The 57,671-nt window shown below is 48.7% G+C and carries 55 protein-coding genes and 2 tRNA genes (2 of these 57 cut by a window edge); 34 read left to right on the top strand and 23 right to left on the bottom strand.

Annotation, left to right across the window (positions count from 1 at the left end):
* From glgX to IE064_RS06440, 10 genes are all read left to right on the top strand, one after another.
* Nucleotides 1–1,764 carry the 3' portion of a glycogen debranching protein GlgX gene (glgX, locus tag IE064_RS06485; protein ID WP_189617141.1) on the top strand. It extends 450 nt beyond the left edge of the window, so only the last 1,764 of its 2,214 coding nucleotides appear in the window; its start codon lies beyond the left edge, outside the window; the stop codon is at nucleotides 1,762–1,764.
* 125 nt (nucleotides 1,765–1,889) lie between these two features.
* Nucleotides 1,890–4,322 carry a glycogen/starch/alpha-glucan phosphorylase gene (locus IE064_RS06480; RefSeq protein ID WP_229799889.1) on the top strand — a complete coding sequence of 811 codons (2,433 nt, stop codon included), beginning with the start codon at nucleotides 1,890–1,892 and terminating at the stop codon, nucleotides 4,320–4,322.
* Nucleotides 4,323–4,354: 32 nt separating this feature from the next.
* Nucleotides 4,355–5,623 (top strand): glucose-1-phosphate adenylyltransferase, encoded by a 1,269-nt coding sequence (gene glgC / locus IE064_RS06475; protein WP_133040394.1) that lies wholly within the window; start codon nucleotides 4,355–4,357, stop codon nucleotides 5,621–5,623.
* A 26-nt stretch (nucleotides 5,624–5,649) separates the two neighbouring features.
* Nucleotides 5,650–7,221: a glycogen synthase gene (locus IE064_RS06470; protein WP_229799884.1), complete on the top strand. Its 1,572-nt coding sequence runs from the start codon at nucleotides 5,650–5,652 to the stop codon at nucleotides 7,219–7,221.
* Between the two features lie 77 nt (nucleotides 7,222–7,298).
* On the top strand, nucleotides 7,299–10,337 hold the full coding sequence (locus IE064_RS06465; protein ID WP_189617139.1) for an EAL domain-containing protein: 3,039 nt from the start codon (nucleotides 7,299–7,301) through the stop codon (nucleotides 10,335–10,337).
* A 48-nt stretch (nucleotides 10,338–10,385) separates the two neighbouring features.
* Nucleotides 10,386–11,621 (top strand): DEAD/DEAH box helicase, encoded by a 1,236-nt coding sequence (locus tag IE064_RS06460; protein WP_189617138.1) that lies wholly within the window; start codon nucleotides 10,386–10,388, stop codon nucleotides 11,619–11,621.
* A 68-nt stretch (nucleotides 11,622–11,689) separates the two neighbouring features.
* Nucleotides 11,690–12,715 (top strand): CobW family GTP-binding protein, encoded by a 1,026-nt coding sequence (locus IE064_RS06455; RefSeq protein ID WP_189617137.1) that lies wholly within the window; start codon nucleotides 11,690–11,692, stop codon nucleotides 12,713–12,715.
* Nucleotides 12,715–14,067 (top strand): MATE family efflux transporter, encoded by a 1,353-nt coding sequence (locus IE064_RS06450; RefSeq protein ID WP_189617136.1) that lies wholly within the window; start codon nucleotides 12,715–12,717, stop codon nucleotides 14,065–14,067. The genes IE064_RS06455 and IE064_RS06450 overlap by 1 nt, the downstream gene beginning before the upstream one ends.
* A gap of 120 nt (nucleotides 14,068–14,187) precedes the next feature.
* Nucleotides 14,188–15,477, top strand: a complete 1,290-nt coding sequence (locus IE064_RS06445; RefSeq protein WP_189617135.1) for an NAD(P)/FAD-dependent oxidoreductase — start codon at nucleotides 14,188–14,190, stop codon at nucleotides 15,475–15,477.
* A gap of 151 nt (nucleotides 15,478–15,628) precedes the next feature.
* Nucleotides 15,629–16,327, top strand: coding sequence for a SapC family protein (locus IE064_RS06440; protein WP_189617134.1), 699 nt, complete (start codon nucleotides 15,629–15,631; stop codon nucleotides 16,325–16,327).
* 117 nt (nucleotides 16,328–16,444) lie between these two features.
* Here IE064_RS06440 and IE064_RS06435 read toward each other — a convergent pair.
* Nucleotides 16,445–16,520, bottom strand: a tRNA-Thr gene (locus IE064_RS06435).
* 7 nt (nucleotides 16,521–16,527) lie between these two features.
* Nucleotides 16,528–16,603, bottom strand: a tRNA-Phe gene (locus IE064_RS06430).
* Nucleotides 16,604–16,919: 316 nt separating this feature from the next.
* On the opposite strand from IE064_RS06430, the gene IE064_RS06425 reads away from it, so the two are divergent.
* Nucleotides 16,920–18,104, top strand: a complete 1,185-nt coding sequence (locus tag IE064_RS06425; RefSeq protein WP_189617133.1) for an MFS transporter — start codon at nucleotides 16,920–16,922, stop codon at nucleotides 18,102–18,104.
* A 79-nt stretch (nucleotides 18,105–18,183) separates the two neighbouring features.
* Here the strand turns inward: IE064_RS06425 and IE064_RS06420 are convergent, their stop codons facing one another.
* Nucleotides 18,184–18,441: a hypothetical protein gene (locus IE064_RS06420; RefSeq protein ID WP_189617132.1), complete on the bottom strand. Its 258-nt coding sequence runs from the start codon at nucleotides 18,439–18,441 to the stop codon at nucleotides 18,184–18,186.
* A 206-nt stretch (nucleotides 18,442–18,647) separates the two neighbouring features.
* Between IE064_RS06420 and IE064_RS06415 the strand changes: the two genes are divergently transcribed.
* From IE064_RS06415 to IE064_RS06390, 6 genes are read left to right on the top strand one after another with little or no spacing between them, the layout of a single operon-like run.
* Nucleotides 18,648–18,977 carry a Mor transcription activator family protein gene (locus IE064_RS06415; protein WP_189617131.1) on the top strand — a complete coding sequence of 110 codons (330 nt, stop codon included), beginning with the start codon at nucleotides 18,648–18,650 and terminating at the stop codon, nucleotides 18,975–18,977.
* Between the two features lie 53 nt (nucleotides 18,978–19,030).
* Complete coding sequence (locus IE064_RS06410; RefSeq protein WP_189617130.1) at nucleotides 19,031–19,960, top strand: zeta toxin family protein; 930 nt, start codon at nucleotides 19,031–19,033, stop codon at nucleotides 19,958–19,960.
* Complete coding sequence (locus IE064_RS06405; protein WP_189617129.1) at nucleotides 19,950–20,273, top strand: hypothetical protein; 324 nt, start codon at nucleotides 19,950–19,952, stop codon at nucleotides 20,271–20,273. The genes IE064_RS06410 and IE064_RS06405 overlap by 11 nt, the downstream gene beginning before the upstream one ends.
* A 34-nt stretch (nucleotides 20,274–20,307) precedes the next feature.
* Nucleotides 20,308–20,724: a DUF4124 domain-containing protein gene (locus IE064_RS06400; RefSeq protein ID WP_189617128.1), complete on the top strand. Its 417-nt coding sequence runs from the start codon at nucleotides 20,308–20,310 to the stop codon at nucleotides 20,722–20,724.
* A gap of 12 nt (nucleotides 20,725–20,736) precedes the next feature.
* On the top strand, nucleotides 20,737–21,345 hold the full coding sequence (locus IE064_RS06395) for a hypothetical protein (RefSeq protein WP_189617127.1): 609 nt from the start codon (nucleotides 20,737–20,739) through the stop codon (nucleotides 21,343–21,345).
* Between the two features lie 27 nt (nucleotides 21,346–21,372).
* Nucleotides 21,373–21,804 (top strand): hypothetical protein, encoded by a 432-nt coding sequence (locus IE064_RS06390; protein WP_189617126.1) that lies wholly within the window; start codon nucleotides 21,373–21,375, stop codon nucleotides 21,802–21,804.
* A 284-nt stretch (nucleotides 21,805–22,088) separates the two neighbouring features.
* Here the strand turns inward: IE064_RS06390 and IE064_RS06385 are convergent, their stop codons facing one another.
* Together IE064_RS06385 and mutY are read right to left on the bottom strand one after the other, a co-directional pair.
* Complete coding sequence (locus tag IE064_RS06385; RefSeq protein WP_189617125.1) at nucleotides 22,089–22,370, bottom strand: oxidative damage protection protein; 282 nt, start codon at nucleotides 22,368–22,370, stop codon at nucleotides 22,089–22,091.
* Between the two features lie 7 nt (nucleotides 22,371–22,377).
* Nucleotides 22,378–23,478, bottom strand: coding sequence for an A/G-specific adenine glycosylase (gene mutY, locus IE064_RS06380; RefSeq protein ID WP_189617124.1), 1,101 nt, complete (start codon nucleotides 23,476–23,478; stop codon nucleotides 22,378–22,380).
* 166 nt (nucleotides 23,479–23,644) lie between these two features.
* On the opposite strand from mutY, the gene trmB reads away from it, so the two are divergent.
* The 4 genes from trmB to IE064_RS06360 all read left to right on the top strand — a co-directional run bounded on the left by trmB (nucleotide 23,645) and on the right by IE064_RS06360 (nucleotide 26,955).
* Entirely contained in the window at nucleotides 23,645–24,361 is a 717-nt protein-coding gene (trmB, locus tag IE064_RS06375; protein ID WP_189617123.1) for a tRNA (guanosine(46)-N7)-methyltransferase TrmB, read from the top strand.
* 22 nt (nucleotides 24,362–24,383) lie between these two features.
* A complete protein-coding gene (locus tag IE064_RS06370; RefSeq protein ID WP_133039376.1) occupies nucleotides 24,384–24,707 on the top strand; it encodes a 50S ribosome-binding protein YggL in 324 nt (107 codons plus the stop codon).
* 233 nt (nucleotides 24,708–24,940) lie between these two features.
* A complete protein-coding gene (locus IE064_RS06365) occupies nucleotides 24,941–25,732 on the top strand; it encodes a YggN family protein (RefSeq protein ID WP_165900130.1) in 792 nt (263 codons plus the stop codon).
* Between the two features lie 281 nt (nucleotides 25,733–26,013).
* Nucleotides 26,014–26,955 carry a LysR family transcriptional regulator gene (locus tag IE064_RS06360; RefSeq protein WP_133039378.1) on the top strand — a complete coding sequence of 314 codons (942 nt, stop codon included), beginning with the start codon at nucleotides 26,014–26,016 and terminating at the stop codon, nucleotides 26,953–26,955.
* Nucleotides 26,956–27,070: 115 nt separating this feature from the next.
* On the opposite strand, the gene hemW is transcribed toward IE064_RS06360, so the two are convergent.
* From hemW to IE064_RS06325, 7 genes are all read right to left on the bottom strand, one after another.
* On the bottom strand, nucleotides 27,071–28,204 hold the full coding sequence (gene hemW, locus IE064_RS06355; RefSeq protein WP_189617122.1) for a radical SAM family heme chaperone HemW: 1,134 nt from the start codon (nucleotides 28,202–28,204) through the stop codon (nucleotides 27,071–27,073).
* Nucleotides 28,204–28,806 carry an RdgB/HAM1 family non-canonical purine NTP pyrophosphatase gene (gene rdgB / locus IE064_RS06350; protein WP_189617121.1) on the bottom strand — a complete coding sequence of 201 codons (603 nt, stop codon included), beginning with the start codon at nucleotides 28,804–28,806 and terminating at the stop codon, nucleotides 28,204–28,206. The genes hemW and rdgB overlap by 1 nt, the downstream gene beginning before the upstream one ends.
* Before the next feature lie 67 nt (nucleotides 28,807–28,873).
* Complete coding sequence (locus IE064_RS06345) at nucleotides 28,874–29,305, bottom strand: DUF4426 domain-containing protein (protein WP_189617120.1); 432 nt, start codon at nucleotides 29,303–29,305, stop codon at nucleotides 28,874–28,876.
* Between the two features lie 83 nt (nucleotides 29,306–29,388).
* Nucleotides 29,389–29,676, bottom strand: a complete 288-nt coding sequence (yggU, locus tag IE064_RS06340) for a DUF167 family protein YggU (RefSeq protein WP_189617119.1) — start codon at nucleotides 29,674–29,676, stop codon at nucleotides 29,389–29,391.
* Nucleotides 29,676–30,224, bottom strand: coding sequence for a YggT family protein (locus tag IE064_RS06335; RefSeq protein WP_133039383.1), 549 nt, complete (start codon nucleotides 30,222–30,224; stop codon nucleotides 29,676–29,678). The genes yggU and IE064_RS06335 overlap by 1 nt, the downstream gene beginning before the upstream one ends.
* Nucleotides 30,225–30,249: 25 nt before the next feature.
* Complete coding sequence (proC, locus tag IE064_RS06330) at nucleotides 30,250–31,074, bottom strand: pyrroline-5-carboxylate reductase (RefSeq protein WP_189617118.1); 825 nt, start codon at nucleotides 31,072–31,074, stop codon at nucleotides 30,250–30,252.
* Nucleotides 31,075–31,169: 95 nt separating this feature from the next.
* Complete coding sequence (locus tag IE064_RS06325) at nucleotides 31,170–31,877, bottom strand: YggS family pyridoxal phosphate-dependent enzyme (RefSeq protein ID WP_189617117.1); 708 nt, start codon at nucleotides 31,875–31,877, stop codon at nucleotides 31,170–31,172.
* A gap of 37 nt (nucleotides 31,878–31,914) precedes the next feature.
* On the opposite strand from IE064_RS06325, the gene IE064_RS06320 reads away from it, so the two are divergent.
* The 4 genes from IE064_RS06320 to IE064_RS06305 all read left to right on the top strand — a co-directional run bounded on the left by IE064_RS06320 (nucleotide 31,915) and on the right by IE064_RS06305 (nucleotide 35,917).
* Nucleotides 31,915–32,952 carry a type IV pilus twitching motility protein PilT gene (locus IE064_RS06320; protein ID WP_133039386.1) on the top strand — a complete coding sequence of 346 codons (1,038 nt, stop codon included), beginning with the start codon at nucleotides 31,915–31,917 and terminating at the stop codon, nucleotides 32,950–32,952.
* Nucleotides 32,953–32,961: 9 nt separating this feature from the next.
* Complete coding sequence (locus IE064_RS06315; RefSeq protein WP_133039387.1) at nucleotides 32,962–34,074, top strand: PilT/PilU family type 4a pilus ATPase; 1,113 nt, start codon at nucleotides 32,962–32,964, stop codon at nucleotides 34,072–34,074.
* A 114-nt stretch (nucleotides 34,075–34,188) separates the two neighbouring features.
* A complete protein-coding gene (locus tag IE064_RS06310) occupies nucleotides 34,189–35,286 on the top strand; it encodes a putative porin (protein WP_189617116.1) in 1,098 nt (365 codons plus the stop codon).
* 70 nt (nucleotides 35,287–35,356) lie between these two features.
* Nucleotides 35,357–35,917, top strand: a complete 561-nt coding sequence (locus IE064_RS06305) for a glutathione peroxidase (RefSeq protein ID WP_133039388.1) — start codon at nucleotides 35,357–35,359, stop codon at nucleotides 35,915–35,917.
* A gap of 55 nt (nucleotides 35,918–35,972) precedes the next feature.
* On the opposite strand, the gene ruvX is transcribed toward IE064_RS06305, so the two are convergent.
* The 4 genes from ruvX to IE064_RS06285 form a co-directional block, all read right to left on the bottom strand.
* On the bottom strand, nucleotides 35,973–36,395 hold the full coding sequence (gene ruvX / locus IE064_RS06300; protein ID WP_133039389.1) for a Holliday junction resolvase RuvX: 423 nt from the start codon (nucleotides 36,393–36,395) through the stop codon (nucleotides 35,973–35,975).
* Nucleotides 36,392–36,952 carry a YqgE/AlgH family protein gene (locus tag IE064_RS06295; RefSeq protein ID WP_189617115.1) on the bottom strand — a complete coding sequence of 187 codons (561 nt, stop codon included), beginning with the start codon at nucleotides 36,950–36,952 and terminating at the stop codon, nucleotides 36,392–36,394. Before IE064_RS06295 ends, ruvX begins: the two co-directional genes overlap by 4 nt.
* A gap of 25 nt (nucleotides 36,953–36,977) precedes the next feature.
* Entirely contained in the window at nucleotides 36,978–37,307 is a 330-nt protein-coding gene (gene yciH, locus IE064_RS06290) for a stress response translation initiation inhibitor YciH (protein WP_133039391.1), read from the bottom strand.
* A 186-nt stretch (nucleotides 37,308–37,493) separates the two neighbouring features.
* Entirely contained in the window at nucleotides 37,494–37,817 is a 324-nt protein-coding gene (locus tag IE064_RS06285) for a hypothetical protein (protein ID WP_133039392.1), read from the bottom strand.
* Nucleotides 37,818–37,991: 174 nt separating this feature from the next.
* Between IE064_RS06285 and IE064_RS06280 the strand changes: the two genes are divergently transcribed.
* The 3 genes from IE064_RS06280 (at nucleotide 37,992) to tpx (ending at nucleotide 40,250) form a co-directional block, all read left to right on the top strand.
* Nucleotides 37,992–38,552 (top strand): DUF4136 domain-containing protein, encoded by a 561-nt coding sequence (locus IE064_RS06280; RefSeq protein WP_133039393.1) that lies wholly within the window; start codon nucleotides 37,992–37,994, stop codon nucleotides 38,550–38,552.
* A 234-nt stretch (nucleotides 38,553–38,786) separates the two neighbouring features.
* Nucleotides 38,787–39,611 carry a mechanosensitive ion channel family protein gene (locus tag IE064_RS06275; RefSeq protein ID WP_133039394.1) on the top strand — a complete coding sequence of 275 codons (825 nt, stop codon included), beginning with the start codon at nucleotides 38,787–38,789 and terminating at the stop codon, nucleotides 39,609–39,611.
* Between the two features lie 63 nt (nucleotides 39,612–39,674).
* Entirely contained in the window at nucleotides 39,675–40,250 is a 576-nt protein-coding gene (gene tpx, locus IE064_RS06270; RefSeq protein ID WP_189617114.1) for a thiol peroxidase, read from the top strand.
* A gap of 48 nt (nucleotides 40,251–40,298) precedes the next feature.
* On the opposite strand, the gene IE064_RS06265 is transcribed toward tpx, so the two are convergent.
* Nucleotides 40,299–40,934, bottom strand: coding sequence for a trimeric intracellular cation channel family protein (locus tag IE064_RS06265; protein ID WP_189617113.1), 636 nt, complete (start codon nucleotides 40,932–40,934; stop codon nucleotides 40,299–40,301).
* Nucleotides 40,935–41,195: 261 nt separating this feature from the next.
* On the opposite strand from IE064_RS06265, the gene ltaE reads away from it, so the two are divergent.
* Both ltaE and IE064_RS06255 read left to right on the top strand, forming a co-directional pair.
* Nucleotides 41,196–42,212, top strand: a complete 1,017-nt coding sequence (ltaE, locus tag IE064_RS06260) for a low-specificity L-threonine aldolase (protein ID WP_189617112.1) — start codon at nucleotides 41,196–41,198, stop codon at nucleotides 42,210–42,212.
* Between the two features lie 219 nt (nucleotides 42,213–42,431).
* Complete coding sequence (locus IE064_RS06255) at nucleotides 42,432–42,800, top strand: acyl-CoA thioesterase (RefSeq protein ID WP_133039398.1); 369 nt, start codon at nucleotides 42,432–42,434, stop codon at nucleotides 42,798–42,800.
* 241 nt (nucleotides 42,801–43,041) lie between these two features.
* Here IE064_RS06255 and IE064_RS06250 read toward each other — a convergent pair whose 3' ends face one another.
* Together IE064_RS06250 and trhP are read right to left on the bottom strand one after the other, a co-directional pair.
* A complete protein-coding gene (locus tag IE064_RS06250; protein WP_189617111.1) occupies nucleotides 43,042–43,299 on the bottom strand; it encodes a YfhL family 4Fe-4S dicluster ferredoxin in 258 nt (85 codons plus the stop codon).
* Nucleotides 43,300–43,311: 12 nt separating this feature from the next.
* A complete protein-coding gene (gene trhP, locus IE064_RS06245; protein ID WP_189617110.1) occupies nucleotides 43,312–44,688 on the bottom strand; it encodes a prephenate-dependent tRNA uridine(34) hydroxylase TrhP in 1,377 nt (458 codons plus the stop codon).
* A 302-nt stretch (nucleotides 44,689–44,990) separates the two neighbouring features.
* Here trhP and IE064_RS06240 point away from each other — a divergent pair, with 302 nt between their 5' ends.
* Nucleotides 44,991–45,833, top strand: a complete 843-nt coding sequence (locus IE064_RS06240) for an HDOD domain-containing protein (protein WP_189617109.1) — start codon at nucleotides 44,991–44,993, stop codon at nucleotides 45,831–45,833.
* A gap of 78 nt (nucleotides 45,834–45,911) precedes the next feature.
* A complete protein-coding gene (locus IE064_RS06235) occupies nucleotides 45,912–47,414 on the top strand; it encodes a putative bifunctional diguanylate cyclase/phosphodiesterase (RefSeq protein ID WP_189617108.1) in 1,503 nt (500 codons plus the stop codon).
* Between the two features lie 136 nt (nucleotides 47,415–47,550).
* Here the strand turns inward: IE064_RS06235 and IE064_RS06230 are convergent, their stop codons facing one another.
* The 3 genes from IE064_RS06230 to ettA all read right to left on the bottom strand — a co-directional run bounded on the left by IE064_RS06230 (nucleotide 47,551) and on the right by ettA (nucleotide 53,630).
* Nucleotides 47,551–50,658: a multidrug efflux RND transporter permease subunit gene (locus IE064_RS06230; RefSeq protein WP_189617107.1), complete on the bottom strand. Its 3,108-nt coding sequence runs from the start codon at nucleotides 50,656–50,658 to the stop codon at nucleotides 47,551–47,553.
* Nucleotides 50,645–51,754 carry an efflux RND transporter periplasmic adaptor subunit gene (locus IE064_RS06225; RefSeq protein WP_189617106.1) on the bottom strand — a complete coding sequence of 370 codons (1,110 nt, stop codon included), beginning with the start codon at nucleotides 51,752–51,754 and terminating at the stop codon, nucleotides 50,645–50,647. Before IE064_RS06225 ends, IE064_RS06230 begins: the two co-directional genes overlap by 14 nt.
* 208 nt (nucleotides 51,755–51,962) lie before the next feature.
* Entirely contained in the window at nucleotides 51,963–53,630 is a 1,668-nt protein-coding gene (gene ettA, locus IE064_RS06220) for an energy-dependent translational throttle protein EttA (RefSeq protein ID WP_189617105.1), read from the bottom strand.
* A 205-nt stretch (nucleotides 53,631–53,835) separates the two neighbouring features.
* Here ettA and IE064_RS06215 point away from each other — a divergent pair, with 205 nt between their 5' ends.
* A complete protein-coding gene (locus IE064_RS06215; RefSeq protein WP_189617104.1) occupies nucleotides 53,836–55,305 on the top strand; it encodes a sensor domain-containing diguanylate cyclase in 1,470 nt (489 codons plus the stop codon).
* Between the two features lie 49 nt (nucleotides 55,306–55,354).
* Here the strand turns inward: IE064_RS06215 and IE064_RS06210 are convergent, their stop codons facing one another.
* On the bottom strand, nucleotides 55,355–57,244 hold the full coding sequence (locus tag IE064_RS06210; protein ID WP_229799882.1) for a M61 family metallopeptidase: 1,890 nt from the start codon (nucleotides 57,242–57,244) through the stop codon (nucleotides 55,355–55,357).
* Nucleotides 57,245–57,635: 391 nt separating this feature from the next.
* Here IE064_RS06210 and IE064_RS06205 point away from each other — a divergent pair, with 391 nt between their 5' ends.
* A protein-coding gene (locus IE064_RS06205) for a DOPA 4,5-dioxygenase family protein (RefSeq protein ID WP_189617103.1) crosses the window boundary here: on the top strand, nucleotides 57,636–57,671 show its beginning. It continues 324 nt past the right edge of the window; the window shows 36 of its 360 coding nt (coding positions 1–36); the start codon lies at nucleotides 57,636–57,638; its stop codon lies off the right edge, out of view.

Genomic DNA, 57,671 nt, shown 5'->3' with positions numbered 1-57,671 from the left:
AAAGTCAGTGCTGACGGTGGCATTGGCGACGATTCCCTTCCCAATAGCTGTGATAACGCTTGGGCTATGCCGCGTTCAGTCGTGGTGGAAGATCAATCTTTTAATGGGACGCGGATATTGCCGCGGCCACTGAGCCATGAAGTGATTTATGAGATGCATCTCAAAGGCTTCAGTGCCCGTTTACCTGAACTGGCTGAACATCTACGTGGCACGTTTGCCGGATTGGGCAGCGATGTTGCTATTCGTTATTTGAAATCCCTAGGCGTTACCTGTGTAGAGCTATTGCCGATACAGAGTTTTTTTTCCGAACCTTTCCTGACTGATAAAGGTATGACTAACTACTGGGGCTATAACAGTATTGGCTTTTTTGCGCCCCATCCGAGCTACTGTGCAACGGCTGATGGCATTCAGGAGTTTAAGCGGATGGTCGATGCCCTGCATCAGCATGATATTCGCGTGGTGCTGGACGTAGTTTATAACCATACCGCAGAAGGCAGTCGGCTTGGCCCCCATTACAGTTTTCGTGGCATCGATAATGCCAGTTATTATCGGCTGCACCCCAATGATAAACGTTTTTATATCAATGATACTGGTTGTGGTAATTGCCTCAATATCAGTCACCCGCGAGTGTTGCAGTTGGTGATGGATTCGTTGCGCTATTGGGTGTCGGTCATGGGCGTTGATGGTTTTAGATTTGATCTGGCCACCTGTCTAGGGCGGGAGCCGCAGGGATTTGATCGTGGCAGTGGTTTTTTCGATGCACTGATGCAAGACCCGGTGCTCAGCGGCGTTATGCTGATTGCTGAACCCTGGGACATTGGACCAGGCGGCTATCAGTTAGGACAGTTTCCGTTGGTGTTTTCTGAGTGGAATGACCGTTATCGCGATACTATTCGCCGTTTTTGGCGTGGCGATTACGGCATGCTGCCGGAACTGGCCAAGCGGTTACACGGTTCCGGTGATCTATTTGAGCACTCAGGACGAGGCCCTTGTAGCTCTATCAACTTTATCAGTAGCCATGATGGATTCACACTCCGTGATTTAGTGAGCTACGAACAGCGCCATAATGAAGCCAATGGTGAAGATAATCGCGATGGTCATCACGAGAATTTCAGTTGTAATTTTGGTGTGGAAGGTCACAGCGATGATCCACAAATCCAAGCATTAAGGGCGCGCCAGTGTCGTAATATTTTGGCCACTTTACTGTTATCGCAGGGAGTGCCTATGCTACTGGCTGGTGATGAGCAGGGTAATAGCCAGCAAGGTAATAACAATGCCTATTGTCAGGATAATCCGCTGGGATGGATTGACTGGCGTGATGATGAACACAGTCATGCGCTGCAGCGCTTCTGTCGGCGATTGATTGATATTCGGCGTCAATCCTCAGTGTTTTACTGCTCGGCTTATATCCATACAGATGATCTTTTGGCACCACAGGCCTTAGCGTGGTTTGATGCCCGCGGTGAGGCGATGAGTCGAGTGCATTGGGCGGAAGGCCATTGTCGCAGTTTACAGATGTTGCTCAAAGGTGAGAATGACAACGGGCAGCCGGAAATGTTGCTGTTGTTGCTGCATGCCGGTGACGACCAACACGCTTTTACCATTCCCAAAACTAGCCTTGCCGCCCGTTGGCAGCCGTTGTTGAGCAGCGCGACTGCCGATGGGGCACCGCAAGACAGCACACCACGAAAATCCGGTCAGCAGCAGTTGTTGATATCGCATAGCTTGCTGTTATTTAAGGCTATTATCTCGACCACTCATTAACCACATTTGACGTTTGCCGCATCCAACCAGGAGGAAACATGACCGACACCTCGAAAACCCCGGCCCGCCGCACCGCCAAAGGACGTAGCCAAAGTCAACAAAGTACCGTTGCCAGCCCGGCCAAAATGCCGGCCCATGAGCCCTGCGAACCATGTGATTCACTGAAGGCCGCATTTGCTAGACAGTTGCGTTATGACCTGTGTTGGGATGAGCAAAATTCGGAAGCGATGTTTCATGCGCTGGCGCTCAGTGTCAAAGAACAGTTGTTGGATAATTGGCGTGACACCCGTAGGCAGGATTTGCAGCAACACAAAAAGCATGTGGCTTACCTGTCACTGGAATTTCTCATGGGGCGCACACTCGGTAATGCCTTGCTGAATTTGGAATTGACTGATGAGTGCCGCACCGTCTTGCAGGAATATGCCGTTAGATTGGAGACGCTGGAGCAACAGGAACATGATGCCGGGTTAGGAAATGGTGGTCTGGGTCGGCTGGCCGCCTGTTTTCTCGATAGTTGCGCTACATTAGGGCTAGCGGTGACGGGTTATGGCATCCGTTACGAATATGGCATGTTTTTACAGAAGATTGTGGATGGCTATCAGGTGGAACAACCGGACCGCTGGCTGCGCGATGGTAATCCCTGGGAAGTCCGGGTTCCGCAGCACAATGTGACAGTACATTTCGGTGGCCGAACCCAGAGTTATGTGGATCTGCGTGGGCGGCGTCATATATTGTGGCTTGATACTCAGGACGTACTGGCGGTGGCATATGATGTACCGGTTCCCGGTTATCGCAATGGCCGGGTCAATACTTTGCGTCTGTGGAAAGCCGAAGCTACCAATGAATTTGATTTGGCCGAGTTTAACCAGGGCGATTATACCGAGGCGGTAGCTGCCAAAAACCAGGCTGAGCAGATCACTATGGTGCTGTATCCCAATGACAGCAGCGAAAACGGTAAAGAATTGCGGTTGCGGCAGCAGTATTTTCTGTCTTCAGCCAGCCTGCAGGACCTGTTGCGTAACTGGGTGCAGCTGCATGGCATGGATTTTACTGAATTTCCCAAGTTTAACGCGATCCAGTTAAACGACACCCATCCCGCCATTGCCGTGCCGGAGTTGATGCGGCTACTGGTGGATGTTTATGAACTGGAATGGGACCCGGCCTGGCAGATTGTCAGCCGTTGTTTGGCTTATACCAACCACACTTTATTGCCAGAAGCGTTAGAGCGCTGGCCGGTACGCATGTTTGCTCACATGCTGCCGCGTATTCTTGAAATCGTCTATGAAATCAATGCCCGCTACCTTGATGAAGTAGCGCATCGCTGGCCTGGAGATGTCAGCAAATTGCGGGACATGTCGATCATTGAAGAGGGACCAGAACCCCACATCCGCATGGCTTATCTGGCGATTGTGGCGAGTTTTTCCGTCAATGGTGTGGCGGCGCTGCACACGCAACTGCTGACTTCAGGGTTGTTTCATAATTTCCACGAATTATGGCCACATAAATTCAACAATCGTACTAACGGTGTGACACCGCGCCGATGGTTGGCGTACTGTAATCCAGCACTAGCCCAACTGATCAGTAGTCGTTTAGGACATGACTGGGTAACCGACCTTAGTAAATTATCGGCACTCAATGCTTACACCCAGGATCATGCTTTTGTTGAGCAATGGCGTAGCGTTAAACAGCATAACAAGCAGAAGCTGGCAACGCTGGTGGCTGAGCGTTGCCGGGTGGAATTTGATACCGGCATGTTGTTTGATGTACAGGTGAAACGTATCCATGAATATAAACGTCAGTTACTGAATATTCTGCATGTGATTCATCTGTACCAACGAGTGCTCACTGGTGACACTCACGGAATGCAACCCCGTTGTGTCTTAATCGGGGGTAAAGCGGCGCCTGGCTATGCCATGGCTAAACTTATTATCAAGTTAGCCAACAACGTGGCGCATATGATCAACAGTGACCACCGCGCCAAACCATGGCTGCGATTTGCCTTTTTGCCCGACTATAACGTCAGCGCTATGGAAACCATCTGTCCCGGTACCGATCTGTCGGAACAGATTTCCACTGCTGGTAAAGAAGCGTCCGGTACTGGCAACATGAAATTTATGATGAATGGTGCATTGACTCTCGGGACTTTGGATGGCGCCAACATTGAGATGTTGGAAGAGGTGGGGGAGGACAACTTTTTCCTATTTGGGCTTAATGCGCCATCGGTGGAGGAGTTAAAGGGGCATTACCGCCCATGGGAATATATTGCGGCATCAGAAGCGCTAACAGGGGTGATGGCACTGCTAAAAAGTGGCCATTTTAACCTGCAAGAACCGGAGATTTTTGCGCCGATTGTGGCCGCTATCGAATCGCCTACTGATCCGTGGATGTTGGCAGCAGATTTTGAATCTTTGCGACTAGCACAACTTGACGTGGCAAAAGCTTATCAGGACTGGCAGCGATGGACCGCCATGAGTATTCGCAATACTGCCGCCAGTGGCCGGTTTTCCAGTGATGTCACGATTGCTGGCTACCGGGATCATATTTGGAAGGCGCGTTAACGGGCCTTTTTTCAGTTGGGGAGACAGAGGATATGTCAAATTCTAGTTTGCGCTTTATCAGCAACTTAACCCGCGATACCTATGCGTTGATCCTGGCAGGAGGCCGGGGCAGTCGTCTGCATGAACTGACCGACTGGCGTGCCAAACCAGCACTGTATTTTGGTGGTAAATTCCGTATTATCGATTTTCCGCTTTCCAACTGCGTTAACTCAGGTATCCGCCGCATTGGGGTAGTCACTCAGTATAAATCCCATTCACTTATCCGCCATATCATGCGTGGTTGGGGGCATTTCAAGAAAGAGTTGGGTGAATCAGTTGAAATTCTGCCGGCATCACAACGTTACTCAGATAACTGGTACCAGGGAACGGCCGATGCGGTATTTCAAAATATTGATATTATTCGCCATGAATTGCCACGCTATGTGATGGTGCTTTCTGGCGATCATGTGTATCGCATGGATTATGCTGGACTGTTAGCCGCGCACGCGGAGTCTGGTGCGGATATGACAGTCTCCTGTATGGAAGTGCCCGTTGCCGAAGCTGCCAATGCGTTTGGGGTGATGGAAGTGGATACTGGCAACCGCATCCTCGGTTTTGAAGAAAAGCCGGCGCATCCCAAGCCATTGCCAGACAACCCAGAGCTGTGTTTGGCATCTATGGGCAACTATGTCTTCAATACCGACTTTCTGTTTGAACAGCTAAAGCGCGATGCGCAAAATGCCGAGTCACAGCGCGATTTTGGTAAAGATATCATTCCGTCGATTATCGAAAATCATCAAGTGTTTGCCTACCCGTTCCGCAGCTCTTTCCCTAATGAGCCTGCCTATTGGCGGGATGTTGGCACGCTGGATTCATTTTGGATGGCCAATATGGAGTTGCTTTCCCCCACCCCGGCGTTAAATCTTTATGATGCCAAGTGGCCGATCTGGACCTATCAGGAGCAATTACCACCCGCTAAGTTTGTGTTTGATGATGACGGCAGACGCGGTATGGCGGTAGATTCCGTAGTTTCCAGTGGTTGCATCATTTCTGGTGCCACGGTACGTCATTGCGTGTTATTTAATGAAGTTCGGGTGTGTTCCTACTCAGTGGTTGAGGATGCGGTGATCCTGCCTGATGTGGTGATCCTACGTAACTGTCGTATCCGCAAAGCGATCATTGACCGTGGTTGTATTATTCCCGAAGGCATGGAAATAGGTTATAACCACGACCACGACCGCGCCAAAGGCTTCCGGGTATCGGAGGATGGGGTGGTGCTGGTGACCCGCGATATGTTGGGTCTTCCGGTAGGCTACGAATAACTAATAACAAAGGATAACGGAAGTAAATGCGGGTACTAATGCTGGCTGCAGAAAATGCAGCCCTCAACGGGGCGAAAGTTGGCGGTATGGCTGATGTGTTGCGGGACTTGCCGCTAGCACTGCAGCCTCATGGGGTTGCCGTCGATATGATTATGCCTGATTACGGTTTTTTGGCGCGGGAGCAACAGGCCGAGTTTGTGTGTGACTTTGTGGTGCCATTTGACAGTGGTCATTACCCGTTGAAGCTGTATCGCCTGCCTAATCCGTTGCTGCCTGATGTCTGGATCTACCTGTTGGCTCATGAGATGTTTGTCTCGCCAGGTCATGTTATCTATACCCAAGATGGGCCTGGTCGCCCGTTTGCTACCGATGCCAGCAAGTTTGCTTTGTTTTGCACTGCGGTTGCTACCTTGCTCTGTGGTGGCTTGCTGCCGTTACCAGAACGGTTGCACTTACATGACTGGCATTGTGGTTTTTTCAGCATGTTGCGAGCGTTTGAACCCGCATATGTCAAATTACAGCAAATCCCTACGGTGCTGAGTATTCACAATTTGGCGATGCAAGGGATCAGACCGCTGACCGGCGATATCTCCTCATTGCAGTCTTGGTTCCCCGCCATGACAGCTATGGGGGTAAAAGCGTTAGCACCTGCCATTGATCCCCGTTATCCCGATTGTGTTAATCCGCTACGTGCGGCCATTAATCTCAGCGATGCCGTGCATTTGGTGTCACCCGGCTATGCCGAAGAGGTGTTGCAGTCGTCGCGGCCTGCGGATGGTTTTTTTGGCGGGGAGGGCTTGGAGCTGGATCTGCAACGGCTACGTCGTTGCAAAAAGCTGTTTGGCATTCTCAATGGTTGTGACTACAGCACTGCGCCACCCGAAGTGTCGCGAACACAGATGCGTCAGCAATTAAATCCGCTGGCATATCAGGCACTGCTGAGCAAACTGGGATACAGTGAATTCGTGCATTCATCGGAGATGATTGCACAGATCCGTTTGGCGCAACATGAGTCTCCACAGGGCTTTTTACTGACATCCGTTGGCCGGTTAACTGATCAGAAAATGCTGATTTTACGGCAACCCTGGCAAGGTGGCTTGGTGTTGGATGCAATATTGCAGCGACTGGCGTCGTGGAACACCTCTGCTTGCTTCTGGTTACTCGGTAGTGGCGATGCGGCATTGGCGCGGGAGTTCAGTGAGGTGGCTGCTCGCCATCATAACTTTCTGTTTATCAACGGCTATCATGAACAACTGTCCTCGGCGCTTTATCACTGTGGCGACCTGTTCTTGATGCCCAGTTCATTTGAACCCTGTGGCATTAGCCAAATGCTGGCACTCAAGGCTGGACAGCCCTGTCTGGTGCATGGCGTTGGTGGTCTTAAAGATACTGTTGAGGACGGCCATAACGGCTTTGTTTTTCATGGCGCTAATCTGCAGCAACAAAGTGAGGCGCTATTGCAGACATTGGAACGGGCATTAACGCTTTTTGGTACCTCTCATTGGCAGCAATTGGTGAGTGCCGCACATGCCAGTCGCTTTGAATGGCACACCAGCGCTCGCGAATATGTGGACAAGCTCTATAGTTCTGCTAATTAACCGAAGCAATTCAAAGGACCCTGCTAAAATCAGATCGATTGTGCTGAGAATTTTCTCTGGGGGCTTCGGAGCCTGATATGTTTCTTCCATTAGTGCAGAACGCAGCTTTGCTGTTGGCGTTGCTCTTAATTTATGACGCTATTCCGCTGTATCGTAAAGACAGTCGCTATCTGTTGGGGGGACAGTTGCTGTCGGGGTCGCTGATTGGGGGGATCTGTATTGCGGTAATGCTGACTCCGTGGACCTTCAGTCCTGGGGTTATCTTTGACAGCCGCAGTGTACTGCTGTGTATGACCGGGTTGTTTTTTGGTGGCATTCCAACATTACTGGCCTGCGTTATTGCCTCATTGTTTCGTATCTATCTAGGTGGCGAAGGTGCATTTATTGGCGCTGGCGTTATCTGGACATCCGGGATAGTGGGGATTTCTTGGCGTAAATGGCGTAACTGGAATCGCCAATCACTGACTCATATCGGCTATCTGGAACTCATCATTTTTTCGCTGCTGACCCATGTGTTGATGCTGCTGTGGATGTTGCTGTTGCCTGCAACGCTGGCTGTGGATGTCATCACTCGTATCGCTTTTCCGGTGCTGATACTCTTCCCAATAGTGAATGTGCTGATGGGCAAAATGCTGTCGCAACGTCTGGAACGGGAAGTGACACAACAGTTGCGGTTGCAGGATGATTTTTTATTCCGTTCACAATTTAACGTAGGCAATTACGGTATCTCCATCAGTTCTCCAGAACGTCTGTTCTTGAAGGTCAATCCGCATTTTTGTCACATGGTGGGTTATACCGAAGAAGAATTACTGCACAAAACCTGGGACAGCCTGACACATCGTGACGATATAGACGAAAACATGTTCAATTTCCGTCGGATGATGGCAGGTGATATCGAGCGATATGAGCTGGAAAAACGCTTTATCAAAAAAAATGGCCAGGTGCTTCATACCCATATGACGGTTTCCTGCCAGCGCAGTTTCCATCAAGTACAACTGGTCATCGCCGGTTATATTGACATCAGTGCAGCTAAGGAAGCACAGCAGGCGTTGGCGGTGAGCCATGCCGAGCTAGAACTAGTGCTCGCCAGCAGCCAGTTAGGCTACTGGGTGTGGGATCTTTGTAGCGATCGCATCACCAATGATAAACAAACCGCAGCTATGCTGGGCTGTACGCTGGAGGAACTCAATAGGGGACGACAAGTGTGGCTTAACGCCATATTGGTTGAAGACCGCATGGAAACACTGCATGCACTTGAACGGCACATCTCCGGCGATACGCCTTCCTATAACAGCGAGTATCGGATCCGCCGTACTGATGGAGAGATCCGCTGGATCCGCGATGTCGGCCAGGTGATGGAACGTAAAGCTGCCAAACCAGTAAAAGTTTGCGGTATTCATCAAGATATCACCCGCGAAAAACAACGTGAGACCTCCTTGAAGTTGGCGGCATCGGTGTATGAAAACAGCAGCGAGGCCATGAGTGTGCTCGACCGTCATGGTAAGATCATCAATGTGAACCCGGCGTTCTGCACCATCATTGGGTATCGAGAAGCTGAGATTATTGGCAAAAATATCACTCTGTTGAAAAGTGAGCGTTACTCGGCGGCAGATTTTCGTGCCATCAAAAAAGATATCGGTAAATACCAGCGCTGGCAGGGCGAGTTATGGATACGGCGCCATGATGGACAAGAAATTATCACTTGGTTGACCATCAACACTATCAGCGGCAGAAAAGGTGAACCACCGCAGTGGGTGGCGTTGTTCTCTGATATCACCGAGAAAAAGCATTCAGAGCAGGTTATCTGGCATCAGGCTAATTACGATCCGCTGACCGGATTACCTAATCGTCGTATGTTACTGGATCAGCTGTATCATGAAATCCAGCGGGCCCGTCGCCGCAGTAGCAAACTAGCGCTGTTATTCCTTGATTTGGACTTCTTTAAGGAGGTCAACGATACCCTAGGGCACGATATGGGCGATCAACTGCTGATCCAGACCGCCGCCAGGTTGCGTGAATGTGTGCGGGAATCCGATTTTGTGGCGCGTCTTGGGGGCGACGAATTCACGATTATTCTAACCGATGCCATTAGCTCGCAGGGGATTGAGCGGGTAGCCGGACAGATCCTGGCGCGTATTGCTGAGCCCTATCAACTTGGTGATGAAACCGCCTATATCAGTGTCAGTATCGGTATTACGCTGTATCCCGATGATGGCGAAGTGGAAGATGTATTGCTGAAACATGCTGATCAGGCAATGTATGCCGCCAAAGAGCATGGGCGCAATCGTTATCACTACTTCACTGATTCCATGCAGCAACAGGCACATTACCGCATGCGTTTGATCCAGGACTTGCGTTCGGCGGTGGAAAGCTGCGCGTTTCAGCTAAGTTATCAACCTATTGTGGAATTGAAGAACGGTAAAGTAACCAAAGCTGAAGCACTTATCCGCTGGCATCATCCGCAACGAGGGCAAGTATCTCCGGCGGAGTTTATTCCGGTTGCTGAAGACACTGGGTTAATTTTTGCTATCGGTAATTGGGTGTTCCAACAAGCCGTCAAACAAAGTGCCCAGTGGCGCGAGCAATTCGGCGCAGAAGTACAAATCAGCATCAACAAATCACCGGTACAATTTCGCGATGAAGGCTCTCATTTCCATGAGTGGTTACAAACGTTGCAGCAACAACCAGATGGCGGTATCTGTATTGAGATCACCGAAGGATTGCTGCTAGATACCAATATGCCGGTGTCAGAAAAACTCTTGGCGTATCGGGATGCAGGTGTACAGGTATCACTGGACGATTTTGGCACTGGCTATTCCTCTTTGGCCTACCTGAAAAAATTTGATATCGACTATCTGAAAATCGACCAGTCCTTTACTAAGAATATTGACAGCGACGCCAGCAATCAGACCTTGTGCGAAGCGATTGTGGTAATGGCTCACAAACTCGGCATGAAAGTTATTGCTGAGGGCGTGGAAACTGCCGCCCAGGCAGCCTTGTTACAGCAGATTAACTGTGACTATGCACAAGGTTACTTTTACTCTAAACCGGTTTCTGCGACAGAGTTTGCCTCGCTTTATCTACAGCCAACGGCGATTGCAAGTCACTCGGAATAAAGTTGTGCGCCGTGTATACTGCGCGCTTTATATGGTGTGGACCTGATTATGCTGTTTTCTGAAACATCGCTACCTCATCAACTGCTCACTGCGGTGGCAGATTACGGCTATCGCCAACTGACACCGGTGCAACAGCAGGTATTACCGTTGGCGCTGGCAGGTAACGATCTGCTGGTATCGGCGCAGACCGGCAGCGGTAAAACGGCGGCATTTGGGTTGCCGATTGTGGCACGGCTGAGTGCTCAGCCACCAGCAATCGGTGCTACTCCCAAAGCGCTGATCCTTACCCCAACTCGGGAACTGGCACAGCAACTGGCAATACATCTCAACGCCTTTGCGGCCGGGTCATCACTCAAGATTAGCGCTGTCTATGGTGGCGCTAATTTTCGGCCGCAGCGGCAGCGGTTACTGCAAGGGGTTGATATTCTGGTCGCGACCCCTGGGCGTTTGTTTGATCATTTGAGTCAGGACTATCTCGATCTCAGTCAATTACAGTTTTTGATACTGGATGAAGCCGATCGCATGTTGGATATGGGTTTTATTAAAGATATTCAACGATTGCAAAAATGGTTGCCAAGCAAGCGGCAGACACTGTTGTTTTCTGCTACTTTCCCGCCAATTGTGCGCCAGTTGGGGCAACAACTGACGCAGCAGCCACAATGGATTGAATTGCCACACAGTGTCTCTCAGGGACGCATCCAGCAACAGGTATTGCTGGTGTCAAAACAGCGTAAAGCCGAATTGCTGGCCGAATTGGTGGGTAAACACAACTGGCAACAGACGCTAGTATTTGTCAATACCAAAGATGCTGCCAGCCGTTTGGGGCAGGAACTCTCTCTGGATGGCATCAGCAATGAAGTGTTTCATGGTGACTGTACGCAAGGCGCTAGAAATCGAGCATTAGCCGCCTTTGTTGACGGTAAGATTCGGATATTGGTGGCTACCGATGTCGCCGCCAGAGGACTCGACATCCCAGCACTACCGCGGGTGATTAATCTGGAGCTGCCGACGGAGCCAGAAGATTATGTGCACCGCATTGGTCGAACCGGTCGCGCTGGCTTGGACGGTGAAGCCTTATCTATGGTGAGTCCTCAAGAATTGCCGCAATTGCAACAGTTGCAACAAGTTCTCGGATTGAATTTGCCGCAGCAGACACCTGTGGGCTATGAAGTCACCGCGCCATTACCAGAACGTTATCGTCACGCTGCTAAGCTCACCAGTACTAAACTGCCACCCAAACAAAGGGTGCGTAGTAACCAGAAACCTAAGCGACCACGCCGATAACAGGTGTGGCTGGCAGCGGTTTTGGGTACACTTGGCAACCTGCTGAATGCCAGTCTCAATAACTTATTATGATCATTACCGCCGTTCCGACCCATGTTATCACCGGTTTCCTCGGGGCCGGAAAAACTACTTTTATCAAAGCGTTATTGCAGACTAAGCCAGTCGATGAAACCTGGGCGGTGCTAGTAAATGAATTCGGTGAAATCGGTATAGATGCCGGACTGATGGGCAATGGCAATGCACAGGTTGTGATCCGCGAAGTGGCGGGTGGCTGCATCTGCTGTGCCGCTGGCGTACCATTGCAAGTGGCGGTGACACAGTTACTTGCCAAAGCCAAACCACAACGTTTGTTGATTGAACCCACAGGTTTAGGCCATCCACAGCAGATCATTCGTACGTTAAAATCAGACTGGTTTGCACAATCGATTCACTTGCTTTCGTCCGTGTGTCTGTTGGATCCGCGGAAACTGGGTGATGCGCGCTACTATGAGCATGAAACCTTCAACGCGCAGCTTGCCAGTGCGGATATCTTGCTGGCAGCTAAAGCCGACTTATGGCAGGAACAGAGCCAAGTTCAGCAGCAATTACAGCAGTTTGTTGCCAAGCATTATCCGCAAAAGCCGTGGTTAGTTTGGTCACAGCAGTTACCTGTGCCGTCAGCATTATGGGCGTTAATGCAGCATCCAGGCAATGATACCAGCGCTCCTAGCCGCCAGATACCTTCACTATTGCAACCCACATCTGAGTTCAACATAGATGCCGACACTGCTGATGAAGCTTTTGACGACAGAGGTGTACTCTTCAAACAACATCTGGACGGTGAGGTCTGTAGTTATGGCTGGGTTTTCTCTCCGGCTTGGGTGTTTTCATTAGCGCCTTTGCTGCAATGGGTTAAAGCCCAGCAAGTGATGCGATTAAAAGCGGTAATGATCACCGCCGATGGCATAGCCGCCTGCAACATGCTTGACGGTGAGTTACAGGTGGCGGAGTTGGATGATGCACTGGATTCCCGCCTAGAGCTTATCAGTCGGGAACCACTAGATGCCGTGCTGCTGGAGCGGCAATTGTTAGCGTGTGCGGCAGCGGAGTATTAATGGGTAGCACCGAAAATCGAGGCGCCGCGGCCGATCTGGCGTTGCTGCAAGCGCCAGTTGGCAAACTGTTTTGGCGTTATGCCGTGCCAACTATCGCTTCGATGTTGGCGACCGGCATTTATGTAACCATCGATGGCATGTTTATCGGCCACTACTTGGGAGCCGATGGCTTAGCGGGGATCACCTTAGCTTATCCTGTCGGCGCAATATTATATGCGGTGGGGACCTTAATCGGCATGGGCGGTGCGGCGCTAGTGTCTTTGTTGCTAGGGCAAGGTAAGGTCACTGAGGCCCGTCAGGTCGTGGGTAACAGTTTCACGCTGGCCTTGCTGTGCGGCATAACGTTGGCGGTAATTGGTAGCGCTGGCAGTGAGTCGGCGTTGCGACTGCTCGGCGCTGATGGCGCAGTACTGGCTTACGCCCGCGATTACCTGTTCTGGTATTTTGCCCTTGGGACTTTACCTATTCTGGCAACCACCTTTACCGCCATGTTACGTAATGATGGTCATCCGGGAACGGTTACGCTGATCCTGATCTTGGGCGGTGTGTTGAACACGCTGCTCGACTGGTTGCTGATCGTGGTATTGCCGTTCGGGCTGGCCGGGGCGGCTATCGCCACCATGTTGTCGCACGGTGTTACCGCGGCATTGTGTTTGCGGCATTTTTTCAGTGACCGTACCCGTTTGCAATTAAATCTGCGACAAATGCAATGGCAATGGCCTCACGTGCGTGGCATTGGCCGATTGGGTCTCTCCAGTATGTTGATGAGCCTTTATCTGTCGGTAGTGCTGACACTGCATAATATTGCGTTGTTATGGCAGGGCAATGAGTTGCACCTCGCCGCCTATGGCGTGATCGGTTACACCGAAGCTATGTTTTATCTAATTTTTGAAGGTATTGCTCTCGGCACTCAGCCCATTCTCAGTTTCAATACCGGTGCCCTACAACTGCAACGTGTGCGTCAGGCGGCCAAGCTGGCTTTTAACGTCACCATTGCCACTGCCTTGCTCGGCTGGCTGTTGATTTATGGTAGGCCACAGTGGATGTTGTGGTTGTTTGCTGGCGATAATCCGCAGTTGGCACCAGTAGCGATTGAAGGGATGTATCTGTATTTCTGGGGATTGCCGCTGGAAGGCATGGTGCTCGTCGGTGCCAGTCTGTTTCAGGCTATCAACCGTCCGAAAGAAGCGGCGATGTTGACCGGCGCCAAAATTGTGCTGGTGGCCTTGCTATTATGGTTACTTGGCGGCTTGTTTGGGGTGCGTGGTGTGTGGGTTTCGTTATCTTGCTGCAGTACGCTGTTATGGTTGTGGATGTGTCATACCTTAAAGCGCCTGAATAATGCAGCATAATAATTTATCTATTTGTTTTAAAATGAATTAATTTAAATGGCACTAAAGAAGCGATTACCATATTAGCGGTTTTGTGTTATTAATGGAGCCGAATTCTCGTCTGTAGCGGAGGTAGAGGTCGTGGCCCCTAAAAGAATCGTAATCGTTGGTGGTGGTGCTGGTGGTCTAGCACTTGCCTCAAAGCTGGGGCGTAAGTTAGGGCGTGCAGGTAAAGCAGAAGTATGCTTGGTGGATAAAAGCCCGGTACATATCTGGAAGCCTAAGCTACACGAAGTTGCCGTCGGTGTTATCGATCAGTCGATTGAAGGCCTGCTCTACCGCGATCACGGCCTGAAAAACGGCTACCGTTTTCTGCGTGGCGAAATCACCGGTTGTGATCCTCATAACAAGCAAATCACTCTCTCAAAAGTTGTGAACGATGATGGCGATGCATTACTGGATGAACGCCACGTTGACTATGATTGTCTGGTGCTGGCAATTGGCAGTGTTTCTAACAGCTTTCACACTCCTGGCGCCGAAGAACACTGTATCTTTCTTGATAATCTGGAAAGTGCCAACCTGTTCCACCAGAAATTATTGGATAATTTGCTGCTGCTTGACGAAACCAGCGAGAAACTCAGCATAGGGATTGTGGGGGCAGGCGCTACCGGGGTGGAACTGGCGGCTGAACTTTATCACGTGTTGGAGTCTGTCAAAGACTTTGGTTACCTGAATATCGATAAATCCCATTTGGAAATCCATCTGATTGAAGCCGCGCAGAAGATCCTGCCAGCGCTGCCGGACAAAGTCAGCGCCGGGGCACAGTCAGTGCTGGACCATATTGGTGTGCGCTTGCATATCGGTGTGCAGGTTAAAGAAGTCACTAAAGAGGGGTTTGTGACTCAGGATGGGGGCATTATCCCCGCTGGCTTGAAAGTGTGGGCCGCCGGAGTTAAAGGCCCGGATTTGCTGCAACACTTTACTGAACTGCCCATCAATAAACGCAACCAAATTGAAGTAGATGCCTGCATGCGCGTGAAAGGGCAGGAATACATCTATGCGTTGGGGGATTGTTCGGCCATGGTCATGGACAATGGCAAAACCGTCCCGCCACGCGCACAAGCTGCCGCGCAAATGGCCGATACGCTCTACAAAAACCTGCTGAACCGACTGGAGAGCAAGGCCGAGCTGCCATTTCGTTATCGCGACTACGGCTCGCTGGTATCACTCAGTCGCTTCTCCGCTGTTGGCAATCTCATGGGCAATCTGCGTTCACGCTCATTGTTCATTGAAGGGTATCTGGCGCGAGTTATGTACATGTCGTTATACCAGCGGCATCTGGCCAGCCTTTACGGTTGGTTCTCGGCACTGGTCTACCGCTTTGCACAGCGTCTGCTGAAATGGCAACGGCCAAAACTGAAACTGCACTGACAGATTGTCGAAATTCCCGGCAGTCGTATCACGTTTGCGATGGTTGCGGTTTTTTAATCACCAGTAATCAGGGTATAAATAGGGTTAGGGAAGCTATTTCCTTTCATTTTTTTAACGGAATTTTAAAATTACGAGCCCCAAGGAGCTTTCAATGAGCGAACCATTTGCACTGCTTGATAATGAAAAGCATGCTGACGTTAAGTTTACCGCGCCCAAATATGCTCACGTAGCTGATCAGCACATGCTGCCAGTTTCTTTGCATGAACTGCTGTATGCTGCGGTGGAAGTACCAGTAGTATTTATTAAAAATAATGACACTGAAGAGTTTCAGGCGGTGATGATGTTAGGTCTAAAACCTAATCAGAACCTGTTGGTAAAAGGTGAAGAGTGGTTGGCGAACTATGTGCCTAACGTGCTGCGTGATTTCCCTCTGACAGTAGTGCTGAATCCTGAACATAAAGATAAAGTCTGGATTGGTCTGCGGGAAAACAGTGAGCAGGTAAGCAAAGAAGAAGGTGAACCACTATTTGCAGATGGCAAAGAAACGGAGTTTTTGAAAAACCGTCGTGAAGCCTTGCTGAAGCATTTCGAACAGGATCAGCAAAGTCGCGCCATTCTTGGCTATCTGAACAGCAAAGGGCTGTTGAGCGCTCAGACATTGACCGTAGAAGTGAAGGGCGATCAGCGCAATATCAACGGCATCTACCTGATTGATGAACGTAAACTGGCTGAACTGTCAGATGAAGATTTCCTGGATCTGCGTAAACGTGGTCTGTTGGGACCTATCTACAGTCATCTCACATCACTGAATCAGATCCCTCGCTTGGTGAAGTTTGAATCTGAACTGTAAGTGTTGATTCTCTTAAGAGAGGGCGCTCAGGCGCTCTTTTTTATGCGGATTTTTTGCTGAGAAATATCAATACAGGAAAGCAAAAAGCCACTCAATTGAGTGGCTTTTCTAAATTCATGGTGCCGGCACCAAGAGTCGAACTCGGGACCTACTGATTACAAGTCAGTTGCTCTACCAACTGAGCTATGCCGGCAAAAAAGTGGTGCCCGAACCCGGAATCGAACCAGGGACACGCGGATTTTCAATCCGCTGCTCTACCGACTGAGCTATTCGGGCGACTGATTTTAGCGTCAGTACACTACTTCAATAACCATTAACAACGGCTGTTTTTGAAGTGGGCGTATGATAAAGCAGGTTATTTTACTACTGCAAGTGGTTTTTGGCAGTAGTGCCACTGTTCGCTCAGTTAATGGGCAGAATGACAGATATTCCGCCTGTTACATGCTACTGCAACAGATTAAATACAGTATTTGAACCCCACATGCCGAATTATCATGGCAAGCCAATGGCGCGACAACTTGCTATGATATGCGCCCCGCAGATATGAAGGAATTTGCGGTTTCTCCATTCTCCATTGTTAAGGGAACCTACCATGGCTCAGACTCAAGCGCGCATGCTTTCTCCATTACTTATTTTGCTTATGGCGGTTGCTACAGGTGTCGCCGTTGCTAATAACTATTATGTGCAGCCGCTGCTGGATACCATTGCCAATTCTTTTAAAGTGTCACATACCGCCGCAGGCATGCTAGTGACCACAGCTCAGCTGTTTTATGGGGCAGGTTTACTGCTATTAGTGCCATTAGCCGATATGGTTGAGCGGCGGCGCTTAATTGTGGTCATGATGTTATTGGCAACCTTGGGACTACTCATCAGCGCGTTAGCGACTAACCTGTACTGGTTACTGCTGGGAACTGCCGTTGCCGGGGCCTGTTCGGTGGTGGCTCAGGTTTTGGTGCCATTGGCAGCAACCCTAGCCGATCCATCACAACGTGGCCGGGTGGTAGGAACCGTGATGGGTGGCCTGCTGTTAGGCATACTGCTGGCCCGAGTGGTCGCCGGGGTGATTTCCACATGGATATCTTGGCAAGCAGTGTATTGGCTGGCCGCAGGCGCAATGCTGCTTATTACCTTATTGCTGGCGCGTGCCTTGCCGGTGTATCAATCTGAAACCACCATCCGTTATGGTGAACTGATGCGCTCTCTGCTTGGGCTGTTTCGCAGTGAGCCCAAGTTACGCTCCCGCTCATTTTTGGGGGGCTTGTCGTTCGCTATGTTCACTATGTTTTGGACTCCATTGGCGTTTTTGTTGGCAAATCCGCCTTATGAATATTCAGATGCCACAATTGGCTTGTTCGGCCTTGCGGGTGTGGCCGGTGTGGCTGCGGCGCGCTGGGCTGGTAAGTTGGCTGATAGTGGCAAGGGGAATACCGGTACTTGGGTGGGACTTGGATCTGCTCTCGTTAGTTGGTTGTTGTTGTTTTTTGCTGCCGACTCGCTGTTGCTACTGTTAGTCGGCGTGGTGCTACTGGACTTAGCGGTACAGCTGACCCATGTCAGCAACCAGAATGTGATTTATGCGCTACAACAGCAACTGCGTAACCGCCTCAACGCCGGTTATATGACCTGTTACTTTGTTGGTGGGGCTTTGGGGTCCTGGGTATCCGTCAACCTGTATCAGTTCGGCGGCTGGCATGCGGTGTGTTACGGCGGTGCAGCCTTAGCCATTATCGGTTTACTGTATACCGGGCTTAAAGGCCGTATTGCCAATGCGCTTTAATGGCTAGGTCGGTTAAAGGACTTGAGTATTGTGGCACTCACCGATAACGGGAGTGCTGTTTTCTTTGGCAAGTGCCATCTTAACCCTTTGGTTTCTTGGGCTTGATGGTGATTAGCGCAATCAAAATAACAACCGCAATGACAATTTCCTGTGTTAGCGACATGCCATGATTGTTGTTGGGTGCCGTGTGTGGGGTTTCGGTTACCGCCTTATGCTGTGACGTATCGGCGCTTGTCTTAGGCGCACCACCCACCTCATCGGATACGAAAAACACACCTTGACTGCGGCAAAATGGCACCGGATTTGTGCCATCAATACAGTGTCTTTGTGAAAGCATCTGACCTCCTGTCTGTTATCGACAAAATCCAGCTTAACCTAATTAAGCTATTCTTCAAATTTTGGCTATCTCTGACCGTTGCAGGCACTTGTATGGTTAAGGCTGATTAGTTAGGTGCAGATCAGCAATTCGGCGGTAGCATCTAAAGGTTAGTGCAGCGATGCTAGGCGGTGAGTCCATCACATTAAAGCTGAGCAGCGCATAGAGTGGCGGTTCGCCGTTGGCCTGCTAACCTGCAAAGTCTATGTGAACTGCTACGCAGTGCGTTGCAAAACCGTGGGGTAGGTGAGATGGATGTACTGGCCGAACACCTTGCCACCCTGAACGGTAACTACCTCGGCTGCCGCAACATGTATATCCCCAGCGGTGAACGGCTCAAAGTGGCCCAGCGTGATATCCGTATCTGGCGCGAGTTTAAGGGCAATAACATGGAACAACTCAGCCGCCAGTATGGCCTCAGTGAACGCCTTGTCAGTCAAATAGTTGCGGAGCACCGCACAGTGTTTGTGGCGCGGAAGCAGAGGCGGTTGTTTTAGGATAAAACGCATTATAAGCTAGAAATCCTATCATCCATAAAAATGGACTCGTTATGGTTAAGGAATATAGTCGCCCTTTGGATTACCCTGTTTTAGCTAATACTTTTTTAATTAATGTTTTAGAAATAGCTCCAGACGATGCAGAGACATACTGTTATCGGCTTAGTAATGTTGAAGCGTTACTCTCCGGTAGAAGGCTTGAAAATACATTAAGATCAAGGAAGTATCGTAGTCCAAACTGTCAGAGTGATGAACAGCGAATTAAATTGAGGGAGCGCATATTTGAAGAGCTTTATACCTCTCCTAGGCTAGAGAATGATGAAGAAATAAGACTTGGTAATGGTGGTGCGATGCCATTGACCGATGTGAAAGATGAACACGAAGCTTATATTATAATAGGCCCTCCAGCATCGGGGAAATCGTCACTGGCCAATAAAATTGCTGATATAACAGGTTCTTATATACTTGACAGTGACTATGCTAAGCGGAAATTTCCGGAATTTAATGATCCCACTGGAGCTGGAGTTCTCCATGAAGAATCTTCATTAGTTGTTTTTGGTGACGATGGGCAATACGAAGATGAACTCAATTTGAAGCAGGCAGTTACGTTTTTTGGTTGGAACATTGTGATACCAAAGATTGGTGCTGATGTCAGTAAATTAAGAGCACTAAGAGATTCTTTGATAGAAGATGGTTATAGAGTTCATTTGATTTTGATTAGCCTAGATCGGCAGGAAGCGTGCAGAAGAGCTTTTTTTAGATTTTTAGAAACGGACAGATATGTAAATTTAGGACTGGTTTTCGATGTGTATAGTAATGAACCAACTCTTTCATATTATAGATGTCAACATGATAGGGAATGGTACAGTGTAAGTAAAATCAGTACATTAAATCTTCGAGAAGCAGGTCCAGATTTAAAATATACTAGCTTAGATGAAGGTAGTTTTTTGCATAGAGTAGTTGGAGGTTGGCATGGAGAGTAAAAGTCGTAAAGAAGCTGCTAAGACTGTGCATTCTTCCAAAGAGGAATCTATTCGCCTTCGGAATGGTAAATTAGTTAAAATAGACGTTTTTGAAAATTCTAAGTACGATCAAAAGATTAATAAATCTGCCAATGCTCGGGATGAGACAGCTAAGTCTGTTTCAAAAGCTCAGACGTATCAGCACAATCTTTCGTTGCAAAACGATTTTGCTACCATGTCTGGAAGTGTTTCAAAGAGCAAAAATAAAGATAAGTTAAAAGAAAAATACTCCAAATATGCGACTGCTAGCTCTAAGGTAAAATCTAAGGATTAAGAGTTATTTATAATGATCGCATAGGTGAATAACCATGAAATGGATTTTACTGGTTGTTGCAGGATTTACCTTTAGTATCCAAGCTGAGATCTACAAGTGTGACGTCAATGGCGTCACCACCTTTAGCCAAGATCCATGTGGTAATGATGCTCAAGCCGTTTCCGTTGCCCCTCCGAAAAAAATGAATTCCGGTGGTCTCAATCAAGAGGCTCTTTTGCAGGCTTGCCTGCATCTCATCACTAGAACGTCAGGTTTTAAAGATCCTGAGTCAGTAAGACTCGAAGGTCACTACGACAAATGGGAAAGCGATAAGTCTGGCGCACGTCATGTGATGGTACTGATGATCAATGCGAAAAACAGTTACGGTGGTTATGGTGGAGCTGAACCATTCAACTGCTTTATCAACCATGCTGGCGATGGGCTGAATAATGTGCAACGTTATGTAAATTAATAGGGTTTGGGTATGACAACGGAAAAAACACCTATATGGATAGCTGGATGGGCAATCGCGTTTGCAGTGTGTGTTGCAGTCGCTGCACTAACCCTACTGTGGTTGTCTAAATTGTCTGGTGCTGAGTTTGTTTCTCTGGTGATTGCTAGCTGGGTGGTTGCATTGGTAATACCACAAATTAGCCGATTAGAAGAGTTAACCATTGGTGGCAATGTACTAAAACTGAATCGTGCCAAAGAAGAGGCCAAACTGGCTATTGACACCTTAAAGCCCATGATCCTAGCCAGCTTTAAAGCACAGTTAAATCACTTGCTGCTAATGCCTGCCCCCCAGATGCTTGAACTGCATCATCAAAGTGATCATCGCGTTAAACCGTTCTTAGCGTTGGTCGATTTGATCAAACAGCAAGATTTATACTCACTATTACATGAAGATATTAAAACTGTGGCTACAATCATAGCGGCAGCGCAAAAGCAAATCATAACTGATTCCGCTTTAAGTGCTGAACATGCAGATAAGCTTTGCAAAGACAAATGTAAACCAGAGGCTTTTGGCGGTTGTAATTGGATTAATGACCAACTTAAAAGTGATTACCAAAAATTGGTATTACTTTTAGAATGAGCAAACAGTTTCAGTGGAGGAAGCAAAATGGAATTTTATCATGTACAACAACTCTCTAAAAAATATAAGGAAGCATGTGAACAGAAGTCAGAATTGGTAACGGCTCTCTTTGAATGTTTGAATAAAATGAAAGATGACTTCTGCATTGAAGTTGTTGGAAATAAAGATGTAATTAAACTCTTTGATTGCGACGTCAAATTGGTACATAGAGCGGTCTTAATTGGAGATTATCAAGATTGCTACTGCGCCCTTGATTTTATTTATCTCAAGAACAAAGACACGGAACACACTATAACTACATTGTTTTTTGACCAATATGGGAGCGTGTTTTGGAAACATGGGCAGGAGTTTGCCCCGGCTCTAAATAGTCGAGAAGCTGACACACTTACTTCGAAAACATTAAAGGAAAAAGTGATATTTCCAGTTACACTGGCTCTTATGGAACACTTGAAAGACTAACCCCGAAACCTTTCCAATCCAGCAGCCATATGCAAACCGGGACAATGAGCAAAACTCAATGTCCCGGTGTCGTTTATGGCCTTTATCTCTCACAACCGTACTCGCAGTGCTGTAGTTTGATGGCAACCAGGAACGCTGCATTCAAAACCCAATGTACCGCGAATGTGCGCTGGACGGTTTTAAGCAGCGACTTACTAAAGAACTGCTAGGCATTGTTACTCCAGAGCCACCGCTTTATAGTCATCACGATAGGGAGCCTATTTTTTGCGGTGTGCTAAAACCTCTTACAACTCTTCTTCTTTTGGTGGCACGTAGCCTTCAACCTGCACATCACCGCCTTCAAACAGGAAGTGCACCATCTGCTCTTCGAGAAATTTGCGATGTTCGGCGTTCATCATGTTGAGTTTCTTTTCATTGATCAGCATGGTTTGCTTGTGCTGCCATGCGGCCCAGGCTTCTTTGCTGATGCTGTCGAAAATGCGTTTGCCGATTTCACCCGGATAGAGTTGAAAATCCAGCCCTTCCGCTTCTTGGTTGAGATAGACGCAATGAACTGTGCGTGCCATAAGATGGTTACTCCTCAATTGCACTAGGTTTTAAGCCGGCCAGAACCCGCTCGGTGGCGGCGGCCAGTCCGACCCGTGATGGTTGGCTTAAGTTATACCAGAGACTGGGGGCGGCTTCCATGACGGCCGCCTGTGATGTTGCCGATTGCTGTAATTTTGCGGCAATCGCGTCGGCATCGTGATGCAATGTCAGTAGCAGTGGTTGTGCATCCAGATGGAAGTGACTAAAGGTATGGCGAAACCCCGGTAATGCTTCGAGTTCAGCGACTGAGCAGCCCAGTGTGGTAACAGTTTGCTGCAAGGCGGCTTTAGTGTTGTATTGCGGAAAACACCAGAGCCCGCCCCAAATGCCCGCTGGCGGACGTTTCTGCAATAAGATGTTGTCCCGATCTCGAATAACCAGCAGCCAAGCATCTTTGGCCGGAATGGTTTTCTTGGGCTTCTTGCCGGGATAATCCTGTTGTTTGCCCATCTGTTGCGCCTGACAGTCCAGTGCTACCGGACATTGCGCACACGCTGGCCGTGAGCGGGTGCAGATGCCAGCGCCCATATCCATCATCGCCTGATTATATTGGGCAATATCGGTTGTTGGAGACAGCTCGGTTGCCAGTTGCCACAGCGCTTGCTCGACCTTAGGTTGCCCCGGCCAGCCATCAATGGCGGCATGACGGGCCAAAACCCGTTTAACGTTACCGTCCAAAATCGGGTGATGCTGACCCAGTGATAGTGACAGTATGGCGCCAGCCGTGGAGCGGCCAATACCGGGCAGCGCCATCACTGCGTCAAATTGTTCAGGAAATACTCCGCCGTGATTATCACGGATCAACTGTGCCGCTTTATGTAGGTTACGGGCGCGGGCGTAGTAGCCTAGCCCGGTCCACAGGTGCAGCACTTCATCAATATCCGCATTGGCTAAGGCCACTACATCTGGGAAGCGCTGCATAAAACGGTTGAAATAGGGGATGACGGTTGCCACCTGCGTTTGTTGCAACATGATTTCTGAAACCCATACTTTATACGGGGTTTTATTGAGTTGCCACGGCAGGGTTTTACGGCCGTGTTGACCGTACCAACTGATAATGCGTTGCGAAAATGACGTCGTTTTCATGGGCCGCAGTGTAGCTTTAGCCGGATCGCCATACAAGGGGTATTACCAGGGCTGATAGCGAACTCATTGCTTATTGATATACTTTTCTACAAGCGGGGCTTGCACTCATTGGTGAACTTTGCATAATGCCCTTCTTTTATGAAGTCTGGCTGGGTCAGGGGTAATCATGAGCGAAGTCACCACTGCTGAATATAATGAAGAAGGCAAGTATCTGCGCAAAGTTAAAAGTTTTGTTTTGCGAGAAGGACGCCTGACCAAAGGCCAGGAACAGGCTATTGAGCAACATTGGGATAGCATGGGGTTGGAATACTCCGCCGAGCCAATGGACTTGCAGCAGGTATTTGGTCGCAATGCCGATGTGGTGCTGGAGATTGGTTTCGGTATGGGCGCATCACTGGTGGCAATGGCACAAGCGGCGCCTGAGAAAGATTTCATCGGTATCGAAGTGCATAAACCGGGTGTTGGTGCCTGTCTGGCCGCCGCCGCTGAGGCGGGTGTGACTAATCTGCGGGTGTTTCATCACGATGCGGTAGAAGTGTTGCAGCACACTATTCCAGAATCTTCGTTGGCACGGGTGCAGTTGTTTTTCCCTGACCCTTGGCATAAAAAACGCCACCATAAACGGCGTATTGTGCAGCCGGAATTTGTGCAGTTGCTGCGTTCCCGCTTACGCATTGGTGGTGTGTTCCATATGGCAACCGATTGGGAAAACTATAGCGAACACATGCTGGAGGTGATGAACCAGGCTCCAGGCTATAAAAATCAGTCAGTTGATGGTACTGTGGTGGCTCGGCCTGACTATCGGCCACTGACCAAGTTTGAAGCCCGCGGCCAACGTCTTGGGCATGGTGTTTGGGATTTGATGTTCGAACGTACTGAATAACGAAAGTAACAGAGGGGTTGCCATGGCCATTCGTAGTCGCCGTTTGCGTAAGAAGTTGCGGGTTGATGAGTTTCAGGAGCTGGGTTTTGATGTCAGTTGGCGCTTTGCTGATAGTCTGAGCGAAGAAGAGATTGATGATTTTGTGGAGCGCTTCATCAGTGAAGTGATTGAGCCGCGCGAACTTGGTTTCCACGGTGGCGGCCATAGATTATGGGATGGTGTAGTCGCTACTCAGCGTCTTGGCAAATGTACTGATGATGATCGTAAGGCCGTAGAAAGTTTTCTGAAAAGCCTCAATGCCGAAGAGATAGAGATCAGCGAACTCTACGATATCTGGTGGGGCTAACAACCTCCGTTTTATTAGAAGCAGTGCTGCGGCGCTGCTTTTTTTATGTCTGTTCCAACCTTTTTTGCCTCTCGGATTGTCATATTCACCAAAAGCTAGTGTGTTTTACTATCTAACGGTTATTTCATAATGTCTAATAAAAATTAAACCAATAAAATCAATCAATTAAATTTTGGCATGAGCTGTGCTTTATCTAGGGCAGTTTGATGAATAATTTGAAAAGGATAAATCGAATGAAAACTCTGTTGCTGGGCATGACTCTGGGATGTGCACTACTGGCTCCCGCTTCTTCGGCTTGGGCTTTGGGATTGGGCGGAGATAACGATGCTTGCGATGTGTCGCTTAATTATGACGTGACGCTGACGCCGAAAAAACTGGTGATAGGCGATCAGGGCCAAGAGCGCTATCGCGTAGAAATGGATCGCCTATATGTAGATGGCAAAGAAGTAACGCTAGATGCAAAGCAGAAAAAACTGCTGACAGAATACCAGCAGGGCATGGCTAAGCAGTTGCCCGAAGTGGTTGCTTTGGTCGATGAAGCAATGGATATGGCTAATGCTGCCGTGAGCACTGCATTGACGCCGCTGCTGGGCGATGAAACCGGCACCAAACTGAACGACATGATGACACAACTACACGAACGGGTCGGCAAAGTGGTGTATCACAAGGGTGACACCTATTTTATCGGTGCCACCGACGACACTATTGATAAAGCGTTTGATGAAGAGTTTTCCCGCCAGATGGAAGACCTGGTGATGCAGTCGATGGGCTCCATCATGATCAACATTGGCAAAAGCATGATGAACGGCGAAGGTGACTTCAGCGAACGTATGGACGCCTTTGGTAAACGCATGGATAAGTTGGGCGAAGAGATCGATCAGCAAATGGATGAACGTTCTAAAGCGCTCGATAAACGTGCCGACGCGTTATGTGATGATTTTCAGCAGCTAATGGCAGTAGAAGACCAACTGCGACAGAGTGTTCCGGCATTGTCTGCTTACCCACTGGTGTCCGGTCGCCCATAACCCAATAAACGTCTCCTTGGACGTAGACTTGCCCCGCATCCTCCTTCCTGTTGCGGGGATTTTTTTATGTTTCTTTTTTGCGAATACAGAACAATGGCGTTAGAGTAGCGAACAAAGACTTGATATACTTTCGAGCGTTAACCCCCGACGTCCTGTCGGCGGCTCGGTAAAACAATCATTGTATTTACGATTTACAGATTTTTCCGTACCACTCCAGCTGGCTGGAGCGATAGCGTTTTCTTTGTAAAACATAAAGAAGTAAAAGGCTTAAGGCGACTTTCATGTTAGAACTATTGGAACCCATTGCGATTTTTACCCATGTCGCCCGTGCCGGCAGTTTCAGTGCTGCTGCTCGTCGCTTGGGAATTTCAAAGTCCAAGGTCAGTACCCAAGTAGCTGATCTGGAACATAAACTGGGCGTTCAACTTATCCAGCGCACCACCCGTAGTCTTTGTCTGACGGAGGCGGGTAATTTGCTGTACACCCAGGGTGAAGAGTTGTTACGTGGTGCTGATCAAGCGGTAGCCAGCGTGCATAACCTCAATGATGCTACCCGCGGTGTGCTGAAATTGGGGATCTCTCAGTCATTTGGCACCGCGCATATTATTCCCGCGTTGCCTGAGTTTATGGCGCGCCATCCCGAGCTGGAATTACAAGTGAGTTTGCTGGATCACAAGGTGGATGTGGTCAGTGAAGGGTTGGATCTGCTGCTGACCATGTCAGAACAGCTACCACTGGGCATGGTTGCTAGACCACTGATGAAGTGTCAGTTTATGCTGCTGGCATCACCGGAATATGTTGCCACGCATGGTAAGCTGATGCGTCCAGAACAGTTAGTCGAACATAACTGCTTGGTGTATCACGGTGAATGGCACGAACACAGCGTTTGGCAGTTCAAGAAAGGTGATGACTATTGCGAAATTGGGGTTAACGGTAATTTCCGCGTTGATAACGCGCCTGCCCTGAAATCGGCAGCCGTCAGTGGTCTGGGGATTGTGTATCTAGCCACCTATCTGCTGGAAAACGAAATAGAAGAGGGGAAATTGGTGCCTCTGCTGCCTGAGTGGCATTTGGTGAACCACCTGCCGCTGCAGGCGGTGTACCCGCGACGTAAACATTTGGCACCTAAAGTCAGCGCTTTCATCGATTTCATTAAGAACCACATCGGTACGCCACCGAAATGGGATGAAAAATACGCAGAGATTTTTGCTAAACGGCAGTAACCATCGGCTCGCTTTTCGTATTCATGACGATTGATGCTAAAAAAATCCTCCACGACTGGGAGGATTTTTTTATGGTGTTACACCATACGTATTATGTGAGCGGTCTGTTGGTCTTTCAGCAAAATTCGCCCAGTAGCTCATTGACGAAGAAGTGACCTTGCTCCGTCAGTTCCCAGGCATCATGGTGTACTATGACTAACCCTTTGTCGGCACCACGCTGCATACCCGCATCCAACAGTGTCGCCGCTAACCCGGTTCTGGCCGTAAACTCCGCTTTAGGAATCGGCACCATTAAGCGCAAGCGATTCATCAGGTATTCCAGCGGTAATTCCTCTGCGGCAACTTCAGTGGTTTCATAAAGGTAGTTGCCAGCCAAATAGCCTTTGGGATGTTTTACTTTAACGGTGCGGATAACTTGTTGCGGTTGCAACAGGGTAATTTTACCGTGGGCACCGCAGCCAATTCCCAGATAATCGCCAAACTCCCAGTAGTTGCGGTTATGGCGGCATTCATAGCCGGGTTTGGCGTAGGCAGAGATTTCATACTGACAATACCCCAGTTCCGCGAGGCGTTGTTGACCTGAGCGGTAAATCTGCCATAAGGCTTCGTCATCTGGCAGCTGTGGCGGTTTGGAATGGAACAGGGTATTGGCTTCAATGGTGAGTTGATACCAGGAGAGATGCGGTGGGTTTAACGAGGCGGCGGTTTCAATGTCCTGCATTGCCTGTGACAAATCCTGCCCAGGTAGCCCATGCATCAGATCCAGATTGAAGCTTTGATAACCTGCTGTCGCCAAAGATTGGGCGGCTGTCACCGCTTCATTGCGACCATGAATACGCCCGAGAATATTGAGTTTGTCTGCGGCAAAACTCTGTACTCCCATGGAGATACGCGTTACACCTGCCTGGCGGTAGGCCGCAAAATCATCATGTTCCAGCGTCCCAGGATTGGCTTCCATGGTAATTTCAATATCATCACAGAAAGGGATCTGCTGCCGTACACCTTGCAATAATCGACCTATCTGGCCAGCATCAAACAATGATGGTGTGCCGCCACCAATAAAAATGCTGTGCAGTGAACGCTGCTGCACATAAGGTAGATCAGCCTGTAGATCCTGCAGCAGTGCATCAACATACTGCTGCTGTGGCAGTTCACCATGTTGTGCATGTGAGTTGAAATCACAATAAGGGCATTTACGTACACACCAAGGAATATGAATATAAAGGCTTAGTGGTGGCAGCTGTAACATCAGTCAATGATCCCTTGCTGACGGAAAGCTTCCAGCAATAATTTCAGTGCTTTACCTCTATGGCTGAGTTGATTTTTCTCATCACTGCTGAGTTCTGCCGCGGTTTGTCGGAAACCTCTTGGAATAAACACTGGGTCATAGCCGTGACCATGTGTTCCTTTGGGTTCAGCCGCAATCTCACCTTCCCAGGCCGCCTGACAGATAATCGGTGTTGGATCGGCCGCATGACACATATACACCAGTACGCACTGAAAGCGTGCGCGGCGAGGCGCTGGAACATCCTTGATAGCGTCTAGTAGCTTCCGGTAATTAGATTCAGCGGTGGCATACTCGCCGCTATAACGGGCCGAGTAGATGCCGGGAGCTCCGTCGAGTGCGTCCACCTCCAGTCCTGAATCATCAGCAATTGCCGGTAATCCGGTCGCGAGTGCTGCGTGGCGAGCCTTAATAATGGCATTTTCCACAAAGCTCAGGCCATCTTCGACAGCTTCTGTGATATCAAAGGCACTTTGGGGCAATACTTCCACGTTAAAACCCGCCAACATATCGGCAAATTCCGCCAGTTTGCCTTTATTACCACTGGCTAACACAATTTTTTTCATGGGATTTCCCTGCGCTGCGTTGTTGACCATGATAGCCAACCCTTGCTGCGATTGACAAAACATCATCTCAGTCGTTAAAGAATTTCTGGCTGAAATCAATGGTGGTGTTGAGATCGTTCTTGTTACGGATCACCAGCTTGAAACGGATCTCTTCTGTGTCACGATAAGGACATTCTGCCAAGTAATAAACCGAATGGCCTTCGCGTATTTCACGGAATTTCAGTTTGAAGCGAGCATCAAGAATATTGGTGGCAATACCGCTGATTTCCACCGCAATCATGGGGTTCCCTGGTTGATTACGGTCTTGTACTACCACGTTCAGAAACCCGGTATAGGGGCTGCGGTCGATGCCATAGTTATGGGCGATAGCAGGCGTCAGAAAAGTGCTGGGCAACGCCATATAGTGAATATCATAATGGCCCACCTGCAATTTCTGCTCTGCATAGGCAACACTGACTACGGCCAGCCATAACACAACGAACAAGAGGAATCGGCGCACTGATATAATTAAGTCTTTACTGTACCATGTGGCGGATTATAACCGCTTAACCGACGGAAGCCTATGGCAGTAGATGCGATGACTCAGAGCAGTTGTTGAATGAACTCAGGTAACTCTCGGGGGGCACTGATACGCACCTGTTTATGCCGTCCTAATTCGCCTTTGATTATTGTCACCTGGTTTTTCGGCACCTTAAATGCTTTGGCCAGCCATTTCTCCAGATAGGCATTGGCTTTGCCATCAATCGGTGGGGCCGTTATGGCGACTTTCAACTCGTCGCCATGCATGCCAACCCACTGATCTCGGCTGGCTTTCGGTTGGATATAGAGGTTGAGCAGCAGATCCTGCTGCTCTTGTACAATTGCAGGCATCAGGCCATGGCCCAGAACGGAACATATTGGGCCAACAGCATGTTGAGAAAGTTAAGACCAATCATCAGTAACAATACTGACAGATCCAGCCCACCCATAGGTGGAATAATGCGACGGATAGGGCTGAGGATTGGCTCGGTCAGTTGGATCAGTACATACTCAAACGGATTACTGCCTTGGCTTACCCAGCTCAAAATCGCACGGATAATCAGGATCCAGAACAGTAATACCCCCGCTTCTTTGATGACAGAAACAATTGCAAAGATAATCGTTGTGCCAAAATCAAAGCTCGCGCCCGCTATCAGCGACAACGACAGTATTTTGAGGACCACTACCGCTAATGCCAGCACGATAGAGGCGGTATCAATCGTACCTATGGCCGGCAAAATGCGCCGCATCGGTGCCAGGATTGGGTGGGTGGCTTTGACAATAAACTGGCTGAACGGATTATAAAAATCTGCCCGAGCCAACTGCAGCCAGAAGCGCAAAATCACCACCATCAGATATAGATCAAACAGGGTGTTAACTAAGTAAGCGAATGCATTCATGGATGTTATCGTTCTCTATGGTTGATCAGAATTCTTGCGCCATTGCTTCAGCTCTGGCAATACAGTTGTTCATTGCTTGTTTTACCAGCCCTGAAAGATTGCCTTGTATAAAGGTTTCGACCGCTTCATGAGTAGTACCACCTTTTGATGTTACATTTTGTCGCAGCTGTTGCGGCGATAGTTGTGGGTTTTCCAGTAACATTTTGGCGGCACCTAAAGCGGCTTGCTGTGCCAGTGCTCTAGCCGTCTGCTGTTCCATGCCTAATTCGGTTGCTGCCTTTATCATAGCTTCGACAAACAGGAAAAAGTAGGCCGGAGAACTCCCTGCAAGGGCAATGACCAGATTCAAATCCGCTTCTTTCTCTACCCACACTGCTTGTCCGCCACTGGTCATGATGAGATTGCAGATAGCTTTGTCTTCATCGTTAATATTCGCTGGTGCGAACATCCCACTCATACCTGCGCCAATCTGCATTGGGGTATTGGGCATGGTGCGGATCAATTTCACGGGTTGTGCCAGATAGTCACTGTCGCTGTAGCGTGCGGCACTAATACCTGCGGCAATGGTGATAAGTAGTTTGTTGGACAAATCCAGTGACTGCAATGCTGCACACACTTGTTGCATCAGTTGTGGCTTCACCGCTAATACAATCACATCTGCAGCTTTGGCCGCAGCCAAGTTATCTGTGGTCACCTTAATGGCAAAGTCTGCCTGTAGCGCTTGCAGTTTGCCGGTGCTGGGGTTACTCGCCTCAATCAATTGCGGGGAATAACCACTGTTAACTAGGCCGCTGATGATGCTGCGGCTCATATTACCGGCGCCGATAAAACAGATGCGCTTGTCTGACATAAAATCCTCTGTCTGCCTGAAATTCTGCGGAGCTTCACCGCGAATGCCAATAGTATTTGGGCTTAGGGTAGCAAAAACAAGGGCACTACGGCCAATCAAGCTGGTTTTTGACCATAATCTCTTGCGCCAAAGATAGCACTGCCAATGCGTACCATGGTGGCGCCGTTAGCAATCGCTAACTCCAGGTCGTGACTCATGCCCATGGACAAGGTATCAACCAGAGGAAAAGCTTGCTTAAGTTGGTGAAACAGTTGCTGCATTTGCTGAAATTCATTCAGGAGTTTGGTGCCTTCCTCGGCGCTGGGAATGGTCATCAGACCGCGCAATTTCAGGTGAGGTAACTGCTGGATTTCGTTGGCGAGCGCCAGCATATCCTTGGCATTCGTAACCCCAGATTTGGACACTTCGCCGCTCACATTTATCTGGATGCAGACATTCAGTGGTGGCAAAGTGTCAGGTCGTTGTTCGTTAAGTCTATGGGCGATTTTGCTGCGATCTACCGTGTGCATCCAGTGAAATAATTCGGCCACAGGACGGCTTTTATTTGATTGCAATGGCCCGATAAAATGCCACTCTATATCTGAGTACTGTTGACTGAGTTCGAGAATTTTTTGCTGCCCTTCCTGTACATAGTTTTCACCAAAGCAGCGCTGGCCAGCAGCATAAGCGGCAATAATATCGGATACCGGTTTTGTTTTACTGACTGCCAGCAATGTGATGTCAGTCGCTTGTCTTGCGTTTTGCCTAGCCGCCAGTGTCATCCGGCGCTGGGCGAGCGCCAGTCTCTCTGCTATTGTTGTCATGATGTTAATCTTTCGCTTGTAAGGGATATCCCGTTCTATGGAAATCACTGAATTATTGGCTTTTAGTGTAAAGCATAACGCCTCGGATCTGCATCTGTCTTCCGGGGTGCCGCCGCTGATCCGCGTTGATGGGGAAGTACGAAAACTCAATGTTCCAGAGCTGACGCATCAGGATGTTCATCGGTTGGTGTATGACATCATGAACGACAAACAGCGCAAGGATTATGAAGAGTATCTGGAAATTGACTTCTCCTTTGAAGTACCCAATCTGGCACGGTTCAGGGTGAACGCCTTTAACCAGGCCCGTGGCGCGGCCGCTGTCTTTCGTACTATTCCCAGTGATATTTTGACGCTGGAACAGTTAGGTGCACCAGAAATTTTCAAGAAAATTTCCTCATATCCTCGTGGCTTGGTGTTGGTTACCGGGCCGACCGGCTCGGGTAAAAGTACTACTTTGGCGGCAATGATTGACTACGTGAATGATAATCGTCGTGATCATATTCTGACCATTGAAGACCCTATCGAATTTGTGCACAAAACTAAAAATTGTCTGATCAATCAGCGTGAAGTCCATCGCCACACCTTGAGTTTTGCTGCCGCGTTGCGCAGTGCCTTGCGTGAAGATCCGGATGTGATCTTGGTGGGTGAAATGCGCGACCTAGAAACCATTCGCCTAGCGCTGACCGCCGCTGAAACCGGTCACTTGGTGTTTGGCACCTTGCATACAACTTCTGCGGCCAAGACCATTGACCGTGTGGTTGACGTATTCCCATCGGGAGAGAAAGACATGGTGCGCACCATGTTGTCTGAGTCATTGCAAGCGGTTATCTCGCAGACGCTGATTAAGAAAATTGGCGGTGGCCGGGTGGCAGCTCACGAGATCATGATTGGTACGCCAGCTATTCGTAACCTCATCCGCGAGGATAAAGTGGCGCAGATGTATTCTGCGATTCAGACTGGTATGGCGCACGGTATGCAAACGTTGGAACAGAGCCTGCAACATCTGGTCGCCAGAGGGGTCATTACCCGCGAAGATGCGCTATCCAAGAGTTCCAATAAACAACTGAATCTGTAAGGAGCGGTGATGGACGTCAGACCTTTTCTTGAGGAAATGGTAGCCCGCAAAGCCTCCGACCTGTTTATTACGGCAGGCTTTCCTCCTAGCGCCAAGATTGATGGTGAGCTGCGGCCGCTGGCAGAAAATCCTTTCACACCGGCACAGGCGCTGGAATTTGTTGAATCATTGATGACACCAGAGAACAAAAAAGCCTTTCATGACAGCAAAGAGTGTAATTTTGCTATTGGTGTTAAAGATTTAGGACGGTTTAGGGTTAGTGCTTTCTGGCAGCGTGAAGCCGCTGGCTGTGTGATGCGGCGTATTGAAATTCGTATCCCCACAATGGAAGAACTGAGTCTGCCAGCGATTCTCAAAGATCTGGTGATGAGTAAACGTGGGCTGGTGATTATGGTCGGTGGCACGGGTACCGGTAAATCTACTTCGCTGGCGGCACTTATTGGCTATCGTAACAGTAATTCCAAAGGGCACATTCTGACTATCGAAGATCCCATCGAGTTTGTGCATCAGCACCGTAAGAGCATTATTACTCAGCGCGAAGTCGGCATTGATACCGAATCTTTTGATGCAGCGTTGAAAAGCTCTCTGCGACAGGCGCCAGATGTGATTCTTATTGGTGAAATCCGTAGCCAGGAAACGATGGAATTTGCGTTGTCTTTTGCTGAAACTGGCCACCTGTGTATGGCGACATTGCATGCCAATAATGCTAACCAGGCGCTGGATCGCATTATGCACCTCGTGCCAGAAAGTAAACACCGACAATTGTTATTTGACCTGTCATTGAATTTACGTGGCATTGTGGCGCAACAATTGATCCCCAAAGCGGATGGTAGCGGTCGCCGTGCGGCCATTGAAATTTTGATCAATACTCCCCGAGTCGCCAGTATTATTCAAAACAACGAGTTACATCTACTGAAAGAGACTATGGCTAAATCGAATGAGCAAGGGATGCAGACGTTCGATCAGGCGCTGTTTAAGTTGTTTAACGATGGTGAAATCACCTACGCCGAAGCGTTACGTCATGCCGATTCTCCAAATGACCTGCGTTTGATGATCAAACTACAAAGTGGCTCTACTGGCTCTACTGGAGCGATGGAAGGCGTCACACTGGATATGGATTGAGTATAATAAATAGAGGTTTTTTACTATAAATATTTCATTTTCATTGTGTAATTCGAATTTAAATTAATTTTTTGTTAGTATCCATCGCCATTTTTTATATAAACGGAGAAGAGGATGAGAATTAGCAAAAGACTAGGGGTTGTGGTTGCGACCTTGGGATTTTCCTTTCCGGTTTTGGCTGTGCCTGTTTCCGATAAGCTGGATATTGGCGGGGCGGTACGTTTGAACTATGGCTGGAAGGATTACGATAACAATGCCAAGTTTGAATTTGAGCTGTTCCGCGCCGATGTTAACTATGATGATGGACAGTTGTTTGCTTCAGCGCAGTATCGCTGGTATCAGGATCAGGACGTTATTCATCACGCATGGATGGGTTATAAGTTTTCGGAACAGTCCAGCGTGAAAATTGGGGTAACCCAAGTTCCTTTTGGCTTGTTACCTTATGCGTCGCATTCTTTCTGGTTCGGCGGCACTTATTATCTTGGTTTTGAAGATGATTATGATGCCGGTGTCCATTGGCAATACGAGCAGGATGGTTGGCGCTACGATTTAGCCTATTTCGCTAATGATGAATATGGTGACGGTAGCCGCTTCAAGCGTTATTCCTTTGACACTGCCACTACAGCCGCGAGTCCCTATGAAGAAGCAGGACAACTCAATGGCAGAATTGAGCGGAGTTTCAGTAGTGGTGGTATCAGTCATAAGCTCGGCGCCTCTTTGCAGCTTAATCGGTTTGATTATCGCCCGGTAACAGATGCAGTGGCGGGAAGTGATAGCGATGGTTTTGCTGTAGCTACACACTGGCAAATGGACTGGCAAGGCTGGCAGACACAGTTGCAGTATCTGCATTACGATAATGATATCGCTGGCGGTCGTATGGCAATGTCTGCTTTTGCCTATCCATTTGAAGTGGCGGCTAAAGCGAATGTGCTCAGTGCCAATCTGTCTCGCAGTATGGATGTGCACTGGGGGCCGGTCTCCAATATCACCTGTTATAACGATTTCACCCACATAGCGGCATCTGGCACTGGTCTCGATGACTCCATCCAAAACGTGACTGGTTGCTCAATCACTGCGGGGAAATTCTACAGCTACGTTGACTGGATTGCGGGTAAAAACATGTGGTTTGCTGGTGGTCCGGGGATTGGTATTGATGATGGCAATAACGGTTGGCATTCGCGCCTGAATATTAATATCGGCCTTTATTTTTAACGCTGGTCGTCAGCCTTGTGCTAGCCTCAGTCAGAAATCTCATTTATTTATTAATACCGAGGGACAGAGTATGAAAGTGCAAGGCTATCTGCCAATGATGTTGCTATGGGCTGCATCGGCTACTGCGGCCCAATGCCCGGATTATCTCAATCTGCAACTGCGAAAGTTACATTCCCAGGAAATGGTCGACTTGTGTGCTCTCACTCAAGGGAAACCCGTGTTGATAGTGAATACTGCCAGTCATTGCGGTTTTACCCCACAGTTTAAAGGGCTGGAAGCGTTACATGAAAAATACCGTGATAAAGGTTTGGTGGTGATTGGCTTCCCTTCTGATGATTTTTTCCAGGAGGAAAAACAGGAAAAAGACACGGCGAAAATCTGTTACATCAACTACGGAGTAACTTTCACCATGATGGCGACATCAGCGGTGCGAGGCAGTGATGTTAACCCGGTCTTTGCCTATCTTGATGATAAAGCTGGCTCGCCAAAATGGAATTTCTTCAAATATCTGGTCAGTGGTGATGGTAAAAATGTGCAGCAGTTTAATTCTCGGGTTACGCCTGACAGCAAAGAACTCAACGATGCAATTGATAAATTGCTGGCAGCTGAAACTGCATCAACACCGCATTAGCGGTCGTTTTGTCGTAACTAAAAGGTGTGGTTTGCTAGCATCTTATTATTAACACTCAAGCTCCATACTGATTTTCAAAAAAGCTTTCAATAATCAGTACTGCAGAGACAGCATCCACTTTGCTTTTACCTAAGGCTTTAAAGCCACCGAGTTCGAATAATCTGGCTTTGGCATCCGTGGTGGTCAGTCGCTCATCCTGAGTGACTACCGCCACTCCAAAGCGACCATGGATGCGATTAGCAAACTTACGGGCGCGCTGTGTCATTTCCTGTTCACTGCCATCCATATTTAACGGCAAACCAACCACCACCAGATCAGGTTGCCATTCCTGTAACAGCGCCGCAATCTGCTGCCAGTCGGGTACGCCATCATTGGCTTTGAGTGATAACAGCGGCTGAGCACTTGCCGTGATCTCTTGTCCTACTGCTACGCCGATGCTTTTGGTGCCAAAATCGAAACCAAGTACAGTTTTACTCATGCATGACCTATATCGCCGGACATTTGCCAGGCATCAAAACCCAGCGAATGAGTTGCTTTTTCCCAGCGTTCTTCGAAAGGAGTGTCAAACAGCAGCGCTTCTGTTGCCGGTATCGTTAACCAAGAGTTTTCTGCTAATTCCTGTTCCAGCTGATTACGACTCCAGCCTGCATAACCCAGCACCACCAAAAAATGTATTGGCGCTTTGGCCGTGCCTAATGCCGCCAGAATATCTCGGGAGGTTGTGAGCATGAGTTCATCACTGACCTGATTGCTGTTCGCCCAATGTGGCTGGTTGCTGTGCAACACAAAACCACGCTCTGGATTAACTGGCCCGCCAATCAGCACTTGATTTTCCAGCGATGGAATAATTTGCGGTGCTTCCTTTAAGTCCAATTGTGCCAGCAATTCCTGGACTTCCAGACCTATCGGGCGATTAACCATCAACCCCATTGCGCCTTTGGCATCATGTTCACAGATATAAATCAATGAACGCTCGAAAAATGTGTCGTTCAGCGAGGGCATGGCGATAAGGAAATGGTTTTGCAAACTGTCCATTCAACGACTCCTGGTTAGCGGTTTGTTAGCCACCGGCCAACTTCACCTGGTAACCCATTTTTTCCAGCAGGGTTTTAAGTTGCTCTCGATTATCAGTCTGAACCTCGATAGTAAACTCCTTGACTGTACCACCACAACCGCATTGTTTTTTTAGCTTTTGCGCTAAGGCTTTCAACTCATCAATATTCAGAGCGAGCCCGCTAATAACGGCAACGCCTTTGCCTTTGCGCCCTTTGCTGTCGCGATGAATTCGTACTATGCCATCTCCTTTTGGGATTTCTGGCGCAGGCGCGGTTTCGGTAATACGGCCCTTATCTGTACTGTATACCAAGGTAACATTGGGGTCGGATTTCATGGCGATATTCCTGACGTCATCATGCTAATAGTCTAACAGATTTACTATACAGGCCCATAGTTTACAGTATGAGGCTGCTCCTAAAAAAAAGACCACCAATTGGTGGTCTGAAACTGACTTTAATTGCAGGGATATAAAATCAGTATGGGTTGTCTCATTAGAGACACAGATGAGGAAGCGTTAAGTTCACCCCAGCAATGTGCCCAGTAACACCGAGATCATGGACAACAGTGCACAGGCTAACACCCAGGGACGCCAGGCCGGGATAAGTAATGTTAATGGTGTCAGTACAAAACCAACGGCGGCAAGGCTGAAAAATGAAAATGCATTAGTAAACAAGTGGCCACCGAGCCAGCACAGTATGGTTAATGGCAGTAATAGCCAAGATTTATGCAGATCTAGTGATGATAATCCTGGCATATTGAGATTTTCAGATGATGATGTGAGTCGGCTGGGTACGGTCAGTAACAGCAAGCCGGCGATGACGAAGACACTTAAGAACCAAACCATGATCATCTTCCTTAATTTGTTAATGATAATTATTATCATTTATGATTTAGGAAAGATCAAGTGATATTGAAATAAGATGCAACTTTTTAACGGTTGTTGTTGAGTTCACTGACTTGTAAGCTGTCTAACTGAAGAGATTGCGTGTTGTTAACGCGGAAGCGAAAGGTGAGTCCCATGAAAAAACTGATTTTTGCGGCATTAGTGCTGTTGATGGGTGGCTGTAGTGCTCTGGATACCGGCTGGGATTACAACCCAGAGGTGAATTTTTCACAGTACAAACACTATGCCTGGGTGCCTGCAACCAAAGAGAATGGTGCGGAATATCAATTAAACGGATTGCTGGATCAACGTGTGAGGGAAGCCGTTGATACGGAAATGGCTCGCAAAGGCTATGTCAAAGTCGCTGCGAAAGATGCCGATGTTCTGGTCAATTATCTGACTAAAACAGACAAACGTTTTAAAGTCGACAGTATTAATTCTGGCATGGGGTATAGCCCATTTTGGGGACCACGCTGGTATTTTGGCGGTTCAATCCAGAGCAATACGCAAGTGAAAGAGTATGAAGTTGGAACTCTGATCCTTGACTTAGTGGATGCTAAAACCAACAAGCTTATATGGCGCGGTGCCGCTAATGGCGTGATCCGTGACTACAAGACCCCTCAGCAACGTATTGCTAAAATGAACGAAGCGGTTACCGGAGTATTAGCGAATTTTCCTCCAAAACCAGAAAAATGAGCGTTATATCCAACCCACAAAAGGCGGCCTCAAGTCGCCTTTTTCATTAGCGCAATTGTTTAGCTATCATGACTCGCCTTTGTAGCACGTCAGTTAATGAATTCTAGATGCAAGCCTGTTCACAAAAGGTTATCTTATTAGGCGATCCCGCTGGGATGCGCAAGCCGACAAGGACGCCTCTGACCGCAGCATCGGGTTAGTCAAATTGTTAATAAAGGTAAAGGGAGTACGTGAATGGATAACATCGAAGAGCTCATGAAACAGGTGCCGGAATTGGTGGCAGTGTATGGCCTTAAAATTATTCTGGCACTGGTAATTTTCTTCGTTGGTAAGTATTTTTCCGGCGTTGCTAAAAAGATCACTGAGCGTCTGCTGAACAATCGTAAAGTGGATAAAACGGTATCCACCTTTGTTGCCAATATGGCATGGGCGGTGGTGTTTACCTTTACCGTGATCGCGACCTTGGGACAAGTGGGGATCCAAACTGCATCGCTGGTTGCGGTGCTCGGTGCTGCAGGTTTGGCGGTTGGTTTAGCGCTGCAAGGTTCATTATCTAATTTCGCGGCGGGAGTGTTGTTGGTGATGTTCCGCCCCTGTCGGGTTGGGGATTATATTGAAGCTGGCGGCGTCGCAGGTATTGTGGACGAAATTACCATCTTTGCCACTCGTCTGAAGAGTCCTGATAACAAGGTGATTACCGTCCCAAACTCGTCCATTATGAATGGCAGTATCGTCAACTATTCCATGATGGATAAACGGCGTCTGGATTTGACCATTGGGGTTTCTTACGATGCTGATATCCGTAAAACCAAGCAACTGTTGTGCGATATTCTCGAAAGCAACGACAAGGTGCTGAAAGACCCAGCGTATACAGTTGGTTTGGCAGCATTAGGTGATTCTTCAGTGAATTTTGTGGTGCGTCCTTGGGTAAATGCCGCTGATTATTGGCCTACTCACTTTGAATTGATGGAGCAGATCAAGCTGGCATTGGATGAAAACGGTATCGGTATTCCTTATCCACAAATGGATGTCCACATCAAAGAGATGCCTGCCAAGTAATCAGATTTCGATAAAGACCGGCTCTGTGCCGGTTTTTCATTAGCACTATTGGAGGAGGCGATTATGTATAAGTATGCGGCATTATTGGCGTTGACCTTATTAGGACTCAGCGGCACAGCACAGGCAACGGAAGTTACCCTAGCAGGGAAAAATGTGTCACTACTTGGCAAAATGCCGCAGTTAGGGCAGATGGCTCCGGGATTTAGAGTCGTTGACGATAAATTCCAGCCAGTAAGTCTTAGCGATTTTAAGGGGAAAACGGTACTTATCAGTGCGGTGCCCAGTCTGGACACTGGGGTGTGTGCACTGCAAACCAAACGCTTTAACAGTGAAGTGGCAAATTTTGATGCTTCGTCTGTGGTGATGCTTAGTATCAGTGAAGACTTACCCTTTGCGCAAAAACGTTTTTGCAAGGTAGAGAATGTAGATAATATCAAAGTATTATCAGATTCCGTTTGGCGTGATTTTGGCGAAAAATATGGCCTCGTTATAAAAGATATGGGGATTTTGGCTCGCTCAATTTTTATCATCGATCCTCAAGGGAAACTGCAATATCTGGAGTTGGTTCCAGATGTCAGCCATCATCCAGACTATGATAGGGCATTGGCTGCGTTAGCAGAGATCAGCAAGCAGTCCTAAGCGGCTTTTATTAGACGCCAGTGCTTTGGCCGGCGTCTAATAAATTCACTACTCATGGTGTTGGTCGGTGGAATAGTGAAAGGTTGGAACGGACCAACAGAAGCGAATTGCCAGCATCCGCAGACTAAAACCCAACCAAAGGCTGATGCCAAGGCTGAGCCAGGGTTCAGTTCCGGTTATCTGTAACATCACGTAGCAACTGGCGGTAACGATGGCCACAATGCCATAGAGTTCTTTACGGAAAATCAGTGGCATCTGATTGCAGAGAATATCGCGGAACACGCCGCCAAATACCCCGGTAATGACACCCATTACTACAGCCACGGCAGGGCTAAAACCAAGTAATAGCGTTTTTTGTGCCCCAATGACAGAGAATACGGCCAGGCCTAAGGCATCGATGGTCAGAAACAGTTTTGCCAGATAGCGCATCAGTGGTGCTATCACTACCGTAAGCAGGGAGGCGAGTACAATGGCTAACAGATAGTGCCAGTTCTCTACCCAGATAAGTGGATAATTCCCCAGCAACATATCGCGCAGTGTGCCGCCACCTATGGCGGTGGCACAGCCCACAATAACCACACCAAACAGATCCATGCGTTGCTTCCCAGCGGCCAGCGCGCCAGTCATGGCCTCAGCAATAATACCGACAAACCACAACAGCAATACAAATTGAGTGTCCTGCATTTTATATCCAGACGAACGAGAAAGTGGGCATTTTGAATGATGTTACAGTAAAACCCAAGTGAGATATTTTTATTTATACATCAATAAAACTAATGACTAATTTTTATATTTTACTGATTATTAATGGTTATTTTTAAAATATTGATATTTTTGAATAGTAAATATTGGTGTTTCTGCCCGTGCGGTATTTATGGTTCCGTGCTGTACAGCTACTAAGTGGCAGAGTAAAGTTTAATCCCCCAGATTTTAGCGGATAAAGTGATGATTGATTTACGAAGTGACACGGTGACACAGCCTACGGCAGCAATGCGAGCAGCGATGGCTAGTGCAGTTGTTGGCGATGATGTCTATGGTGATGATCCGACCGTCAACCATTTGGAACAAATGGCGGCAGAGATGCTCGGTTTTGATGATGCCTTGTTTACGACTTCTGGCACCCAGGCAAATCTGTTGGCATTGATGTCACACTGTCATCGTGGTGATGAATATATTTGCGGGCAACAAGCACATAACTATAAATACGAAGCTGGTGGTGCGGCGGTATTAGGTAGCATCCAACCTCAGCCTATTGCTAACCAAGCCGATGGTAGTTTGCTGTTGGCTGACGTGAGTGCTGCCATCAAACCGGATGATTTCCATTTCGCGCGAACCCGCTTAATCAGTTTGGAGAACACGATTGGTGGCAAGGTGCTGCCACAACAGTATCTGGCTGATGCTCAGCAATTGGCGTTTTCAAAAGGGCTTAAAATCCATTTGGATGGAGCTCGCGTTGCTAATGCTGCAGTTGCTCAAGGACTGGCGATTGCCGATATTATGCAGTTCTTTGACTCCGCAACTCTGTGTTTGTCAAAAGGGCTGTGTGCCCCGGTGGGATCACTGTTATTAGGGGATGAACACTTTATTCAACGAGCTCGGCGTTGGCGTAAAATGTTGGGTGGCGGTATGCGTCAGGCGGGCATTTTGGCGGCAGCCGGTGAACTAGCGTTGACTCAGCAGGTGGCGCGGTTGGCAGACGATCACGCCAATGCCCAGATACTGGCCGAAGGCTTATCGCAAATCGCGGAGTTAACTGTTGATCGGTCGCTGGTGCAAACCAACATGGTATTTGCTGAACTGGACAGCAAAGTAGATCCTCAATTACTGACAACAAAGCTGGCCGAAGCTGGGGTGCGGATCAGCGCCAGCAAATCATTGCGATTGGTGACCCATAACGACATTGCTACCGCTGATATCCATAAAACCATTGCTGCCTTTAAACACTGCTTGGCACATGTTTAATCAGGCGTTAGAGGAGCGTCAATTGCTCCCTTTTTCTGTGAGCTTACATGACCGCTGTCAACAGCGCTGTTACGGTGCAGTCATTGACTAAAAATGGTGCATCAGTACACATTTTCTTTTATCTTTAAAATATAACCATTTGAATATTATCAATAAATAAAATTGGCTCTGTACTTGCTAACTCACTGATATATGTGTTTTAGAAATGGACGCGTCAGTATGAAGTACTATAGTCGCCGCTTGATTAAGCATGAACATCTGAACCCGGCAGGCTCACTTTTCGGTGGTCAATTGCTCAGTTGGATCGATGAGGAAGCGGCCATCTTTGCCGGATGTCAGATGAAAAGTCGCAACCATGTCACCAAGTTGATATCTGAAATCAACTTTATGACAGCCGCAAAATTAGGGGATGTGATTGAGTTTGGTTTAGAACTGATAAGTGTGGGCCACACCTCGATTACGGTGCGCTGTGAAGTGCGCAATAAGCAAACCCTGGCACCTATCGTTAGCATCGACAAGATGGTGTTTGTCAATGTCAACGAGGCAGGTCTGCCCGTTCCCCACGGTGCAACTGCCGACGCAGCTTAAGGTTAGCGTCAGTCTTATTGTATCTTTTGTTTTACTCATTTGACCGCATCGCGCGAGGCAAGACCAACGTCCCAGGTAACATCTCGCGCGGTGTGGCCAATCTCAGTCATTCTTTGCGTTGCGGCTTGTGTGGCGGATATTCTGTCGGTTCACGTGAGTCTGGCACAGATGATTAGCCGCGAGATACTCAATATAAGCTCATGTGCTTGACGCTTCTGATTGGCCGGTTTCTGACGATGGCTTAATCTTTTAGCTTGCCAGTCAATCGGGCATATTTCAGTAGCAGCTCATCGTGACTCTCTAGCCGTTGAGGGTCAACCTCAATGCAATCGATAGGACAGACGGAAACGCAGGTTGGTTTATCATAGTGACCAACACATTCAGTGCAGCGCTCGGGATCGATAAAGTAGATTTCTTCTCCCATGCTGATCGCCTGATTCGGGCATTCAGGCTCACACATATCACAGTTGATACAGGTGTCGTCTATCAGTAACGCCATGGTCCGTCTCAGTTATTCGCTTTGGTGTGGGTTGCGGGTGTCCTGACCTGTTGGCAGATTGCGCAGCAAAATACCATGCTCAAGAGCCACTTCCTGCGGTACTGGTAAGTAAACAGTATGGCCATTGCCTGGGCCGCAATCAATGGCTTCACCTTTGCGATTCCGCAGTGATTCAATAGTAAGGCTGATGTTACCTTGCGGCGTCATCAGTTCGACACTGTCACCGACACTGAATTTATTTTTCACTTCGATTTCGGCCAGCCCGTCAGCATTGCGTTTACCCGTCAGCTCTCCTACAAACTGCTGGCTGTCGCTGACAGAGTAACCGTAATCATAATTCTGATATTCATCGTGTACGTGACGACGCAGGAAACCTTCGGTGTAGCCACGATGTGCCAATCCCTCCAGTTGCGTCATCAGACTGCGGTCAAAGGAATGACCAGCAGCGGCATCATTGATTGCTTGACGATAGAGCTGTGCGGTGCGGGCCACATAGTAAAATGACTTGGTACGGCCTTCGATTTTTAGAGAATCCACGCCCATGCGCGCCAGGCGTTCTACATGCTGTATGGCACGTAAATCTTTAGAATTCATGATGTAGGTGCCGTGTTCATCCTCAAACGCTGGCATGTACTCCCCGGGACGATTGCCTTCCTGTAACAGGAAGATTTTATCAGTCGCTGGACCTTCGCCGAGGGTCGGCTTTTCAATCTGAACCGCAGTGTCATTGACTGGATTAACGGCAATGATGTCACCTGAATCGTTCTGGGTAGCTTCATGAACATCATATTTCCAGCGGCAGGCATTGGTGCAAGTGCCTTGGTTGGGGTCGCGTTTGTTAATATAGCCGGAGAGCAGGCAACGCCCAGAATACGCCATACACAGCGCGCCATGTACAAACACTTCCAATTCAATGTCCGGGCAGCGTTGGCGGATCTCTTCGATTTCGTCCAGTGACAGCTCGCGTGACAGAATTACCCGTTTAATTCCCTGGCTTTCCCAGAATTTGACTGAAGCCCAGTTAATCGCGTTCGCTTGCACCGACAGATGAACCACCTGCTCTGGAAATGCTTCGCGCACCATCATGATGAGGCCGGGATCAGACATGATTAATGCGTCTGGTTTCATGGAAACCACAGGTTCCATGTCCTTGATGTAGGTTTTCAACTTAGCGTTATGTGGGGCAATATTGCTGACAACATATAATTTTTTGCCAAGCTGATGCGCTTCATCGATGCCGGTGGCCAAGTTCTCCATATTGAAGTCATTGTTGCGTACCCTCAAGCTGTATCGCGGCTGGCCGGCATATACGGCATCGGCACCGTAGGCAAAGGCGTAGCGCATATTTTTCAATGTCCCGGCAGGGGACAACAGCTCTGGTTTGAACATAACTTACTCTCACTATTGGAAGTCCGGCAGTCACGAATGCGTGACAGGCGCCGCATTTTACTGAATATCAGCCTGTCGATGCAAATGAAAGACCGATTAATTTACTCTGGTTTTTTAGCCTAGGTACTGACATAGAAAAAGGCGCTATTACCGATAACATATCGGTGGATTCCCTGATTAGCTAAATCCTGTGGAAATACCGGCAGATATCACGGAACACCAGCGATATCTCCTCCCTGTCGCAATGGAAGCTGATATAATGAATCACATATTTTAAACATCAAGGTTACATTGGGGCGCGCATGTCAACAGAGCACCAGCTGTTGGTCAGTCTTCTGAAAAAGTTGAAATACGATACTCTGGTACTGCCAACCCTGCCGGAAGTGGCAATTCGAGTGCAGGAAGTGATGAGCCGTCAGGATTCCAGTTTGAAGCAGATTGCCGAAGTTATCGGGCAGGATGCGGCGATTTCGGCTCGATTAATCAAGGTGGCCAATAGCGCCTTATATAGCCGTGGGGTTAAGGCTGAAAATATCAGCCAAGCGGTGACTCGTATCGGACTGGCACAGATTAAGTCCATTGTTACTTCTATTGCGATGGAGCAGTTGTTTATCTCCACCAACGAAATGGTGTGGGAGGTCATGGATGAAGTCTGGGGCACTTCAATTGAGGTGACCGCGGCGGCGGCCTCTATGTTGTTAATGTATAAAGCTCAGCACCCGGAAATCCAGCTCAACTATGATACGCTGACATTGGCCGGTCTGGTACACAATATCGGGGCGCTACCAGTGCTGACGGAGGCTGAGTCTCATCCTGAATTCTTCAGCAGCATCGGTCAATTACGCGCACTTGTGCGCAAATTGCAAGGGCCTATTGGCCGCGCGGTATTGAACAGTTGGTCGTTTACGCCAGAAGTCACCGAAGTCGTCGAACGCTGGGCGGATTTGCATTACTTACCGGAACAGGTCACTTATCTGGATTTTATCCGTGCTGCGGCATTTTATATCGGAGAATTGCGTGCGGGACCTGAGCTGCAACAACGGTTGGATGTGTTTATCAGCAAAGGGCTGCCGGTGACTCCTGATGACCTAGCAAGTGATGAATTTTTGGAACATTTCCACTCAATAAAAGCCAGTTACGATTAGCATTAAATCGGGTATGCTGCGAATACACCGTAAATTCGAATCACACCGGACGGGTGTTTGGTGAGTTGGGGATAGCAGATGAATTTTGGGTTGATAGGATTGTTGACCATCAGTGTGCTGGCAGGAGCCATCATTTGGATACGTTATCACCGACTTAAGCAGTTTGTGGCACGGTTGGCAGACGATTTGCGGTTTCAGGTTGAGCAGCGTCAGCCTCTAGAGATCCTCTCCGTTCCTGAACGTGCCGTGCCGCTGTACCTCGCCATCAAATCCCTGTTGCGGCAACTCCCTTCTAACATTGGTCGGGATCCCTTGACCGGACTTCCTAATCGTCAATGGTTCAAACGTGCCATTACCCCGCTAATGCCGGTTACCCGTGGTACGCTGGTGATGTTGGATATTGACCGTTTCCGTCTAGTTAACGATTTGTTTGGTTTCAGCACCGGTGACGAATTACTGCAGGGCTATGCTGCCAGATTACGGCAGAGCCTGTCGCAACCACGTTTGGTGGCGCGCATGGACGGAGACGAATTTATACTCTTCTACGAGCAGCCACTGGCAATTGAGGCGCTAAAGGGGTTACAGCTGGAGTTACAGCAGCCATATCTAGTAGACAAAACCCCTATAGGGATCAAGGTCAGAGTCGGTTATTTGCAACTGGAAGCACACCACGCCGATATCAGTTTGATGTTGAAAAGAGTGGATTTAGCCGTTAAAAAAGCGCGCGATAGCCGCAATGGCATTGCCGATTATGAAACGGGGGATGATAGCTTGCATTTGCGCGAGATGCAGATCATTCATGGCTTACCTAAGGCTCTCCACAACAACCAGCTGTACTTGGTTTATCAACCGAAAGAGAGCCTGCATTCCGGTAAATGTAAGCAAGTGGAAGCGCTGCTTCGCTGGGAACACCCACAGCTGGGTATTGTTCCACCGGCGGAATTTATTCCGCTGGCGGAGTGTGCGGGGATGATTTCATTGGTGAGTCATTGGGTACTGGAAAAGGTACTGCAGCAACAGCAGCAGTGGCGAGCTAATGGCGTCGAAATCAGAGTGGCCGTAAATCTCGCTGGCAGCGATTTTGAGCAGGATATTGTGACCTGTATTGAACAGAAGCTACAGCAGTACCAACTTCCGGGTGATGCATTGGCGTTGGAGATAACTGAAGGGGTGCTGATTGCCAATACTGGCGGTACCCGCGATAAGCTGCAACAATTGCGGCAGCTGGGCATTGAAGTCGCCATTGATGACTTCGGTACTGGACACTCATCGCTGGCGTATCTAAAAGATCTTCCAGTGGATGAAATCAAGATAGATAAAGCTTTTGTTGATGATTTACTGTTGGATTGCCGTGCTGAATATATCATGCAATCCACCATCAATTTAGCACACCATCTGGGCTTCCGGGTGACTGTTGAAGGGGTGGAAAACTCATCTCAGCGTGAAGCACTCAAAAAGATGGGCGCTGATTTACTACAAGGCCAGTTATTTGCGCATCCGATGCGGGCCGCAGAGCTGGTTTACCATAGTCATCGGCTGAGCCTGGGCAATGGTCTGCCGTTAACCCATGCAATCAGTTAATGACGTTGGCCCGCGGCATCATTTAATCAACGCCGTTATCAACGGCAGAAAAGCTGTTGAAATGCCAGATGACTATGTCAAAGGGACGCCCACTGGGCGTCCCTTTGGTTTGATATTGCTCAGTCTTCACTTGGGTTTAGGTATTCGGCTCGTTTTTCTGTTTTGCTAAGGCGTCGTTAAGTTGTGCCTCAACCCAACCGGGCGACTTAGTGTTATAGGACAGCAAGCGATACATAGCGGGGATCACCAATAGTGTCACAAAGGTAGCGAAAGCCATACCAAAGAAAACGACCGTCCCCACAGCTTGACGACTTTCTGCTCCAGCACCGCTGGAGAGGATCAATGGGATTGCGCCAACTAACGTGGTAAAAGCCGTCATTAGAATCGGCCGCAGTCGCCGCGCTGAAGCGTCAACAATCGCCTGTTCAAAGGCTAGACCCCGATCGCGTAACTGGTTGGCAAACTCCACAATCAGAATACCGTTTTTAGTCACCATGCCAATCAACATAATCATGCCAATCTGGCTGTAGATGTTCAGCCCTTGCTGTGTCAGCCATAACCCCAGGAAACCACCAAATACCCCCATGGGCACAGTGAACATCACCACCAGTGGATTGATAAAACTCTCAAACTGCGCCGCAAGAACCAGATAGGCGACCAACAATGCTAACCCGAACACTACCAATACGCTGCTCTGGTTCTCCTTGAAATCTTTTGACTCGCCGGAATAGCTGATACTGATATCGCCAGGCAGTAGCTCTATTGCTTTATGATCCAGAAACATAAGCGCTTCGCCCAGGGTGTGACCCGTATTGAGGTTGGCGCTAAGGGTGATGGATTTTTTCTTATCCGTGTGACTCAGACGTTGAGCCGATGCTTCCTCTTCAACATGTGCCACACTGTCCAGTGTCACCAATTGGCCTTTAGCGGTGCGTACGTAAATTTTGCTTAAGTCCGTCATGCTGTTGAAATGATTTTCGTCACCACGCAGATAAACATCATATTCTTCGCCACGCTCCACATAGGTGGTTTGGGTGCGTCCCCCCAGCATCACTTCGAGGGTGTCTGATACATCGGAGACGCTGATCCCCAGTTCGGCAGCTCGCTGGCGATTGACTGTGACTAAGAGTTCCGGGGTGGTTTCAGCGTAATCCAAATCAGCGCCATTCATGATGCCGCTATTGTTGGCCTGCTGTTGCAGCAACTGCGCCCATTTGAACAGCTCTTTGTAATCGGAGCCACCAATGACGAATTTCACTGGTTCGCTGGAGCCGCCACGAAATCCGGGCAGCATGGGGCGCACCATAATATCGGGAATATCTTTCAATGCTTGCGTGACGATCCCTAGGATCTGTTGCGCATTCATCTGCCGCTGTCCCCAGTCTGGCAGGCGCATGATCACAAACCCTGTCTGGTCACCCGCGCGGCCACCAAATGCGGGCGCTTGGATGCTGAAGGACTTCAGTAGCCCCTGGTGTAACAGTGGCATCAACCGACTTTGTACAATATCCATGTTAGCGGACATGCGGTTGTAACTGGTACCTTCTGCCCCTTTGACAAAGGCATAAATCACTCCACGATCTTCCATTGGAGCCAGTTGCGACGGCACTCTTTGCATCAACAGATAGCTGCCCGCAATACACGCCAGAATGACTAACGGCGCGGCCATCTTGTGCTGGATAGAGAATTGCACCGCACTGCGATAATAACGTTCGAGGTTAGCGAAGACGCAATCCAGCAACCGGTTCAGTGCATTGGGTTTTTCATTGGCTTTGAGCAGCTTGCTGGCTAATACCGGTGTCAGGGTCAAGGCCACAATGGATGAAAACACCACCGAAACTGCCAGCAGCACCGAGAATTCGGTAAACAACAGTCCTACCATCCCTTCCATAAAGGAGATTGGCAGAAATACCATTACCAGCACTGCAGTGGTGGCAATTACCGCAAAACCTACTTCGCGGGTGCCTTTATAAGCCGCAACCAATGGCGCTTCACCGCGTTCAATATGATGGAAAATGTTCTCCACCACCACAATGGCATCATCCACCACCAGCCCAATTGCTAGGATCAGTGCCATTAACGTTAGCAAGTTGATGGAAAACCCCATGAAATACGCCACCATAAACGCGGAGATCAACGACACCGGTACGGTGACGGCGGGGATAAGTGTGGCGCGTACCTGTCCAATAAAGATATACAACACCAGTACCACCAACGCACCGGTGATATATAACGTGCTGTATACCTCATCAATGGCTTGGTCGATAAATACGGTAGCGTCGTAACCGATTTTCAGTTGTGTCCCTTTGGGAAGAAACTCTTGCAGTTGCTTGACTTGCTGTGTCACTGCTTTGGCTACTTCCAACGGGTTGGCATCTGACTGCGGAATGATCCCTAGGCTGATATTCGCGATGCCGTTACTCTTGTATGTTGAGTTTTCGTTTTGGGCGCCGATGTAGACATCGGCAATATCTTTCAAATAGATAGGTGTTCCGTCACTGGCGGTCCGTACCTGCAGATAATCAAAATCCTGAGGATGCAGATATAAACGTGCCGTCCGCACTGTCATGGTGGTGGCATCGTTACGGATCTGGCCGCCGGGAGACTCCATGTTCTCGTTATTGAGCGCAGTAATCACATCATTGACGGTGATGCCACGGCCTGCCATCTCTTCGGGTTTGAGTTTTACGTACATCACCTGCGTGAGACCGCCGGAGATATTAATCGAGCTGACGCCACTGATCAGGTTGAACTTATCTTCCAATACCCGGCGCGAATAATCGGTCAGTTGGGTACGATCCATTTCTGTGGAACTCAAATCCACATAAATGGCCGGATCGCCGTTACCGTTATCTTTATAGACAATCGGGTCCAGCGCTTCTTCTGGTAAGCGCCGTTGTGCCCTAGCGACCGCGTCACGCACATCGCTGACACCCTCGGTGATATTCCAGCCAAGTTTGAAATTAACGGTGATGCGGGATGAGCCGTTACGACTGACGGAGGTGATCTGATCGATACCGCTGATGCCGGTCAACTGGTCTTCAATATTTTTGGTGACTTGGCTTTCCATGATGGAAGCGCTGGCACCTGTATACGTGGTGCGGATACTGACAACGGGTTTTTCCACATCCGGCATTTCGCGGACGGACAGTTTGCTGAAAGACACCAAACCAAAAACACACAGCAACAAGCTCAGTACAATAGCCACAATTGGGCGCTTTACCGAAACATCAGAGAGCAGCATTGCCTGGCTCCTGTTTCATGGTCTGGCTGGATTCTGGGTTCTCCGGTATGGTTTGCAGGAGTTTTACATGCACGCCATCGCGGATATTGACCAATCCCTGTACCACAATTTGATCACCCGCTTGCAACCCATCGGTAATCAAAACCAGATTATCCACGCGGGCGCCCAGATGGACTTCTGTGCGGTGAGCTATCTGCTTATCATCGACTTTGTAGACAAAACGCTTGGTACCTGAATATTCCAGTGCTTGCACTGGGATCACTGGTTGGTGCACTGGCGGAAAGCTCATCACCGCTTCGAGCATCATGCCGGGCCTCAGTTTATTGTGTGGATTTTCAAACTGCACCCGCGTACGCACGTTAAGGGTTTCTTCATTGATGCGGGGGTCAATTGCGACGACCTTGCCTGGAAACTGTTCTCCCGGCCAGGCGCCACTGGTGGCAGAAACTTCCATGCCTAGGCTTAACTGCGACAAATGGGCTTCTGGCACCTGCAGATCGAGTCGCAGCAGACTCAGATCATCTAGCGACAGCAAGGTATCGCCCTGACTCACCATCTTGCCACGACTGAAATCTACCAATCCCACAATGCCGTTGAACGGGGCTTTGATGTGATGATAAGACAGGTCTGCTTTGGCTGATGCTAGTCTGGCCGATGCAATGTCAACACTGGCGCGTTGGGCGTCAATCTCGGTCTGGGTGATGGCATCACTGTGTGCCAGTTTTTCATATTCCCCCAACTTACGCTTTTCGTCTGCCAGATAAGCGTCTGCTTCCATCACTGCGGCTGCGGCTTTGGCATCTTCTAACGCGACTAACAACTGACCTGCTATCACTTGCTGATTGGAGCGTACGGCAATGGTTTCCACTTTGCCCGCGACTTGAGGCGCAATATATACCGAATGTTCCGCACTGAGCTTGCCCACCAGTTTGATGTCGGATGCCAACTCTTTATCAGCCACTTCGGCGGTGACTACCGGGATAGCCCTATCTTTTTCATTATGCGGTGCTGCTTGTTCTGGTGCTGATGCTTGCCAGCGATAAATGCCCGCGGCACACAAGCCGACTATCACGATAGTGAAGATAATTTTTTTCATAGGATCAGTACTGCTGCAGTTGTATATCCGCCCCCCGGATATTGGTAGCCATTTTAGGTGAGGGATGGTTAAAAACTAAGAGCTAGTGGGGGAAAAAGTGTAAACAAATACTCTGTGTTACTAACAGAATCGCAGCATTGCTATGTGTTGATAATGTGGCATATAAAAAAGGAGACATATGTCTCCTTTTCTACATTAAATGCGTGACTTACTTAGTCATACGTTTGTATTTCAGTCGATGCGGTTCAATCACGTCCGCACCAAAATTATCTTTCAGCCAGTTAGAATATTCGCTGTAGTTGCCTTCGTAGAAGTTCACTTTACCCTCATCTCGGTAATCCAGAATATGGGTACAGATACGGTCGAGGAACCAGCGGTCGTGGGAAATTACCATGGCGCATCCAGGGAACTCCAGTAACGCCTCTTCCAGTGCGCGCAAGGTTTCCACATCCAGATCGTTGGTCGGTTCATCCAGCAGCAATACGTTACCGCCCGATTGCAGCAGCTTGGCCAGATGCACACGGTTGCGTTCGCCACCTGAAAGGGTGCCGATAACCTTTTGTTGATCGCCACCACGGAAGTTAAAGCGGCCAACATAGGCGCGGCTAGGGATTTCCAATCCGTTGATCCGCATGATGTCTTGTCCGCCAGAGATCTCCTGCCAGATAGTGTTTTTGTCGTTCATCGAATCACGGAACTGCTCAACCGATGCAATCTGTACGGTATCACCAATTTCCACTTCGCCTTTGTCTGGCGTTTCGGCACCGGTGAGCATTCTGAACAGAGTGGATTTACCGGCACCGTTAGGACCGATAATACCGACAATGGCACCTTTAGGGACAGTGAAAGACAGATCATCAATCAACACGCGATCGCCGTAGCTCTTGGTGAGATTACGGACTTCAATCACCTTATCCCCTAGACGTGGGCCTGGTGGAATAAACAGTTCGTTGGTTTCGTTACGGCGCTGGTATTCTTGGCTGTTCAGTTCTTCAAAGCGAGACAGACGCGCTTTGCCTTTTGACTGGCGGCCTTTGGCTCCCTGACGAACCCATTCCAGTTCTTTGGCAATAGTCCGCTGACGGGCATTTTCAGTTGCTGCTTCCTGTTGCAGCCGCTGATCTTTCTGCTCTAACCAAGAGGAGTAGTTACCCTGCCACGGGATACCTTCACCGCGGTCCAGTTCCAAGATCCAGCCTGCGGCGTTATCGAGGAAGTAACGGTCATGGGTGATGGCGACCACTGTCCCTGGATATTCGTGCAGGAACTGTTCCAGCCAAGCCACTGATTCCGCATCCAGATGGTTGGTGGGTTCGTCCATTAGCAGCATTTCCGGTTTTTCCAGCAGTAGTCGACAGATGGCGACGCGACGGCGCTCACCACCGGAAAGCACTTCAATCTTGGCATCCCAATCTGGCAGGCGCAGCGCATCGGCGGCTCGTTCCAGAATGTTGTCCAGATTATGCGCATCATGTGCCTGGATGATTGCCTCCAGTTCGCCTTGTTCTTTAGCGAGTGCATCAAAATCGGCATCTGGTTCCGCATAAGCGGCATATACTTCATCCAGACGGGTCAGCGCATTTTTGGCTTCGCTTACGGCTTCTTCAATGGCTTCGCGCACGGTCTGCTGTGGATCTAACTGCGGTTCCTGTGGCAGATAACCGATTTTCAGCCCTGGCATAGGACGGGCTTCGCCGTCGAATTCCTTATCCACTCCTGCCATAATGCGCAGCAGTGAGGATTTACCAGAACCGTTAAGACCCAGAACACCGATTTTGGCACCGGGGAAGAAACTCAAAGAGATGTCTTTGAGAATTTGCTTCTTGGGTGGCACCACTTTGCCTACCCTGAGCATGCTGTATACAAACTGAGCCATAGTTACTCTCTGTGTTTTTGCTTGGCGGCAGTGTACTAAATTGCGGCGATTGCTGCCAATCCAGCCTTAATGGAAACGAGGACGTTTTTTCTGGGTATATTAGTAACAAATTGATAAAATTCGGGATGTTAATTTATTTTATCCCACCTTTAGTTTGTGCCGGTATCAGCGGTTTGATGCTGGTCGGTATCCTGTGGAGCACTTTATGTTGAGAAGACACCAGCCACTGGCAAATGTTCGTAATAAGATGCTGTGGTTGTTCAGTGGCTTGTTGTTTTTAGTTTTTTTTGTGATGAGCTGGAGCAGCTACCATGTGGCGCAGAAGTCCATTTCGCGTCAGATTGAGCAGAATTCGCTGCCGCTTACCAGCGATAATGTCTACTCACAGATCCAGCGGGATCTGGTGCAACCCATTTTTGTGGCAACGTTGATGGCGCATGACACCTTTGTCAGGGACTGGGCGCTACAACCTGCGCCGCCAAAAGAACCCATGCAACGTTATCTGCAGGAAATAGACCGTCGTTTTGGCACCATTATCTCTTTCTTTGTGCTAGATAAAAGCCGTCGTTATTACCTGCCGGATACGGCAGATCACATTATTGATGAGCATAGTCATCGTTATGAATGGTATGAGCAAGTCAAGGCATTGCCACAATCCAAGCCTTATCTGGTGACGGTTGGCCCGGATGAACAACGTCCCGGTAAAATGGATATCTATATCGATCACCAAGTTTATGACTATCAACAGCAACTGATTGGGGTGACAGGTGTCGGCTTGTCAGTTGATAAAGTTGGCGAATTGATCAATCTCTACGAAAAACGTTATCAGCGCACCATCTATTTTGTCGACCAACAGGGGAAGGTGGTGTTACATGGTGAAAATTTCACTGGGGCAGCGACGTTGCAACAGATGCCAGGCATGCAACAAATAGCATTGCGTTTGTTATCCGCGCCGTCCGGCAGCTTTCATTACGTGCTTAGTGATGAAAAAGTCTATGTCAACGCACGCTTAGTGCCAGAATTTAACTGGTATTTAGTGGTTGAAGAACACGCATCACCCGCGCAGCAAGCGGTATTTCGCACTTTCATGATCAATCTCGCCATTGCCATAGTGATTACCTTGCTGGTGCTTGGACTCAGCTTGCTGACGCAGGGGCGTTATCAGCGCAAGCTAGCGGCTCAGGCGGCGTTAGACCCTTTGACTAAAGCGATGAATCGGCAGACTTGCGAGGAGTTTTACGAATTACTGCTAGAACAGTGCCGACACCAGCATCAGTCATTGTCGGTTCTGGTGTTCGATGTCGATTATTTCAAATCGGTGAATGACAAATATGGCCATGATATGGGAGACCTGGTGCTGAAACGTCTTGTTAAAGAGTTGCGTTCCCAGACCCGTTACGCCGATGCGGTATGCCGTTGGGGGGGTGAAGAGTTCGTATTGTTACTGGGGAACTGTAACCGCGAAAAAGCATGGAGTCTGGCAGACCGTATACGTCAGCGAGTTATGACGCTAGATTTCAATGCGGGTACTGGTACTTTCCAGATCACCCTCAGTTGTGGCGTGGCAGAAGCAAGATTGGAAGAAGACCTCGCGGAGGTCGTTAAGCGGGCCGATGCGGCACTTTATCGTGCCAAGGACAGCGGCCGCAACCAAGTGTTGTATGCTGATGAATAACTGTTCGCGCTAATAAAACGCCCGGAAAATCCGGGCGTTTTGCGCTAGTTTACAAGGCTTTTAATATTTCACTCAGGTAGTCGGGTTGGCTTTCAATCCGTACCAGATGCGGGTACATCAGACCGCCGTGATAATTGATGCTGATGGTTTTATATTGATCAAACTCTTTAACCAGCAGTTCTACCGGCGCTTTGCTGGTTCTGGCTGCGGTGATGGCATCTTTTAGATATTCAGCCTTATAGGCTTCACCGTTGACGGCAATTAAGGTCATGCTAGGTGACAAGCCTGCATTAAACGCAGGACTATCCCATAACACGTCCTGCAATTTGCCGTCTTTATTGACAGAAAAACCCAGGGAGTAGGTGAAGTCAAAGCGTTTAGCGCGATCTTCCATCGCTTTTACTGCTGCTGATGGGGTGTCGTTATACTCCAACTTCCAGCCTTGATCTTTCAATGAGTCAGACAGATTGACATGGCCTTTCAGCCGCGCATTGATAAAACTGGCCCAGTCGTATTTCTGGATACCATCAAGCGTTGCCACAACATCATCAAACGTATAAGTGTTGATATCCCAGGCACCTGGATGCACACCAAAGAAGGCTTTGGCAAAATCATTAAGGGATTTTTTATCACCAGAGAGATTACGTAATTTGGCATCGACGGCGTACCAAATCAGCTGTCCTCCTTGGTAATAATCCTCACTCATCTGATAGTTACGAAACGCCAGTGGTGAACGTTGGGCAATGGTTGGATCGTTGGTGGTATCCAGAATGGTGCGCCATTTCATGCCAGGACGGCCTTTATCATATGTTGCCCCCAGCAGTGCCAGCATATCCATGGCATTGTCATGGCTCCACAGGCCGGAACGTGCGGCTACAATGTAACCCCAAAACTGTGTCTGCCCTTCGTAAACCCACAGCCCCTGATCTTGCTTCACTTGGTTGTAGGTCGGTGTCCACAACTCGGCCGGACGGCGGTATTTGCCATCCCAAGAGTGGTTGAACTCATGTGCCAGCAGATCGCGACCTAACCAGGATTTATCCCACTTAGTAAAATAATCTTGCTTGCCACTGTTTTCGCTGGAACGATGATGCTCCAAGCCGATACCACCGAGCTTGTCAGTTAGTGCCAGCAAAAAGTCATAATGGTTGTAGTGGTGGGCGCCATAGAGCTTATACATCTGTTGTACCAGTGCTTGGTGCGCCTTGAGACCTTCGTCGCTGATTTCTAGATCTTTGGCCTTATCGGCAAATACGTTGAGATGTACCGGAGTGTCAGCACCGGGATCGAGATCCACTTGCTTATAATACTTACCCGCAAACATAGGGGAATCGACCAGATTTTCAAAATCGATGGTCTTAAAGCAGTAGCTGCTGTCTTTATGATGACTATCTTCCAGTGCGGTGGCATAGTGCCAGTCTTGTGGCAGTGTGACACAGGAATCTACCTTAATTTGCCGGGTGTAATAGCCCGCCGGATACAGGGCGACAGTATTCCATTGCAGGTTAAGCATTTCCGGGGTCATCACCACCCGACCTTGGCTACGGTCCTGGGGTGACAAAAATTTAAAACTCACTTCTACACTGTCAGCGCCTTTGGGGACATCAACATGAAATGCATACACATTTCCTGGGTCACGTTCCCAAGACAGCGGCTTACCATTAGCCTTAAATTCAAAACCGGCAACTTTATCAATGGGGCCGGTAGGTGAATGGTGACCAGGGATCCACGACGGATACAGTAACGTTAATGGTCCAGGTTTGGCGGGGATCACTTCGCTGATATTAAAAATACGATGTGACAGGTCGGTGGCGTCCACCTTGAGTTTAAGGGTACCAGGGTAGGCTTGATCCACTGGTGCCGGAATATCGGCAAAAGCAGACCCGGCCGCACCCATTAGCACGCTGAGAACAGCGGCCTTGACGGCAGAGTTATTCACTGGGAGCTCCTTTCTTCTTGTTGTCGGGCGCTCATTTCGGCGCCTCTTTTCAGTGCCGGTGTCCGGCAAAAAAATTATTGTTAGTTCCGGCGCTGTGGCTGGATTTTGACCTTTATTATTGAGGGTCGTTGGTATCGACGCCAGTATCAGCGGCAACTGATACAACATACACGGCGGAAAAACGCTTTTAAAGGCACAAACCGGACGCTAGGCAGGCTTAAGTGTTGCTGTTTGTTTCAAAAATCTAGTAGGTGGTGTGATTTGCCACCGCAAAATCGATAACTATCAGCATGCTTTATCGTAAAAATTGCGCTTTAATCTGTTAAAGCGCCTGAATAATTTTGTACAAGCGTGGTCGTGGGCAGCGCAATTCTTGCTGCAAGGAGCCGTTATGACAATTCCAGCGAACGAGTTTGCACATTATCAT

Source organism: Shewanella fodinae (assembly GCF_014651955.1).
Taxonomy (GTDB): domain Bacteria; phylum Pseudomonadota; class Gammaproteobacteria; order Enterobacterales; family Shewanellaceae; genus Shewanella; species Shewanella fodinae.
Note: the sequence above shows the minus strand (reverse complement) of the source record. Positions and strands in the feature narration are given on the sequence as shown.

Coding starts and splice junctions, on each gene's coding strand:
- IE064_RS06480 (WP_229799889.1), top strand. CDS start 1,890: ATGCCGGCCCATGAGCCCTGCGAACCATGTGATTCACTGAAGGCCGCA.
- glgC (WP_133040394.1), top strand. CDS start 4,355: ATGTCAAATTCTAGTTTGCGCTTTATCAGCAACTTAACCCGCGATACC.
- IE064_RS06470 (WP_229799884.1), top strand. CDS start 5,650: ATGCGGGTACTAATGCTGGCTGCAGAAAATGCAGCCCTCAACGGGGCG.
- IE064_RS06465 (WP_189617139.1), top strand. CDS start 7,299: ATGTTTCTTCCATTAGTGCAGAACGCAGCTTTGCTGTTGGCGTTGCTC.
- IE064_RS06460 (WP_189617138.1), top strand. CDS start 10,386: ATGCTGTTTTCTGAAACATCGCTACCTCATCAACTGCTCACTGCGGTG.
- IE064_RS06455 (WP_189617137.1), top strand. CDS start 11,690: ATGATCATTACCGCCGTTCCGACCCATGTTATCACCGGTTTCCTCGGG.
- IE064_RS06450 (WP_189617136.1), top strand. CDS start 12,715: ATGGGTAGCACCGAAAATCGAGGCGCCGCGGCCGATCTGGCGTTGCTG.
- IE064_RS06440 (WP_189617134.1), top strand. CDS start 15,629: ATGAGCGAACCATTTGCACTGCTTGATAATGAAAAGCATGCTGACGTT.
- IE064_RS06425 (WP_189617133.1), top strand. CDS start 16,920: ATGGCTCAGACTCAAGCGCGCATGCTTTCTCCATTACTTATTTTGCTT.
- IE064_RS06420 (WP_189617132.1), bottom strand. CDS start 18,441: ATGCTTTCACAAAGACACTGTATTGATGGCACAAATCCGGTGCCATTT.
- IE064_RS06410 (WP_189617130.1), top strand. CDS start 19,031: ATGGTTAAGGAATATAGTCGCCCTTTGGATTACCCTGTTTTAGCTAAT.
- IE064_RS06405 (WP_189617129.1), top strand. CDS start 19,950: ATGGAGAGTAAAAGTCGTAAAGAAGCTGCTAAGACTGTGCATTCTTCC.
- IE064_RS06400 (WP_189617128.1), top strand. CDS start 20,308: ATGAAATGGATTTTACTGGTTGTTGCAGGATTTACCTTTAGTATCCAA.
- IE064_RS06395 (WP_189617127.1), top strand. CDS start 20,737: ATGACAACGGAAAAAACACCTATATGGATAGCTGGATGGGCAATCGCG.
- IE064_RS06390 (WP_189617126.1), top strand. CDS start 21,373: ATGGAATTTTATCATGTACAACAACTCTCTAAAAAATATAAGGAAGCA.
- IE064_RS06385 (WP_189617125.1), bottom strand. CDS start 22,370: ATGGCACGCACAGTTCATTGCGTCTATCTCAACCAAGAAGCGGAAGGG.
- mutY (WP_189617124.1), bottom strand. CDS start 23,478: ATGAAAACGACGTCATTTTCGCAACGCATTATCAGTTGGTACGGTCAA.
- trmB (WP_189617123.1), top strand. CDS start 23,645: ATGAGCGAAGTCACCACTGCTGAATATAATGAAGAAGGCAAGTATCTG.
- IE064_RS06370 (WP_133039376.1), top strand. CDS start 24,384: ATGGCCATTCGTAGTCGCCGTTTGCGTAAGAAGTTGCGGGTTGATGAG.
- IE064_RS06365 (WP_165900130.1), top strand. CDS start 24,941: ATGAAAACTCTGTTGCTGGGCATGACTCTGGGATGTGCACTACTGGCT.
- IE064_RS06360 (WP_133039378.1), top strand. CDS start 26,014: ATGTTAGAACTATTGGAACCCATTGCGATTTTTACCCATGTCGCCCGT.
- hemW (WP_189617122.1), bottom strand. CDS start 28,204: ATGTTACAGCTGCCACCACTAAGCCTTTATATTCATATTCCTTGGTGT.
- rdgB (WP_189617121.1), bottom strand. CDS start 28,806: ATGAAAAAAATTGTGTTAGCCAGTGGTAATAAAGGCAAACTGGCGGAA.
- yggU (WP_189617119.1), bottom strand. CDS start 29,676: ATGCCTGCAATTGTACAAGAGCAGCAGGATCTGCTGCTCAACCTCTAT.
- IE064_RS06335 (WP_133039383.1), bottom strand. CDS start 30,224: ATGAATGCATTCGCTTACTTAGTTAACACCCTGTTTGATCTATATCTG.
- proC (WP_189617118.1), bottom strand. CDS start 31,074: ATGTCAGACAAGCGCATCTGTTTTATCGGCGCCGGTAATATGAGCCGC.
- IE064_RS06325 (WP_189617117.1), bottom strand. CDS start 31,877: ATGACAACAATAGCAGAGAGACTGGCGCTCGCCCAGCGCCGGATGACA.
- IE064_RS06320 (WP_133039386.1), top strand. CDS start 31,915: ATGGAAATCACTGAATTATTGGCTTTTAGTGTAAAGCATAACGCCTCG.
- IE064_RS06315 (WP_133039387.1), top strand. CDS start 32,962: ATGGACGTCAGACCTTTTCTTGAGGAAATGGTAGCCCGCAAAGCCTCC.
- IE064_RS06310 (WP_189617116.1), top strand. CDS start 34,189: ATGAGAATTAGCAAAAGACTAGGGGTTGTGGTTGCGACCTTGGGATTT.
- IE064_RS06305 (WP_133039388.1), top strand. CDS start 35,357: ATGAAAGTGCAAGGCTATCTGCCAATGATGTTGCTATGGGCTGCATCG.
- ruvX (WP_133039389.1), bottom strand. CDS start 36,395: ATGAGTAAAACTGTACTTGGTTTCGATTTTGGCACCAAAAGCATCGGC.
- IE064_RS06295 (WP_189617115.1), bottom strand. CDS start 36,952: ATGGACAGTTTGCAAAACCATTTCCTTATCGCCATGCCCTCGCTGAAC.
- yciH (WP_133039391.1), bottom strand. CDS start 37,307: ATGAAATCCGACCCCAATGTTACCTTGGTATACAGTACAGATAAGGGC.
- IE064_RS06285 (WP_133039392.1), bottom strand. CDS start 37,817: ATGGTTTGGTTCTTAAGTGTCTTCGTCATCGCCGGCTTGCTGTTACTG.
- IE064_RS06280 (WP_133039393.1), top strand. CDS start 37,992: ATGAAAAAACTGATTTTTGCGGCATTAGTGCTGTTGATGGGTGGCTGT.
- IE064_RS06275 (WP_133039394.1), top strand. CDS start 38,787: ATGGATAACATCGAAGAGCTCATGAAACAGGTGCCGGAATTGGTGGCA.
- tpx (WP_189617114.1), top strand. CDS start 39,675: ATGTATAAGTATGCGGCATTATTGGCGTTGACCTTATTAGGACTCAGC.
- IE064_RS06265 (WP_189617113.1), bottom strand. CDS start 40,934: ATGCAGGACACTCAATTTGTATTGCTGTTGTGGTTTGTCGGTATTATT.
- ltaE (WP_189617112.1), top strand. CDS start 41,196: ATGATTGATTTACGAAGTGACACGGTGACACAGCCTACGGCAGCAATG.
- IE064_RS06255 (WP_133039398.1), top strand. CDS start 42,432: ATGAAGTACTATAGTCGCCGCTTGATTAAGCATGAACATCTGAACCCG.
- IE064_RS06250 (WP_189617111.1), bottom strand. CDS start 43,299: ATGGCGTTACTGATAGACGACACCTGTATCAACTGTGATATGTGTGAG.
- trhP (WP_189617110.1), bottom strand. CDS start 44,688: ATGTTCAAACCAGAGCTGTTGTCCCCTGCCGGGACATTGAAAAATATG.
- IE064_RS06240 (WP_189617109.1), top strand. CDS start 44,991: ATGTCAACAGAGCACCAGCTGTTGGTCAGTCTTCTGAAAAAGTTGAAA.
- IE064_RS06235 (WP_189617108.1), top strand. CDS start 45,912: ATGAATTTTGGGTTGATAGGATTGTTGACCATCAGTGTGCTGGCAGGA.
- IE064_RS06230 (WP_189617107.1), bottom strand. CDS start 50,658: ATGCTGCTCTCTGATGTTTCGGTAAAGCGCCCAATTGTGGCTATTGTA.
- IE064_RS06225 (WP_189617106.1), bottom strand. CDS start 51,754: ATGAAAAAAATTATCTTCACTATCGTGATAGTCGGCTTGTGTGCCGCG.
- ettA (WP_189617105.1), bottom strand. CDS start 53,630: ATGGCTCAGTTTGTATACAGCATGCTCAGGGTAGGCAAAGTGGTGCCA.
- IE064_RS06215 (WP_189617104.1), top strand. CDS start 53,836: ATGTTGAGAAGACACCAGCCACTGGCAAATGTTCGTAATAAGATGCTG.